At 35.6% G+C, this 57,671-nt stretch carries 49 protein-coding genes and 1 tRNA gene (1 of these 50 running past the window's edge); 30 read left to right on the top strand and 20 right to left on the bottom strand.

Translation table 11 applies throughout. The features are described from left to right. Positions 1-1,014, bottom strand: partial view of a SusC/RagA family TonB-linked outer membrane protein gene (locus ACB104_RS14605; RefSeq protein WP_370479902.1) — the 5' end (the start) only. The gene continues 2,025 nt to the left of window position 1, outside the view; only the first 1,014 of its 3,039 coding nucleotides appear in the window; the start codon lies at positions 1,012-1,014; the stop codon falls past the left edge of the window. A gap of 378 nt (positions 1,015-1,392) precedes the next feature. Here ACB104_RS14605 and ACB104_RS14600 point away from each other — a divergent pair, with 378 nt between their 5' ends. Continuing rightward, positions 1,393-2,415 (top strand): LacI family DNA-binding transcriptional regulator, encoded by a 1,023-nt coding sequence (locus ACB104_RS14600; protein ID WP_370479901.1) that lies wholly within the window; start codon positions 1,393-1,395, stop codon positions 2,413-2,415. A gap of 68 nt (positions 2,416-2,483) precedes the next feature. Here ACB104_RS14600 and ACB104_RS14595 read toward each other — a convergent pair whose 3' ends face one another. Then, positions 2,484-3,260 (bottom strand): hypothetical protein, encoded by a 777-nt coding sequence (locus ACB104_RS14595; RefSeq protein ID WP_370479899.1) that lies wholly within the window; start codon positions 3,258-3,260, stop codon positions 2,484-2,486. Positions 3,261-3,681: 421 nt separating this feature from the next. On the opposite strand from ACB104_RS14595, the gene ACB104_RS14590 reads away from it, so the two are divergent. From ACB104_RS14590 to ACB104_RS14580, 3 genes are all read left to right on the top strand, one after another. Further along, positions 3,682-4,116, top strand: a complete 435-nt coding sequence (locus ACB104_RS14590; RefSeq protein WP_370479898.1) for a doxx family protein — start codon at positions 3,682-3,684, stop codon at positions 4,114-4,116. Between the two features lie 110 nt (positions 4,117-4,226). After that, the gene (locus ACB104_RS14585; RefSeq protein WP_370479896.1) at positions 4,227-6,269 is read left to right on the top strand and encodes a kojibiose hydrolase; all 2,043 of its coding nucleotides are present in this window, start codon (positions 4,227-4,229) and stop codon (positions 6,267-6,269) included. Positions 6,270-6,405: 136 nt separating this feature from the next. Beyond that, positions 6,406-7,482: a formylglycine-generating enzyme family protein gene (locus ACB104_RS14580; RefSeq protein WP_370479894.1), complete on the top strand. Its 1,077-nt coding sequence runs from the start codon at positions 6,406-6,408 to the stop codon at positions 7,480-7,482. A 165-nt stretch (positions 7,483-7,647) separates the two neighbouring features. Here ACB104_RS14580 and ACB104_RS14575 read toward each other — a convergent pair. The 7 genes from ACB104_RS14575 to ACB104_RS14545 all read right to left on the bottom strand — a co-directional run bounded on the left by ACB104_RS14575 (position 7,648) and on the right by ACB104_RS14545 (position 16,637). After that, a tRNA-Met gene (locus ACB104_RS14575) sits at positions 7,648-7,720 on the bottom strand. Positions 7,721-7,779: 59 nt separating this feature from the next. Continuing rightward, positions 7,780-7,962, bottom strand: a complete 183-nt coding sequence (locus ACB104_RS14570; RefSeq protein ID WP_370479892.1) for a CPXCG motif-containing cysteine-rich protein — start codon at positions 7,960-7,962, stop codon at positions 7,780-7,782. A 69-nt stretch (positions 7,963-8,031) separates the two neighbouring features. Beyond that, positions 8,032-8,856, bottom strand: coding sequence for a Two component regulator three Y domain protein (locus ACB104_RS14565; protein WP_370479891.1), 825 nt, complete (start codon positions 8,854-8,856; stop codon positions 8,032-8,034). Positions 8,857-9,018: 162 nt separating this feature from the next. After that, entirely contained in the window at positions 9,019-10,335 is a 1,317-nt protein-coding gene (locus tag ACB104_RS14560) for a TolC family protein (RefSeq protein ID WP_370479889.1), read from the bottom strand. Beyond that, positions 10,325-13,522, bottom strand: coding sequence for an efflux RND transporter permease subunit (locus ACB104_RS14555; RefSeq protein WP_370479887.1), 3,198 nt, complete (start codon positions 13,520-13,522; stop codon positions 10,325-10,327). Before ACB104_RS14555 ends, ACB104_RS14560 begins: the two co-directional genes overlap by 11 nt. 11 nt (positions 13,523-13,533) lie before the next feature. After that, the gene (locus ACB104_RS14550) at positions 13,534-14,652 is read right to left on the bottom strand and encodes an efflux RND transporter periplasmic adaptor subunit (RefSeq protein ID WP_370479886.1); all 1,119 of its coding nucleotides are present in this window, start codon (positions 14,650-14,652) and stop codon (positions 13,534-13,536) included. Positions 14,653-14,726: 74 nt separating this feature from the next. After that, a complete protein-coding gene (locus tag ACB104_RS14545) occupies positions 14,727-16,637 on the bottom strand; it encodes an ABC-F family ATP-binding cassette domain-containing protein (protein ID WP_370479884.1) in 1,911 nt (636 codons plus the stop codon). Positions 16,638-16,721: 84 nt separating this feature from the next. Here ACB104_RS14545 and ACB104_RS14540 point away from each other — a divergent pair, with 84 nt between their 5' ends. Beyond that, complete coding sequence (locus tag ACB104_RS14540; RefSeq protein ID WP_370479882.1) at positions 16,722-17,108, top strand: DUF983 domain-containing protein; 387 nt, start codon at positions 16,722-16,724, stop codon at positions 17,106-17,108. A 36-nt stretch (positions 17,109-17,144) separates the two neighbouring features. Here the strand turns inward: ACB104_RS14540 and ACB104_RS14535 are convergent, their stop codons facing one another. The 9 genes from ACB104_RS14535 to ACB104_RS14495 form a co-directional block, all read right to left on the bottom strand. Next, positions 17,145-18,191 (bottom strand): NAD(P)/FAD-dependent oxidoreductase, encoded by a 1,047-nt coding sequence (locus tag ACB104_RS14535; protein WP_370479880.1) that lies wholly within the window; start codon positions 18,189-18,191, stop codon positions 17,145-17,147. 113 nt (positions 18,192-18,304) lie between these two features. Then, a complete protein-coding gene (porN, locus tag ACB104_RS14530; RefSeq protein WP_370479878.1) occupies positions 18,305-19,195 on the bottom strand; it encodes a type IX secretion system ring subunit PorN/GldN in 891 nt (296 codons plus the stop codon). Between the two features lie 64 nt (positions 19,196-19,259). Further along, a complete protein-coding gene (gene porM, locus ACB104_RS14525; protein ID WP_370479877.1) occupies positions 19,260-20,822 on the bottom strand; it encodes a type IX secretion system motor protein PorM/GldM in 1,563 nt (520 codons plus the stop codon). Between the two features lie 44 nt (positions 20,823-20,866). Next, on the bottom strand, positions 20,867-21,499 hold the full coding sequence (porL, locus tag ACB104_RS14520) for a type IX secretion system motor protein PorL/GldL (RefSeq protein WP_370479875.1): 633 nt from the start codon (positions 21,497-21,499) through the stop codon (positions 20,867-20,869). A gap of 83 nt (positions 21,500-21,582) precedes the next feature. After that, on the bottom strand, positions 21,583-22,944 hold the full coding sequence (gene porK / locus ACB104_RS14515) for a T9SS ring complex lipoprotein PorK/GldK (protein WP_370479873.1): 1,362 nt from the start codon (positions 22,942-22,944) through the stop codon (positions 21,583-21,585). Positions 22,945-23,107: 163 nt separating this feature from the next. After that, positions 23,108-24,274 (bottom strand): formimidoylglutamase, encoded by a 1,167-nt coding sequence (locus tag ACB104_RS14510; RefSeq protein WP_370479872.1) that lies wholly within the window; start codon positions 24,272-24,274, stop codon positions 23,108-23,110. Between the two features lie 6 nt (positions 24,275-24,280). Further along, on the bottom strand, positions 24,281-26,788 hold the full coding sequence (gene topA, locus ACB104_RS14505; RefSeq protein WP_370479870.1) for a type I DNA topoisomerase: 2,508 nt from the start codon (positions 26,786-26,788) through the stop codon (positions 24,281-24,283). 137 nt (positions 26,789-26,925) lie between these two features. Further along, complete coding sequence (locus ACB104_RS14500; protein ID WP_370479869.1) at positions 26,926-27,693, bottom strand: hypothetical protein; 768 nt, start codon at positions 27,691-27,693, stop codon at positions 26,926-26,928. A gap of 21 nt (positions 27,694-27,714) precedes the next feature. After that, on the bottom strand, positions 27,715-28,485 hold the full coding sequence (locus ACB104_RS14495; protein WP_370479867.1) for a hypothetical protein: 771 nt from the start codon (positions 28,483-28,485) through the stop codon (positions 27,715-27,717). Positions 28,486-28,674: 189 nt separating this feature from the next. Between ACB104_RS14495 and miaB the strand changes: the two genes are divergently transcribed. From miaB to groL, 7 genes are all read left to right on the top strand, one after another. After that, entirely contained in the window at positions 28,675-30,129 is a 1,455-nt protein-coding gene (gene miaB / locus ACB104_RS14490) for a tRNA (N6-isopentenyl adenosine(37)-C2)-methylthiotransferase MiaB (RefSeq protein WP_370479866.1), read from the top strand. 59 nt (positions 30,130-30,188) lie between these two features. Continuing rightward, positions 30,189-31,457 carry a sigma-54 interaction domain-containing protein gene (locus ACB104_RS14485; RefSeq protein WP_370479864.1) on the top strand — a complete coding sequence of 423 codons (1,269 nt, stop codon included), beginning with the start codon at positions 30,189-30,191 and terminating at the stop codon, positions 31,455-31,457. Positions 31,458-31,515: 58 nt separating this feature from the next. After that, positions 31,516-32,025: an LPS assembly lipoprotein LptE gene (gene lptE, locus ACB104_RS14480; RefSeq protein WP_370479862.1), complete on the top strand. Its 510-nt coding sequence runs from the start codon at positions 31,516-31,518 to the stop codon at positions 32,023-32,025. 43 nt (positions 32,026-32,068) lie between these two features. Then, positions 32,069-33,013, top strand: a complete 945-nt coding sequence (locus ACB104_RS14475; RefSeq protein WP_370479860.1) for a DUF8458 domain-containing protein — start codon at positions 32,069-32,071, stop codon at positions 33,011-33,013. Beyond that, a complete protein-coding gene (gene secG / locus ACB104_RS14470; RefSeq protein WP_370479858.1) occupies positions 33,013-33,390 on the top strand; it encodes a preprotein translocase subunit SecG in 378 nt (125 codons plus the stop codon). The genes ACB104_RS14475 and secG overlap by 1 nt, the downstream gene beginning before the upstream one ends. A 165-nt stretch (positions 33,391-33,555) precedes the next feature. Beyond that, positions 33,556-33,831, top strand: coding sequence for a co-chaperone GroES (locus ACB104_RS14465; RefSeq protein WP_370479857.1), 276 nt, complete (start codon positions 33,556-33,558; stop codon positions 33,829-33,831). A gap of 99 nt (positions 33,832-33,930) precedes the next feature. Continuing rightward, positions 33,931-35,559 carry a chaperonin GroEL gene (gene groL, locus ACB104_RS14460; protein WP_370479855.1) on the top strand — a complete coding sequence of 543 codons (1,629 nt, stop codon included), beginning with the start codon at positions 33,931-33,933 and terminating at the stop codon, positions 35,557-35,559. A 103-nt stretch (positions 35,560-35,662) separates the two neighbouring features. Here the strand turns inward: groL and ACB104_RS14455 are convergent, their stop codons facing one another. Both ACB104_RS14455 and xrtF read right to left on the bottom strand, forming a co-directional pair. After that, positions 35,663-36,091: an exosortase F system-associated membrane protein gene (locus ACB104_RS14455; RefSeq protein WP_370479853.1), complete on the bottom strand. Its 429-nt coding sequence runs from the start codon at positions 36,089-36,091 to the stop codon at positions 35,663-35,665. Next, positions 36,084-36,635, bottom strand: a complete 552-nt coding sequence (gene xrtF / locus ACB104_RS14450) for an exosortase family protein XrtF (RefSeq protein ID WP_370479852.1) — start codon at positions 36,633-36,635, stop codon at positions 36,084-36,086. Before xrtF ends, ACB104_RS14455 begins: the two co-directional genes overlap by 8 nt. Before the next feature lie 107 nt (positions 36,636-36,742). Between xrtF and ACB104_RS14445 the strand changes: the two genes are divergently transcribed. From ACB104_RS14445 to ACB104_RS14360, 18 genes are all read left to right on the top strand, one after another. After that, a complete protein-coding gene (locus ACB104_RS14445; protein ID WP_370479850.1) occupies positions 36,743-37,198 on the top strand; it encodes an XrtF-associated fRMsr-like GAF protein in 456 nt (151 codons plus the stop codon). A gap of 168 nt (positions 37,199-37,366) precedes the next feature. Then, on the top strand, positions 37,367-38,899 hold the full coding sequence (gene purH, locus ACB104_RS14440) for a bifunctional phosphoribosylaminoimidazolecarboxamide formyltransferase/IMP cyclohydrolase (protein ID WP_370479848.1): 1,533 nt from the start codon (positions 37,367-37,369) through the stop codon (positions 38,897-38,899). Positions 38,900-39,085: 186 nt separating this feature from the next. Next, positions 39,086-40,114 (top strand): rod shape-determining protein, encoded by a 1,029-nt coding sequence (locus ACB104_RS14435; protein WP_370479847.1) that lies wholly within the window; start codon positions 39,086-39,088, stop codon positions 40,112-40,114. 22 nt (positions 40,115-40,136) lie between these two features. After that, entirely contained in the window at positions 40,137-40,952 is an 816-nt protein-coding gene (mreC, locus tag ACB104_RS14430) for a rod shape-determining protein MreC (protein ID WP_370479845.1), read from the top strand. Then, on the top strand, positions 40,953-41,459 hold the full coding sequence (locus ACB104_RS14425) for a rod shape-determining protein MreD (protein ID WP_370479844.1): 507 nt from the start codon (positions 40,953-40,955) through the stop codon (positions 41,457-41,459). Then, positions 41,456-43,393, top strand: a complete 1,938-nt coding sequence (gene mrdA, locus ACB104_RS14420) for a penicillin-binding protein 2 (protein WP_370479842.1) — start codon at positions 41,456-41,458, stop codon at positions 43,391-43,393. Before ACB104_RS14425 ends, mrdA begins: the two co-directional genes overlap by 4 nt. Beyond that, positions 43,393-44,670, top strand: a complete 1,278-nt coding sequence (rodA, locus tag ACB104_RS14415) for a rod shape-determining protein RodA (RefSeq protein WP_370479841.1) — start codon at positions 43,393-43,395, stop codon at positions 44,668-44,670. The genes mrdA and rodA overlap by 1 nt, the downstream gene beginning before the upstream one ends. 29 nt (positions 44,671-44,699) lie before the next feature. After that, positions 44,700-45,326: a peptide deformylase gene (gene def / locus ACB104_RS14410; protein WP_370479839.1), complete on the top strand. Its 627-nt coding sequence runs from the start codon at positions 44,700-44,702 to the stop codon at positions 45,324-45,326. A 62-nt stretch (positions 45,327-45,388) separates the two neighbouring features. Next, the gene (gene xerA / locus ACB104_RS14405; protein ID WP_370479837.1) at positions 45,389-46,579 is read left to right on the top strand and encodes a site-specific tyrosine recombinase/integron integrase; all 1,191 of its coding nucleotides are present in this window, start codon (positions 45,389-45,391) and stop codon (positions 46,577-46,579) included. 53 nt (positions 46,580-46,632) lie between these two features. Further along, the gene (locus tag ACB104_RS14400) at positions 46,633-48,030 is read left to right on the top strand and encodes a short-chain fatty acid transporter (RefSeq protein WP_370479836.1); all 1,398 of its coding nucleotides are present in this window, start codon (positions 46,633-46,635) and stop codon (positions 48,028-48,030) included. A 183-nt stretch (positions 48,031-48,213) separates the two neighbouring features. Beyond that, complete coding sequence (locus ACB104_RS14395; protein ID WP_370479834.1) at positions 48,214-48,684, top strand: hypothetical protein; 471 nt, start codon at positions 48,214-48,216, stop codon at positions 48,682-48,684. A 309-nt stretch (positions 48,685-48,993) separates the two neighbouring features. Further along, on the top strand, positions 48,994-50,700 hold the full coding sequence (locus ACB104_RS14390) for a DNA cytosine methyltransferase (protein ID WP_370479832.1): 1,707 nt from the start codon (positions 48,994-48,996) through the stop codon (positions 50,698-50,700). Between the two features lie 2 nt (positions 50,701-50,702). Continuing rightward, the gene (locus ACB104_RS14385) at positions 50,703-52,121 is read left to right on the top strand and encodes a hypothetical protein (protein ID WP_370479831.1); all 1,419 of its coding nucleotides are present in this window, start codon (positions 50,703-50,705) and stop codon (positions 52,119-52,121) included. After that, positions 52,121-54,100 carry a DEAD/DEAH box helicase gene (locus ACB104_RS14380; RefSeq protein ID WP_370479829.1) on the top strand — a complete coding sequence of 660 codons (1,980 nt, stop codon included), beginning with the start codon at positions 52,121-52,123 and terminating at the stop codon, positions 54,098-54,100. Before ACB104_RS14385 ends, ACB104_RS14380 begins: the two co-directional genes overlap by 1 nt. After that, on the top strand, positions 54,084-55,064 hold the full coding sequence (locus tag ACB104_RS14375; RefSeq protein WP_370479827.1) for a protein NO VEIN domain-containing protein: 981 nt from the start codon (positions 54,084-54,086) through the stop codon (positions 55,062-55,064). The genes ACB104_RS14380 and ACB104_RS14375 overlap by 17 nt, the downstream gene beginning before the upstream one ends. Positions 55,065-55,558: 494 nt before the next feature. Further along, positions 55,559-55,795 (top strand): hypothetical protein, encoded by a 237-nt coding sequence (locus ACB104_RS14370; protein WP_370479826.1) that lies wholly within the window; start codon positions 55,559-55,561, stop codon positions 55,793-55,795. A gap of 167 nt (positions 55,796-55,962) precedes the next feature. Next, positions 55,963-56,721: a DUF6090 family protein gene (locus ACB104_RS14365; RefSeq protein WP_370479824.1), complete on the top strand. Its 759-nt coding sequence runs from the start codon at positions 55,963-55,965 to the stop codon at positions 56,719-56,721. A 188-nt stretch (positions 56,722-56,909) separates the two neighbouring features. Continuing rightward, entirely contained in the window at positions 56,910-57,392 is a 483-nt protein-coding gene (locus tag ACB104_RS14360; protein WP_370479822.1) for a YybH family protein, read from the top strand. The last annotated feature ends 279 nt before the right edge of the window (positions 57,393-57,671 follow it).

Raw genomic sequence — 57,671 nt, 5'->3', positions numbered from 1 at the left:
TGTATTTTCAATAACACCTTCTTGATTTAAAATACCCAAAGAAACCCTGTACTTACCAGTTTCTGAGCCTCCCGAATAAGATAGATTATGCTCGGTAGTTAATGCGCTTCTAGTAATTTCGTCCCAGGCATCAACACTACCTCCAGCATCAGCGCTAGGATTAGCAGCAGCATATTCGGCTGCATTTAAAAGGTCGTAAGAATTAGCTACTTTTGAAGTTGTTGTTGTAAACGAGTAATTTAATACACCATCTCCTCTTTTACCAGACTTAGTGGTAACAATAATTACCCCATTGGCACCACGAGAACCATAGATTGCCGTTGCAGAGGCATCTTTAAGAATAGAGATAGACTCAATATCGTTTGGGTTTATAAAGTTTAATGGATTTTTTGCACTAGTCTTACCAGAAATTTTACCGGTATCTGCGCCGCCCGCGTTACTACTATTGTTAAATGGCACCCCATCAATTACATATAATGGCTCATTACCAGACCTAACAGAAGAAGAACCTCGAATTCTTATGGTTGCTCCTGCACCTGGCTCACCACTTGATGTAGTCACTTGTACACCTGCAGATCTACCTTGTAGTAACTGATCTGGCGATGTAACTACACCTTTGTTGAAATCATCTGCACCTACAACATCCACGGCTCCCGTAGCATCTTGCTTTCTTATGGAACCATAACCCACAACAACAACCTCAGCGAGTTGTGCGGCATCTTCAACTAGTGTTACATTAATAGTGGTGCGTCCATCTACAGAAATCTCTTGGGTTTGGTACCCTAAGAAACTGTATGCCACAACAGCATCTGATGCAATGTCCTCTAAAGTGTAAAGACCATCAAAATCTGTTTGTGTTCCAGTAGTTGTTCCTTTAACTACAATGTTAACCCCCGGTAATGGCCCAGAGGCATCAGAAACAACACCCTTAACCGTAACGGTTTGTGCATAAACAAAGCTTCCGCCCAAAAATAGGAACAAAAGCATCATCCTTTTTAGTAAATTGTTTTTCATGTTTAAGTTATTTAATTTTAAGTTTAGTTAGCCCTCAATTTTTATGTATTAAGCAACGTATTCCAAAGATGTTAATAATAAGTAGGCCGTAGAAAGGAAATACAAAAAAACAGTCTTAAAAAGTACCGAAAACGTTTTCGATTTTGAGATTACTTCAAAACACTTGAGTTTTCTATGAGATATACATATATATTATATGAATATTTTATGAATTTAATAAATTCATTTGTTTAATGCAAATTGGTTGAAAGAAGAAACACACATTTCAAAAACCTACAAACAAAAATTACCTGAAATTTTATACTCCTTAAAAATGGATTTAGTGAAATGAAAATTGTATTTTCACTTCACTAAACTAACTTTCTTCTAAACCGATTAATGAAACCAGCAACCCTAAAGGATATTGCAAAGCAATTGGGCATTTCTATTACCACTGTTTCCAAGGCTTTAAAAAATTACCCTGATGTAAGCGAAAAGACAAAGTTTAAGGTCAGGACTTTGGCCGAACAATTAAATTATGTACCAAACTCATTTGCCATTGGTTTGCGCAAACAGGAATCAAAAACCATTGGGGTAATAATCCCAACAATGGTTCACTATTTTTTTTCCACGGTGATTGATGCCATTTTAAAGGAAGCCGAAAGCAGAAATTATATGGGCATCATCATGCAATCTAATGAAGATTACGAACTTGAAAAAAAACAAGTTGACCTTCTACTAAATAAGGGTGTTGATGGTATATTAATTTCATTATCAAACAAAACCAGAGATTTTAAGCACTTGCAGAAAATAATAGATTACCATGTACCTCTAGTGCTTTTTGATAAAATCGCTAAAGTCATGGACTGTTCTAAAATTGTTATTGACGACAGAAAAGCAGCTTATGATGCTGTTACTTACCTCATTAATAAAGGCTATAGGCGCATTGCCCATTTTCGAGGTGATTTGAATCCGCAAAACTCTATTGATCGTTTTCTTGGTTATAAGAAAGCATTATTGGACCATAATATTGAGTTTGACCCCAAACTGGTTTATTTATGCGATAATAATTCAGATTTTACTGATGGTTATAACAGTGCTGCAAAACTGATGCACGACCATGGCGATAATGTTGATGCCATTTTTACCGTTAATGATCTCTTGGCCATAGGTGCCATAAATTATTTTAATGAAAAGCAAATAAAAATACCCGACCAAATAGCATTGATTGGCTTCAGCAATTGGTTTATGGCTTCGGTTATTTCTCCTTCCTTATCCTCCATAGACCAACATGCCTATAAAATGGGGGAAACATCTGCCAAGATTTTATTCAATGAAATAGACTGTAAGTTTAAAGGTATTCCTGTAAAGCATGAAAAAATAACTATTGATACGGAATTAATCATAAGGGATTCGTGCTAGATTAACCATATAAAAAAGCGCTCTATGGTTTGAGCGCTTTTTCCAAAATAAATATTTTTTGGTTTTTGCTATCTTACCATATCAATTAAACGGGCCATATAGGTGAATTTCAAATCGCGTGTCTTTAAACCTTCCATTATGGCTTTCATTTGAGCCTCGGTTGGCTCCTCACCAGATGCATTTTGAGCAAGGGCTTGTTTCACATCTTCAAACATATTAACCGTCATGTGCGACGCATATGTATCACTACCTGTTGGCACCATGAACCTGCTTAAGCTCCAATATCCCTTAGCGCCATCATCAATCATTTGTTGATGCCAAGGTTGGAACACTTCCATTTCGGCTTTTTCATAAGCATCATATCCATTCATATCAACTTTCATAAAGTCCATATTGGCCACAGTACCTACTTTCATTTCAAAATCCCCTTTGGTATTGGCTATCTCTTGCATAAAAATTCGAACGGCCAAATCTCGAGATTTTGCAGCACTCATCATTTTTTTGTCCAAATCATCATCAGACATATCCGGATAAGCTTCCTTTACCCTTTTCCATAGATTGGGATTTTCAAACATTTTTTCGGCACTATCAAATAAGGTTACTGTAGCGTATTGATACCCTTGATGCTCTCCTCCTGGTAACAAGGCCCATAAATCCCATCCTACAATATCTCCTGCGTCAGACCGTTTTTGATGAATTTTTTTCCAGAATTGCTCTGTTTCCATATAATCGTTCTCTTGCTCATTATCTACTTGCATCAATTCAAAAACAAGAAAAAGTTTTTCTTGTGCTACCACTGGTGCGCTTAACAAAACCACCAAGGCAATAATCAGTAATTTTTTCATAAATTTTGGTTTAGGTTAGTATAAATAATTCACCAAATTAAGTAGCGGGAAGACGGATAGATTTTGAAAGTCGGACACCATTAGTTGGTGACTGAATTCCTAAGGGGGAAAATCAAAATACGATTAAAGGTACAATTTTTAACAATATGATTTTGAAATATCTGAATAATGCCAAAAGAACCTTATCAGGCCTTTTGTCTCCAATCCTTCTTAATTAGTTTTAAATAAGCATTCTAAATTAACCAAACTTTGCTACGCAATAAGTTAATTAGAGGCAAAACAAAGAAATTCAATATCGAAATCGATTTCGAAATATTTTAACATTAATATTTCGTTATTTTTTTGTGTCCCTTAAAAAATTTATGATATTAGGGGACTGAATGTCTTTCCAAATTATAAAAACAACTAAAAAAAAACGGCCATGGCACTAATCAGGCAATTAAAAAACAACCACATTTTAGCGATAACCATTGGCATTGTATATGTTTGGTTTGGAGCCTTAAAGTTCTTTCCTCACTTAAGTCCTGCAGAAAGTTTAGCAAAAAACACAATTGATGTTATTACAATGGGGCTTATCCCATCGCACATCTCCATTCATTTGTTGGCTACCTGGGAAACGGTTGTTGGCATTTTTCTGATTTTTAACATCTACAGAAAGAAGACCCTTATCCTTGCGCTTGTACATATTATCTTAACATTTGTCCCTTTAATTATTTTTACGAAGGATTCATTCGCCATATTGCCGTTTTCGTTTACGTTACTTGGTCAATATATTTTTAAAAACATCATCATTATAGGCGCAATTATTACCTTGTACAAAATGCCCGAAAACAGAAAGTTGATTGGTTTGCACTAATTGTATCTCTATCAAAAAAAATTGAGCTAAATCTTAGGCAAAAAATTGACGTTTGAAAATCGACTTTTGGGCAAAACCTGCAATTCAATAAACCAAAATTATCTCTTGCCATGATAAAAACTACCCTAAAAATATTAGCAATTCTTGTCACTTCATTTTCAGCAATTAATGCCCAAAATGACGGCTGGAATATCACTACAACATCAAATGAAAACTATACTGGGATTGTTGTTGCTAATGGGCGTATTGGCATTTTACCCTCCGAGAAACTTTTTAAAACAGAGCAAATTATACTGAATAATGTTTATGACAAGGAATCTCCACTTGGTGTTAGTAGAATTTTAAAAGGCATAAATTTCCAAGACATTGAAATTGAAATAGATGGTGAAATTGTTTCGGAAGATAATATCGCCAACTGGAGCCAAACTTTGAATATGAAGGAAGCGTCATTTACTACGCGTTTTGATTTTAAAAACAAGGCTTCTATTTCCTATACCATGTATGCTCTACGAAATGTGCCCTATTCTGGGTACTTGGATATCTCCATATCAGCAAAAAAAGACATAGACATTAAGGCTACTGCAAGCCTAACCATACCAAAAGAATATCACGACCCTATTAGTACGTTTAGAATTTTACAGGATTTGGAAACCACGATGCCCATTCTTCAAACAGTGGCAAAAAGTAGGTTGAAACGTCATACGGTGGCTGCTTCTGGAACATTTATTTGGCATGATATAAACAGTACTCGAGAACACCAAAGACCAGAGTTGTATCATAATAAAATTGACGATTACAACAATCAATTATCATTCAGTAAAACGATAAGAAAAGGAACATCTTTAAATTTTGCATGGACGGCGGCACAATGCTCAACTCAGGATTTTAATGACCCTCAAAATGAATCGGAACGTTTTGTGATTTTTAACCTTTTAACCCCAAAAGAAGATTTGTTAAACCAACACAAAGACCTATGGAACACCCTTTGGAAAGGGGATATTATTATTGAGGGTGACCTTCAATCGCAACAGGATGTTCGTTTAGCCCTTTATCATTTATATGCCTTTGGTAGAGGAGATTCAAACCTCAGTATTGCCCCAATGGGGCTTTCATCCCAAAACTACAATGGGCATATTTTCTGGGACACAGAATTGTGGATGTACCCACCTCTTTTATTATTAAATCAGGATATAGCCAGGTCTTTGGTAAATTACCGTTCAGACCGTTTGGATAAGGCAAAGCAAAAGGCCATTAATTTCGGTTACAAAGGCGCCATGTTTCCATGGGAAAGTGACGATACAGGAGAAGAAGCCACACCAGCCTGGGCATTGACCGGAACCTTTGAACATCATATTACGGCAGATGTCGCCATTGCCTTTTGGAATTATTATAGAGTGACAAAAGATAAACTTTGGCTAGCCGAACGTGGCTACCCTATGCTAAAAGAGATTGCCGATTATTGGGTAAGCAGGGTTAGTAAAAATGGCGATGGCTCCTATTCCATAAAAAATGTTGTTGGGGCTAACGAATTTGCTCCGAATGTTGATGACAACGCCTTTACCAATGGTTCTGCAATTACCGCCCTTGAATATGCAGTATTAGGAGCAAAAGAATTAGGCTTAACACCAATTGATATTTGGGGCGATATTGCAAAAAACATTAAAATCCATAAGTTTCCTGACGGCACAACTATGGAGCACAGCAATTATAATGGTGACATCATTAAGCAAGCTGATGTAAACCTGCTCACATTTCCACTAAATATTATATCAGACAAAGAGACCATTCTAAAGGACTTAAAGTACTATGAGCCCAAAATAGCAAAAGAAGGCCCTGCCATGGGCAAATCTGTTTTTGCGGTAATTTATGCCCGACTTGGGGATGCCGAAAATGCCTTTAGATTATTCAAGGAAAGTTACGAGCCAAACAAAAGAGCTCCATTTGGTGCGCTTTCTGAAACTGCTACAGGCCACGAACCTTATTTCGCTACAGGGGCTGGGGGCATGCTACAGACTGTTTTATTTGGTTTTGCCGGTCTACATCTAACTGAAGATGGCATTATCCAAAAGGACCCTATTCTTCCTAAACTCTGGAAATCTTTGACCATAAAAGGTGTCGGCACAGATAAAAGAACTTATGTTGTTGAAGATTAAATACGATAAAAGTCAAAATTACTTAAAGAAACTTATCAAGAAATAGTTTAGTTAGTTCTGAATGATTAATAGCTGAGATGACAACAAATCTCAGCTATTAGCTTTTATTTTAGTACTTTCAATAAAATTTAAAATAGTGAAAACTATCTCCCATAGCATTATTTGCCTCTTTTCAGTTGTTTTGATTTTTGGCTGCAAAAAGAACAGCAAAGAGCCCAACAAAGGTGCTTTTGAAACAAACAATGGCATAGTTGCGCCTGAAGGCATGGTTTGGGTTAATAAAAAAACCTTTACACAAGGTGCCAAAGAAGGGGATAAATATGCCATGCCAAGGGAAAAGCCCGCACACTTGGTAACGGTTGATGGTTTCTTTATTGATGTTACCGAAGTGACCAACAAACAGTTTAAGGCCTTTGTGGATGCCACCAATTATGTTACCGTAGCAGAACAACCAGTTAACTGGGAAGACATGAAAAAAGAACTTCCAGAGGGCACACCAAAACCACACGATTCCATTCTTCAGCCCGGTAGTTTGATTTTCAACAAGAACGTCAACAAAGTGGCCACAATGGGCGACTATTCGCAGTGGTGGACGTGGAAAATCGGTGCCAATTGGAAGCATCCCGGAGGACCTGATAGTAACATTGAGGGCAAAGATGATTTTCCTGTAGTGCATATTGCGTATGAAGACGTCATGGCTTACTGTAAATGGGCAAACCGACGCTTACCTACTGAGGCTGAATGGGAATCCGCCGCTCAGGGTACTGAAACTGATAAAATTTTTACTTGGGGAAACGATTACGAAGTTTTGAACCAAAAGGCCAATACATGGCAGGGTGTTTTTCCTATTAAAAATGAATCGGAAGATGGCTTTCCATTTATAGCACCCGTAAAATCCTATGAACCCAATAGTATTGGACTTTACGATATGATGGGAAATGTTTGGGAATTGACGAGCGATTTGTTTAACGTGAACTACTACAAGCAACTGGACATTTCAAAACCCATAGTTAACCCCAAAGGTGCGGACATTGGTTTTAGTCCAGACAACCCCTACCAACAGGAACATGTGATAAAAGGCGGCTCATTTTTGTGCCATGCCTCGTATTGTACCAGTTTTAGGATATCCGCAAAAATGGGAACAAGCTTTGATTCCAGCTCAGACCATGTCAGCTTTAGAACCGTTGCTACTCCTGATATGCTGAATAAATAACAAGTTTATTAAAAGGCCCTTGGCTTTAAAGATTTTAGGAAAGGAACAATCGTGTTCGAAATCATGTTCTGTTTTAGAACCAAATGTAAGTAATTCAGTTATTAAATGCATAAAAAAACGGATTGTGGGTGCACAATCCGTTGATTTCATTGGCCTTTGGCCTTGTAGCGGGAACAGGACTCGAACCTGTGACCTTCGGGTTATGAGCCCGACGAGCTACCTACTGCTCTATCCCGCGATATTGGACTGCAAATATACAATCCTTTTTAGTTTCTGCAATATTATTGGCAAAAAATATTATTGCCCAATGCTATCCGCTTGAAAATGTTGCAACTCAGAATTAATAAACCGCAAAGAAATTTGAATAGGGTTACAACAAACCTCACAATCCTCAATATATTTTTGATTTGGAATTGAGTTATCCAATAACATAGAAATGTTTTCCCAACAATACGGACAAGTAAAATAATGTTCAAGCATTTTTAAAAATAAAAAAAGCCATCAAAATTGATGGCTTTCAAACTAAAATTTATAAACTTTACTTTTCAATTATTCCTTTTCAATATCCATTACAGCTGTAGAACTTTGCATTTTTAAATGCATAAGCATTGGTGGATTATTACCTGAAACACTAATATATTCCTGGTTTAAATTGTTATCGCTTACCATAAAAGTATTTAACTTGGTTAAATTCATAAACTCCATTGGAACATCTCCAGTAAACTGATTTGTGGACAATAATAATTCCTCCAACTCTCTTAATTGAGCAATTTCAGAAGGTATTTCACCATCCATTTGGTTATCCATCAAACTTAATTTTTGCAATTTGGATAATGCGTAAATCTCAGTTGGAATTTGACCTGAAAGGAAATTGCTTCCCAATAAGAGTTCTTTAAGGTTTGTCAACCCCATTAACGAACTTGGAATTTCTCCAGTAAATTTATTGCTGTATAATTTTAAAGATTCAAGCTTTTTCAATTCTCCCAATTCTGATGGAATATTACCTTCAAAACCATTCATAAATAATTCAAGAGCAGTTAACTCCTTTAAATTTTGCAAAGTTGAAGGAAGTGTTCCATATAATTTATTGAAACCTAAATTGATTACCCTCAAATTGGTCAAATTGCCAATTTCTTGAGGAAGCTCACCATGCAAATTATTGAATTGAAGATTTATTTCAACAATTTTATCACCTTCCACTTTAATACCATACCAAGAATCGGCTGATGTACTTAAGTCCCAAGTGGAATTCCATTCAGCACCGTTGGTGGCATTATATATAGCGATTAGAGCATCTTTTTCTGTTGGAGATATGCTGGCAAACGAATAAGCCGTTACAAAGAAACATACCACAATAAGTTTTAAAGTCTTCATTTTTAGATTAAATTTGGGATTAATTCTCTTACGAAAGTAACCCAACACTAGACTAAAAACTATTTTATTCGATGAAATGCATAATATTTTAACATTTTCATTTCGACCAACTACATATTTAGGATATTTTTTCTTCTAAAGTTTGTATGATTTTCAAAAAATTTAAAATTCCACATTTAATAATTCACCACAAATTTGAAGCATTTCAAGTTCGGCAAGCTTAGCTAAATACCTAGCCCGATTTCTACTTAATTCAGTGCTTAAAAGATTAAGTTGGGCCTGTCTAAACTCAATGGAATTGACCTGCCCTAATTTGAATTTTTCCTCTGTACGGTCAAAGTTGTTTTGTGATGTTTTAATATTTTCTTCCTGAAGCTCGTAAATTTTAAGTTTGTTTTGAAAATCGTCCCAAGCATTATTAAAGTCATGGACTATTGTTGCCTGCAACTGCTCCTTTTCAATGGCACTGGCTTCCAAATTTATTTTAGCATTCTTAACCCTTGTAATGGCACTTCCCCCATCAAACAAATTCCAACTTAAATTTAATCCTCCTGATAGACCTGTATTTGTTGATACAGCGACAAAAGACGCCGCATTGTTGTTATTTTTATTCCATCCATAACTACCTGTTAAACCAATAGTGGGCAAATAGGCAGACTTTTGGAATTTCACCCCTAATGAATTGATATCGATATTCTTATTTACTTGTAACAGACGAACATTATTGGCCATTGCCTTTTCCAAAAGTTCATTTTCATCGTATAAGTTTTTAAATTCAATGGATGTTTCTATATCAAATTCACTCAGCAACGCATTCCCTAAGACCAAATTCAAATCCCTTTTATAGTTCAGCAATTGTTGCTTGGAATTCATTAAATTGATGCTATCGTTATTAATATCAACTTGTGCATTAAGTACAGCCAATTTGGTGCTTTGACCATATTGAAATTGATACTCTGAACGGGTTAACCTATCTTTTGATATAGTCAAAGTTTGTGCAATGGCATCAGTATTTTCAATAAGTTCGGCAACATTATAGTAAACCGTAAACAACTGTAAAATTGTATTTTCAATGGTTTCGCGGGCTTGAAGCTCCGTTAGCTGTTGAGTTTCCTTTAATTGATTGTAATTATAGGCACGCCCCAAACCATCGAACAACACATAATTCAAGTTCACTGATGCATTGTATCTTGAACTTTCAGCACCGTTTAGTGTGGTAACCCTTCCATCGGAAAACTCTGCTTCAGTATTATCTCTATTAAATGTTCCACCTGCATTTCCTGTAACCGTTGGAAGATAACCCGAATTTAAAACTCCGGCATTGTTGGTAGCAATTTCAACATTGGTATTGGCCAATTTGATACCATAATTATTTTCAAGAGCCAAGGTCACGGCTTTTTCTGGCGTAATCAATTCTTGAGCAAAAACCGAGAGTTGCGATATTAAAAAGATACTAAAAAAGCCAATTTTAATGTTCATGTTCTTCCTTTTGTTCTTTAATGGCCCTTTCCACTTCCTCTTTGGTTACATCATTTCCGGTAGCCAACCATTTTACATTCTTTTTAATTTCATTGCTGAATGACAAAAACAACGGCAAAACCAACAATGTGAGTATGGTAGCGTAACCTATCCCAAATGATATAGAAATAGCCATTGGTTTTAAAAACTGTGCTTGTCTACTTTTTTCGAGCAATAATGGGGCAAGACCCGCAATAGTGGTCAATGATGTTAAAAAAATAGCCCTAAATCTCGATTTTCCAGCCTCAGAAAGTGCCAAATCAAAAGGCATGCCTTCTTTTAAGTTGGTATTGAATTTTCCAATGAGCACCAAACCATCATTCACCATAATACCTATTAAAGCTATAATGCCCAACAAGGACAAAACGTTTACTGGAAAACCTAACAGCCAGTGCCCCCAACCAACGGCCGTTAAACTAAACGGCACGAGCAGTAAGAGTAAAAGTGGCTGGCTATAACTTCTAAAAGTAAATGCAATGGTAATATAAATAAGCAGCAAAATAGGAATACCAGCCCTTTTTAGGGAATTGGACAGTTTGGTTGCTTCTCTATTCTGGCCCTCAAAAGATGCCGATATTGTTGGGTACTTTGATTTAATTTCCGGAAGAATATTGTTTTTAATATCATCTAGAATATCTGTAGCGCTATTGCTGGGGTCTTTTAAATCAGCCGAAACTTGTATCTCGCGTTGCCCCTCTAAATGGTTAATGGCAACATCTCCTCTCTGTATACTGTAAGTTGCAATGTCCTTTAAAGTAACCCGTTCACCAGAAGGTGTAACGATGCGCATATCGTCCAGGTTATTAATCGATTCCCTGTTGCTTCTGTCGTAACGCACCCAAACCTTAATTTCGTCTTGTCCGCGCTGAAAACGCTGGGCCTGAAGACCAAAAAAACCTCCTCGAACCTGAGCCATAACTGTTCGCAAATCCAATCCCAATAAATAGGCGCTTTCCTTTAATTCCAATCTAATTTCCTTAATTCCCGCCGGATCATTGTCTTCAACATCCTTTAATAACGGATTGGTTTGCAATACCTCTTTAAGTTCGACCTTTGCACCTTTTAAATCTTCAATATTATTACTTAAAAGAGATACTGAAACTGGGCTTCCACCGAAATTTCCTCCCGAACCAAAAATCAAGCGCTCAGTACCGATAACAGGACCAACAACTTCGCGCAATCTGTTGGCTACCAAACTTGAATTTATGGCATCTGGACGCTCTTCCCCTGGAAGCATATTGATATCCAAACGTGCACTGGATGAACTATTCAATGTTAAAATAGTGTTCTCAAAAAGTTCTATACCAGTACCTTTAAAATATTTTTCCGTGAATTCCTGATTTACCAAAAACGATTTTTCCTCAATCATGGAAATGATGGAATCTGTTACTTTTACATTGGTGCCATTTGGCATATCCAATTCTACCGAAACCCTGTCACTCGCAATGGATGGAAACAATGTCATCCCAATTATTCCACCACCAATAGAACCAAATGTTAGAATTAATAGTGCCACAAAAATGCCAAATGATAATAGTTTGAATTTTAGAACAAAGTCTAAAGTGGGACTATAAACTTTATCCCTCAAAAAGGACATAATGCGATCACCTATTTTATTGATAAAACGCATTTTAGCAAAAAACTGCTTGGTTTTGGAGGGGTTTTCAACCTCAACTGGTTTTCTCAATGCTTTGGAATGTGCCAAATGTGCGGGAAGAATAATAAGGGCCTCTATCAATGAAATTGACAAGGTTAACATCACTATAACAGAAACTTCACTGAAGAATTCGCCAATCCTACTTTCTAAAAACAAAAACAATGAAAATGCCAAAAGTGTTGTTACAATAGCCGAAACTACCGGCGGAATAACTTCCATAGTTCCATCAATGGCCGCCTGAATAGATGTTTTACCCTTTTCGTAATGCTGATAAATGTTTTCCGCAATCACAATACCATCGTCTACCAAAATACCTATTACGATAATCATTCCGAAAAGTGACAACACGTTAATGGTGACATCAAATTGGCTGGCAAAAATAAACATGCCCAAAAATGAAATGGGAAGACCAAACGCCACCCAAAATGCCAATCGCGTATTTAGAAACAATGAAAGAAATAAAAGCACCAAAATAATACCGGCAATAGCATTTTTTATGAGCAATTCTGTTCGTTGGTTCAAAGTAATGGATAAATCGCGAACCACATCAAGTTTTACGTTATTGTGGCTTTGGTTATAACCCTCAATGTATTCCTTTACTTTATCTGCAGAAGAAATTAAATCTTCATTATTGGTACTGGTAACGGTAACATTAACAGCTAGATTTTTATTAAAATATGAAGCATTTGGTGTTTCAGAAAAACGGTCGCGGATGATGGCGACATCCTTCAATCTTACTGTTTTTCCATCACTCGACGCCTTTACAATAACATTTGATAACTCATCACCATAATAAGATCTGTTGTTCGCACGAATTAAATACTCCTCTGCCAATGTTTTGATGTTTCCACCTGTAACCAAAATATTAGAAGCACTTACGGCCTGTGCCACATCTGAAAAACTCAAATTATAGGCCAATAAACTAGTTTCGTTAACAGCAATTTCAATTTCCTCTTGAGGATATCCAGTGATTTCAACTTGCGAAATACCGTCAATGGCCCGTAAATCGTTTTCAACTTGTCTTCCCAATTGCTTTAAGGTAGCCAAAGGAATATCCTTTCCGCTAACTGCAAAAGAAATGGTTTGCCTAACCTCTTCCCGCTTGGCAACGATTAAAGGTTCCATTCCTGTTGGGAACGACGGCACTCTATCCACTGCGTTCTTAACCTCCAAGAGCATGAAATCGATATTTTCGCCCTTTTCAATTTCAACGGTTATAGTACCACTATTTTCTCGAGAAACAGAGGTTACTCGGTCTACGCCTCTTAACCCCTTTAAATTATCTTCTATTTTGAGCACAACGCCTTCCTCTATTTCTTGTGGAGATGCTCCAGGATAAGTTATATTAATATTGATGATTTTGGAATCCACCAATGGAAAGAAGGACGACTTTAAGGATAACATCCCTATGACACCAAATGCAAAAAACGCCAAAATGAACACGTTTACCGCAACATGATACCTAATAAAATAGCTGATTAATTTTCTCATGTATTAGCGTCCTATTTTGTTGATGTTTCAAAAGGTTTCACGAGCATTCCAGCATAAGCTCCAGGCACCGATTTTTTCAAAATGACGGTACCATCCGGCACATTTTTTAAAACCACTTTGGTTTCGGAAAAATAAATAGGCTTAACATCAACAACATCCAATAGGCTATCTCGAACAACAAAAATCTGTTGGCTTTCCAAAAGCAAGTTTCTGTCTATCTGAATGGCATTTTTCTCTTCTTTGGCATCCAAATTGGCCTCTAAATAAAGCCCTTCTTTCAAATTATCATCTTTAACCTCAATAAAAGCAGTAATGGTTTGCGTATTAGTATCAATACTACCATTAACGCGAGATACAGTACCCGTATATTGCTCTGTATTGTTTAGATTGTTTAAACTCACAGACTCGCCAACCCTGAGCAAGTTTGCATAATCTTTACTTAATGCAACTTCCATTTCGTAAACCGAGGGGTCAATAAATTCACCAAGCTTTTGTCCGTTTCTTATCAAGGAACCTTCGGTAACCAAGGCCTCGGTTAAAACACCAGAAAACGGAGCGGCTATGGTGTATTTTGACAAACGTTGTTCTAAGTTTTTAACATCGTAGTAATCTGTAACTATATTACGACCAGTGATAAAATAGTTTTCCTTTTCGGAGGTAATTTTTGGCAGTTCAGGGGTAGATTTGTTTAAATCAAACCCATTAAGATAGTTTTGCCATTTTGGATAAACATCAGGAAAATCCAAACGTAAATCGGGCATTATGGCTGCTATAGTATTATATAATTTACTTTTTGCTGATTGCACATTGGCATAATGCTCAGAGGCATCCATACGAATCAAAGCCTCACCTTTATTGTATTTCTGCCCAGGTTTAAAAAGTTTTGCTGATGGCTTAAAAACACCTTGAACTTCAGAATATAACTCTACTCTTCGTTTGGCAACCAAACTTCCATTTGCGGGAATTACAATTTTTATTGTACCATTTTCAACCGTATCGGTAAAAACGGTTTTAACCACTTTTTCCTTTACAGGCTTCGGTTTATTTTTATTGGCAATGAGTCTTTTAGCGAAAAGAAAGGAAAAGACAATTAGTAAAATTCCTAATACGGAAAGTATAATTTTACGCATGCTGGCAATTTTGATGGTCAGAAATCAAAAATACCTAAATAGTTCTGTATATCAGTTAAAATAAACTTAAAAAACTAGGCCTCAAATGCCTCAATTTTAAGCTGGATATCTTCCCATTTTTGCATACAATCCTGCAAATCTGCTTTCTTTTTTTGGTAATCACCAAAGAAGTTGGGTTTTGAAGTTACTTCTTCGTAATTAATCTCCAACTCCAAATCAATAGCCTTAATATCTCGCTCCAATTCATTTATTTTGGCCTCAATATTACTGAGCTTATTATTTAAAGACTTTAGCTTTTTTTGGTCTTCGTATGATTGCTGCTTTTTTTCCTTTGGCTTTTCCTTTTGTACTGTACGCTTTTCAACCTCCCGTAAACTATCTACTTTACGTTGTTCCAAATAGTAATCAATATCTCCCAAATATTCTTTAAGCTTATGGTCTTTAAATTCATAAACAACATTTGTTAGCCCTTGAAGAAAATCACGGTCGTGCGATACCAAAATCAACGTGCCGCCAAATCGCTTTAAGGCCTCTTTTAAAACATTTTTAGATTTGATATCCAAGTGGTTCGTGGGCTCATCCATAATTAGGACATTAAATGGCTGCAGCATGAGTTTGGCCAATGCCAATCTGTTTCGCTCGCCACCTGAAAGTACGCTTACATATTTTTCAACCTCATCACCACGAAACAAAAACGAACCTAAAATATCTCGAACTTTACTTCTGTTGGTTTCATTGGCGGCATCAATCATGGTGTCTAAAACGGTTTTCTTGCCATCTAAATATTCAGCCTGATTTTGGGCAAAATACCCAATTTGCACATTATGCCCCAACTTTAAATGTCCTTGGTGCTTTATTTCACCAACAATGATTTTGGCCAAAGTAGATTTACCTTGTCCGTTTTGCCCAACAAAAGCCGTCTTGCTATCACGTTCAACCATTAGGTTAATGTGTTTTAAAACCTGGTTATCACCATAGCTTTTGGAAATATCTTCCGCTTCAACTACCACTTTTCCGGGAGTGACTGAAATGGGAAAATTTAAAGTCATGACACTGTTATCATCTTCATCGACCTCAATCCTATCAATCTTATCAAGCTTTTTGATGAGAGACTGCGCCATTGTTGCCTTCGAAGCCTTGGCACGGAATTTTTCAATTAATTTTTCGGTATGCTCAATTTGTTTCTGCTGGTTTCTTTGGGATGCCAATTGCTGAGCTCTTATTTCTTCGCGCAGTACCAAATATTTGGAGTAAGGTTTGGGGTAATCATAAATCCTACCTAAAGAAATTTCAATTGTTCTGTTGGTTACATTGTCCAAAAACATTTTATCGTGAGACACGATTACAACCGCACCCGCATAATTTTTTAAAAAGCCTTCCAACCAAATAATGGATTCTATATCCAAGTGGTTTGTTGGCTCATCCAGCAATAAAATGTCGTTATTTTGAAGAAGCAATTTGGCCAACTCAATGCGCATGCGCCAACCGCCAGAAAACGTATCAGTCAATTTGTTGAAATCTTCACGCTTAAAACCTAAACCTTGAAGTATTTTTTCGGTGTCGCCCTGATAATTGTACCCTCCTAAAATTTCATATTGGTGCTGCAACTCATTAATATCGACCATAAGTTGATGATAGCCCTCACTTTCATAATCGGTACGCTCTACCATTTGGATATTTACAGTCTCCATTTTGGTTTCCAATTCTTTTATTTCGGTAAAAGCCTCATAAGATTCCTCCAAAACAGTTCTACCAAAAACAAAATCTATATCCTGCTTTAAAAAACCTATTTTAAGTTCTTTATCTGTAGCGATTTGCCCAGTATCAGGTTCCATTTCTCTAGATAAAATTTTGAGCATAGTAGATTTGCCAGCACCATTTTTGCCGATAAGCCCAACCCTATCTCCATTTCCTAGTTTAAAAGTAATATCCTCAAAGAGGTATTCCCCTTGAAATGAAATCGATAAGTTATGAATATTCATCATAGAAATGTAACTTTTATCACAGACCCAACATCATTAAATCTTACTTTTGCCTGAAATTCAGGTTGCAAAAATACATTAAATTATATGTTTAAAAAAGGAACAAAATTATACGGCATATTTACAGGCAAATGCCCAAAATGCCATGAAGAATCTATGTACACCAACAAAAACCCTTATATACTTTCTGAGGCTTTAAGCATGAATGAAAAATGTAGCAACTGCGGCACAAAATATAAAATAGAACCTTCATTTTTTTATGGCGCCATGTATGTAAGTTATGCGGTGGGTATTGCCTTTGCTGTAGCGGCTTTTGTTATAAGCTTCTTGGTTTTTAATGCCGGTAGAAATTCTATATTTATTTCAATTATTGGCACTCTGGTAGTTTTTATGCCTATCATCATGCGTCTTTCCAGAAATATATGGATTAACTTTTTTATGAGTTACGACAAATCACTTCCCAAGAAAAAATAACCCAATGTTCTGCCAACTTTTCTGAGAATACAGGCTTTATCTATTTTCAAACCGTCTAATATCAATTTCTTCGTCCAAATAAATGTTGTGTTCAATAAAATTATAGAGTTGTTTTGCAGCATATGGGCCAATCATAACGCCCCGAGTTCCCAGGCCATTTAGTACATACATATTTTTATGACGTTCATTTTGCCCAACCAAAGGTCTTCTATCCTTTACTGTTGGCCTAATGCCAGCCAATTGATTAACAACCTCAAAATCACATTTTATCAGTTTTTTTAATTTGGACAACATCTCCGTTTTTGCCTTTATGGATATCTCTTGGCTTAAATCTTTCCATTCATAAGTGGCTCCAACTATATATAAATCGTCATTCAAAGGAATTAAAAACACGCCTGCCTTTAGCACAAAATCAATTTTTAGACTTGGGGCATGAATGGTCAAAAGTTCGCCCTTTGCCGGAACAAGAGGTGAATTTTTGAAATATGGGTTTTTTAAAACGCCATAACCTTCAGCAAAAACAATATGCTTTGCTTGGATATCCTTATATACAACAATATTTCTTTCAGTTGTTAAAACATTATATTCAAAGGGTTCTTGAAACAATATCCGCTTTTCCAACAAATCCGTTTTATAAGCTTCAATCATGGTTTTCACATCAATTCTGCCCGTATTTAAAACTTCACCAAAACCAAATGGCGCATCTATAGCCTCATTATTGTTTTTTAAAATATTTGTTGAAAGGTATTTAGAAAGTAACGGTTTATCTGAAGTGGCAAACCAATCATTTTGTTCTTCCAATGAGTTAAATCTTCTGTAAACCGGCATTTTATAGTCCAATTTTACATTTAACTCTTTTTCAATTTTCGCATAAAGGGGCAATGCCAAATTAAGTTGCTCCTCACTTTTCCAAACTGACGTAAAACGTTTTAATACCACAGGATTGTATAGACCACCTGCAACCGCAGAAGACTGTTGCGAAGCATCGTCGAATACTATAAAAGTTTTTCCATTTGCCTTTAATTGCTCACAAAAGCTAATTCCGGCTATTCCAATGCCAACAATGATATAGTCTACATTCATAATTACGCGCAATATAATCAGAAAATAAATTTCTGCATCCGTGGGAATGGAACAAAAACAAAAACGCCCACTTTTAAGTGAGCGTTGTATTATTTAAATTAATTATGGCCGAATTAGTACGTCCACATATCAAGTTCAAAATCTCTGATTTTGTTTTTAATCCTTTCAGATTCAAGAAGTTGCATTAAAGCATTATCTGAAATATACTCAGATATTTTTCTGTCTTGCTGTACGTTTTCCTCTTTGTAGATATAAGCCTGAAAACGTCTTGCATTCAACACATGGTCAAACGAAAATGGCATGGAGCTATTTTTGTTATTAAAGGATTTAGCCTCGTGCAACACTTCTCTAGCATCTGGGAAAAACACCCAAAATAATTCAACTAGGTCAGGCGTATCTGTATCAATAAAGTTAACATCTGGAGCTACAGGAGCAATTCCTAATAATCTGTATTTCATTTCAGATTGGCGCTTATCAAAATACCAAAGTCCTCTAATACGGTACTCCATAATGTCGGCTGCTGTAATATCTCTTCTAATGATATATTGAGGATCTAATTCTTCTCCAGCATTAATCTGCTCAATACCTAATTCTGTGGTATCAATCATAGTTAACGCACCTTCAATATCTTTTAAGGTTCTTTTTGTGGTAAAATAAGAATCATCATAAATATTTTCTATTCTACCGTTTTTGATGTTCTTCATAAGTACATCATATAAAGACCGTCTATCGCTACCGATATTGTTGGTATCTATAGGATAGTACAATGGGAAGTTTGCACGTTCGTCAAGAACGATTCTTTCCCAAACCATCTTAGAAAACAAAATATCTCTATCATCAACATAACCATATTCCAGTGGTTTATCATTGTCAACAGCTTTTTGGGCTTCAGTTCTTACACCAATTTCCTCAGGGCTTTTTGCATTAAGTATATTGGCTTGTGCAAACATACTTGTAGCCGTAAAAGCGGTAACAACGGTTAATAAAAAACTTTTTATATTCATCTTATTATTGTTTTACATTATAATTATTTGGGATGAGCCAAGGCTTATCCCAAATAGTATCATTTTAATTTGTAAGCTCAACAAATACAGGAGATACCTTTTTAAGTATCACACTTACGCCACTGGCTTTTGCTTCGATATCAAATATTTGAACATCAGATCCACGTTTTGCTCTGCTTAACGCTTGCTTTGCTCTAGCATCTAGCTTACTGCCGTTAACGTTAATTGTTGGCTGTCCTGCAACTTTAAATTTAAATCCAGTAACGTTTAATGGTAATTCAAAATCAAAATCATCGAACTTAGCACCAATAGTGGAAATCTCTAAGCTATTACGTTGCATTTTAATTGCACCATCTTCACCTCTAACAGTACCTGTTGGTTTTGGTAAATCTTTAATTCTGAATTTTGCATTATCACTAACAGGTTTGCCATCTGGCAAGGTACCAGTTACATTGATTGTTACTTCTCTACCTTTAATTAACGTAGCATCCATAACATATCTGCTTCCTCCAAGTGAACTCAAACCTTGGGCTGAAGCTCGTACTTTGTTATCTGGAATACCTGCAAATGAAATAGTCATTGGGTTTTTAACACCTCGATATACAACATTCATCTTATCAGCCGAAATAGTAGCTGCATTTGGTTTTGCAACGGTTGCGAAAGATGAGCTTACAGGCACAGGAATTTCTTCTCCGCCTTCACCAAAAAATAAGTTTCCCTCTATTTTGTGTTCACCAACACTACCCGTACCAATTTTCAATTTAACTTTACCATCTTCAATAGAATATTGATTTTCAGCAAGTGGTCTTCCGTCCAATTTTAATTCCACTCTACTTGGTTTTGTAGTAGCATCTTTACGTCCTAGTACAATTTGACCATCAAACTGCTCACCATTAAAGTAAGCTGATTTTGAAGTTTCCATTAAAGTTGTATAATTTGTCATAGATACCTCACTTGTAAGTGTTCCTTGTAACATGTTTGACAACACTTCTGATTCAGTTGTTTTGATATCAGCTTGCAATTGTGTCATTTTTGTTAAAGATGCTACTAAAGGAAAACCTTTATAGTGGTATTCTAACCAGTCTATTTTTATACCATCTCTGTTAATTTCTTGTTCGGTACTGAATTTTTCTTGAACATCTTTAACAATGCTCTCCATACCTTTTTCGTCTTTCAATAAATTAACAACACCATCTCTAAACGAGTTGATTTGGTTTAAAAACTCTTGCCCGTCTGGTTTAAGCTTGTCTCCCTTGAAAAAGTTTTCATCAAGATAGTCGCCCTTATCCATGATTTCATAATCTGTCGGGTCATCAAGTTTGGCTGTCATTTTTCCTTTTAAGTCTTCTAAATAAGAATCAAACTTTTTTGCCAAGGCATCAATTTGATCTGCTTTAGATTTTAAAGGCACATATTTGTCTGGTTGATCTGAAGCTTTTTGCTCTAAATTTGCCATGAAGTTATCATTACGCAACGTAGTGGCTTCATTAGATTCTGTAAGCTTTTCGTTCATTAATCCGAAGGCTGAAAGCACTTCTTTCGACATATTTAATGCTAGCATCGCAATGAAGATTAAATACATCAGATTAATCATTTTCTGTCTGGGTGATAAATTTCCTGCTGCCATGTTTAACTAGGTTTTTGGTTAATAAATTTAGGATTAACCCCTAATTAATTTTTAGTCATAGCAGACAACATACCACCGTATACGCCATTCAATGAAGATAAGTTAGACGCCAATGATTGCATTTGCTCTTTAAGTTTAGCAGCATTCTCAACAGACTCTTCGTTAATAACAGCTTGCTTGTTAATGCTCTCTAATTGAACTTTGTAAAGGCTGTTTAAAGACTCCATTTGAGCAGCAGCCAATGACAATTCTTCGCCATATTTTTTGGTAGCTTCAATTGAATCTACAGTAGTTGACATATTTTTAGCAGCACCCTCAAAGTTTTTGATGCTTTCACCTAAACTAGCGATTAATTCGCCATCAATCTTGGCTTCTTTTAAGAGTTCATCTAATTTTTTAGATAATAATCCTTGCGGATTTTCTTTCTTACCTGATGATTGTCCCCCAGCCAATTCTGGATATACCAAAGACCAATCTAAATCATCGTCAACAGCCTCGAAAGCTGATAATGCGAATATAATTGCCTCGGTTATAAGACCAATGGTTAACATAACGTTACCAGTTAAAAATCCAATTTCGAAATGAATAATTTTGAATAGTGCACCAACGATTACAATTGACGCTCCTAATCCGTAAGCCATATTCATGAACTTCTTGTTTGCTTTTGACTTTGCCATAATTTTCGGTTTTAATTTTAAGTAGGTTTTTTACTTAAGTAGGTTAATTATTAATAGTGTTTAAAAAATTGATTGAATCTAAATTATTTTCCGTTCTTTGTTACTTGTGTCCCCATATAATCTTGAACGGTTCTGAAACCTATATAACTTCTTGCTGTATCAGCATACTCGTAATCTCTTGAGCTTACTTGCAAAAAGTATGCTACGTCTTTCCAAGAGCCCCCTCTTACAATTTTACGTTGGTTATTTTCATCATTAACACTTGGATTAAATGTTGATGTATATTGGTAAGATGATGGATCGTAAGATTCATCCACCCATTCTGATACGTTTCCAGCCATGTTATACAAATTGTAATCATTAGGCTCATATGATTTTGCTTCTACAGTATATAAAGCTTGGTCTGCAGCATAATCACCTCTAACAGGTTTAAAGTTTGCCATAAAACAACCTAAATCACTTTTTGTGTAAGGTCCGCCCCAAGGGTACGTTGCTGCTTGCAGGCCACCTCTGGCCGCATACTCCCATTCTGCCTCAGAAGGTAATCTGAAAGTATTTACCAAAGTTGCGCCTTTTTTAGATTTTTGATAGGAGTTTTTATTAATGGTTCTCCACTCACAGAAGGCTTTGGCTTGTTTCCAAGTTACACCAACAACTGGATATTCACTGTAAGCATCATGCCAAAAATAGTCGTTGTGCATTGGCTCATTGTAAGAATATGCGAAATCTCTAATCCAAACAGTTGTGTCAGGATATACTTCAACTTCTTCTTTTATGATTAAATCTTTTCTTTTTATGCCTCTATTTCTAGCTGCTTCCTGGATGTCCATGTAATTGTACTGAAACTTAAATTTAGTTACGTCCCAAGTACGTTGTCCGTTATAAGATTCCTCCATAGGCAGATACATGGTATCCATAACCTCTGTGTAATATTCATCTGGATATTCAGATGTATCGAAAATCAAATCAATATCTTTATTGATTTTTCTACCTTCATAGCCTGTTGGACCTAATCCAGTATAATTTTCGAACATATATTTTTCGTAAACGGACATGTTAGCTGTATCTGCATCTTTAAATGCATACTCGCCAATACCACCATCCTCTGGAACTTTACCAACCTCGTCTGCCAAGATAGCCAATTTCATTCTAACAATAGAATCTCTTACCCAATTAACGAATTGACGATACTCGCTATTTGTAATTTCGGTAGCGTCCATGTAAAAGGCTCTTACTGTTACTGTTTTTGATGGGGCATCCTGCACACCGGCAAGGTCATCATCCGCTTTACCCATTATAAAAGCGCCCCCAGGAATAAGTTCCATTCCATAAGGCTTTTCAGGGTGCCACTTCTTTCCTTTAACACCTACTAGCTCGCCTCTATCTTTAGAGCCACAACTTGTTAGTATTGCTAATACTGCGGTTAATAATATAAACTTCTTCATATCCATAGAAAACTCGAGGTTAATTATTCATGCTTCAATTTTGAGAGCGTAAACATATTTATATATTTTTTAAAAAACAACTTTTTATCTAAAAAAATAACGTTTCATCGTAAAAAAATAGCATTTCACCGATAAAATTGACTGTTTACCTATACTTGGTCTATTATACACTATTCTTCTGAAACGCTTTGTACCAGCGGTCTGGAACCATATTATTGCATGCATCAAGATAATCTTGATGCATGCATGGTAATAACGTGTGGCTTTTTAATTTATTATTGACTTCTGCCAAAAAAGGTATCTCGATCCACCATCTTCCTGTTTTATTGCTTTTGTAGAACACCAATTCTTGGTCATCTACCATACAGATAAATTTTTGATAGTTTCTATCATCAGAGAAATCATCGTCCTTTATCCTGTAATTAACGCCTTCAATAAAATACCAAAGTACCTGAGAAATAAGCATGGCAGTCATTTCATCATCTTTTGAAGGTTTATATTCATAAATCCCAAAAGAAGTGACTTTATTACTTATACCAGCATAGCGAGCAATGGCACAAATTTCCTTGCCATCCAAACCGTTTGGCGAAGATTTTTGATTTAGACTTACTTCGGAACCTTTCACACAGCCTAAATCTATACTTACAATATTGGCATCCCTTAAAACAGGTTCAACAATAGTAATATCTTTTGAAACTTGCCCTAACCTATAGGATTCAAAATATAAACTGTCCATCAAATCTATTTCTTCTTGCGAATTAAAATAGGTTTGGTAGCCAATATTGGCATAATTGAACAGATTATAAGGCTTCTCTAAAATAATCTTACCCACAAAACTGTTGTTTTTTATAGGTTTTGTGGAGTCGCCCAAGTTAAATTGGGCATCTACATTGACAATATTCACCATAGGAATCAAAGCATCATAGGCTCGATAATTGGCATGTGTAAGGTCTTGCGACCCTCCCAAAATAATAGGAATGATATTTTTTTTTATCAGGATGCTTATGGCCTCTTTTAAGGCAAAATAGGTATCTTCAACACTTTCGCCCCTATTTATGTCACCCAAATCGGCTATTGTAGTGTTCCAACTTCCGGGAAAAAGGCTGTAGAACGATTTACGGATTTCATTCAAGTGAAATTCTTCACCGATGTAATTGACATCATTTCTGTTTTCCAACACCCCAAAAATGGCAATATTAACATCATCTAAATCTGGTATGCCCTGTTGGGCTGAATGAATTTTAAGTTTTCTTCCTAGTGCTTGTGCAGATAGTAGCTCATTATGGGCGAGAACCAAATCTGAAACGGGTGAGAGAAAATTAAAGTTCATGGGCTGTTATTTCTTTTTTGATACTGTCTTCTTTTGGGTCGGCCCTTTTCTTTTAGCAGTTTTCTTCTTTGGCGCCTTAGCCTCAATAATACCTTTGGCTTCTTCTAAAGTCATTTCTGACACGTCAACAGTTTTGGCCAATTCAACCTTCACCTTGCCTTTAATTACATTATGCCTACCCCAACGTGCTTTTTCAACACGAATGCCTTCATTTTTCCAATTGTGGATGACTTTATCTTTTTCCTTTTGAATTTTATCTTCAATCAACTCAACAATATCAGCATCTGACAAATTATCCCAATCATAATTTTTATTGACGTTGATGAAAATGTTATTCCATTTTATAAATGGTCCGAAACGTCCCTTACCTTTTTGTACCGGCAAGTCTTTATAAATATAAATAGGCGCATCGGCTTTTTGCTTTTCCTTAATCAGAACAATAGCATCATCCAACTCCACACTCAATGGATCCGTACCGTTTGGAAGTGATACAAAACTATCACCGTATTTTACATACGGTCCAAAACGGCCATTGTTTACTTCCACTTCTTTACCTTTATATTCCCCTAAAGATTTTGGCAGCTTGAACAAATCCATGGCTTCCTCGTAAGTGATAGTATTTAATTGCTGATCTGGGCTTAAGCTTGCAAATTGCGGTTTTTCTTCGTCGTCCACCGTACCAATTTGTACCATTGGCCCAAAACGTCCTAAACGCACACTGACCTGTTTTCCCGTTTTTGGATCGGTTCCCAAAATGCGCTCGCCAGATTCTCTATCAGCATTTTCCTTTACGTCTTCTACTACAGGGTGGAAATTGCTATAAAAAGATTTCATCATTTTTGTCCAATCTTCCTTGCCCTCAGCTATATCATCAAAATCTTCTTCGACTTTTGCGGTGAAATTATAATCTAAAATGGCATCAAAATGGTTTACCAAAAAGTCGGTTACAATTATACCTATATCAGTAGGCACCAACTTTCCTTTATCTGAGCCTACTTTTTCAATAAGCATTTTATCCTTAACAACACCATTTTTTAAAGTAAGTTGGGAATATTTACGCTCTACACCTTCAACAGTTCCCTTTTCAACATAATTTCTGTTTTGGATGGTTGAAATAGTTGGCGCATATGTTGACGGACGCCCAATACCCAATTCTTCCAACTTTTTAACCAAAGAAGCCTCGGTATATCTTGATGGGGGACGTGTATATCGTTCTGTAGCTGTGATATAATTGTTAAGCAGGGTTTCATTAACCTTCATCGCTGGCAACATACCATCTTGCTCAATATCTTCATCATCAGTACCTTCCAGATAAACTTTTAAAAATCCATCAAAAGTAATTACCTCTCCATTTGCCGTAAATGTTTCATCATGGGTTGAAGCCTCAATCTTAACATTTGTTCGTTCGAATTCAGCCTCGCTCATTTGCGATGCTATGGCCCGTTTCCAAATTAAATCGTACAAACGCGCTTGGTCTCTATCAATATCCACGGAATTTGTTGCAAAACTTGTTGGACGAATGGCTTCGTGTGCTTCTTGTGCCCCTTTTGCCTTGCCTGTATAATTTCGTGGTTTACTATAATTTGCTCCGAATGCATTTTTAATTTCAGCCTCAGCTCCTTTTCTCGCCTCATCAGAAAGGTTAACACTATCCGTTCTCATATACGTAATCAAACCAGCTTCATAAAGCCGTTGCGCCATAGTCATGGTTTTACTTACAGAAAAATATAGTTTACGAGACGCTTCTTGCTGAAGGGTTGACGTTGTAAATGGCGCTGCCGGTGATTTTTTAGCTGGTTTCTTTTGTAAATCTGAAACCTTAAAAGTAGCAGAAGCATTTTGCTCTAGAAATTTTTGCGCTTCTTGTTTAGTTGAAAAATTCTTTGAAAGTTTTGCTTTAAAGGTTTGCCCATCTTCATTCGAAAACTCGGCATCAATTCTGTACGATGCTTCAGGAGTAAAACCCTCAATTTCCCTTTCCTTTTCAACAATCAAGCGCACAGAAACCGACTGAACACGACCAGCTGATAAGCCTCCTTTGACTTTTCGCCATAAAACTGGGGATAGCTCATAGCCAACAATTCTATCTAATACACGGCGTGCTTGCTGTGCATCTACCAAATCGTAATCAATACCCCTTGGATTTTCAATGGCTTTCTGAATGGCCGATTTGGTTATTTCATGAAAAACAATACGTTTTGTTTTGGCCTTATCAAGTTTTAAGGTTTCTGCCAAATGCCAAGCTATCGCCTCTCCTTCTCGGTCCTCATCACTTGCCAGCCATACGGTTTCGGCTTTTTTGGCTAAATCCTTTAATTTTTTTACTACCGCTTTTTTATCTTTTGAAACTTCATATTTGGGTTCGAAATCACCATCAACATCAACCCCTAATTCTTTGGAAGGCAAATCGGCAATATGTCCAAAACTTGATTCTACCTTATAATCTTTTCCAAGAAATTTTTCAATGGTTTTTGCTTTTGCTGGTGACTCTACAATCACTAAATTCTTCGCCATACTTCACTTTTTGGTGCTACAAATGTATATCAAAAAAAGTTTATCTATAACATTTTAAGGATTATCTGTACATTAATTAAATAAAAAAACCTGCTTTTAAGCTAATAAAAACAGGCCTTTTAGGTAAGACCAAAATTTTATTCAACTGCTGCTCCAATTTCGTCGATAAGATTTTGTTCATCAAACCCTATAACATCTTTGTATATAAAATAGGCAGGCAAATAACCAAAAGCCGCTGTTACAAAAACCCCAACAAAACACATAATCATTCCAACAATTTGAGCCAAAAATCCAGCTACAATCATCAAACCAAAGGTTATTAACCATTTTTTGTTGCCCAATTTAAAACCAATATTTACAACATCGGATGCAGAAATTTCAGGATTGAAGGCATAAATAACATTCATCAATGCCACCGGCACAACCACGTAAATAACTGGAAAAATGCACAATAAAGTCGCAATCAAGGTAATTCCGAATGTCATTGAAGCCAATTTTATGGTTTTGCCCAAATACGGTTTTTTGAAAAAATAAAAATAATCGTCTTTTGAAGCCTCATTAAAATCTTTAAACTTACAAATCCTATAAAAAGCAGATTTTAGGGCAAAACTTATTATTACCGCAAAAAACGTGAACACAATCATGAGCAAATAAAAAGGCACGAGAATTGCCAAATTAGGTTCACCCCCCTGCTGCAAAGTATCTGGGTCAAAAACCCCCACGGCAATTAGCGGTAAGTACATAATAATGTAAAATGGTATCATCATTGCCATGGTTAACAACAATATGACCAATCCCTGAAGCCATACTTTTTTAAACAGCTCTATAGACCTACTAAAAATATCACCAAAGTCAAGTTCTTTAGCGTTTTCTACTTTTTCCAATAAACTGGTTAGTGCACTCATATATATTAAATTTGATAATTATTAATGCTCGGAATCATCGGTGCGCCCAATAAGGTCAATTTCACTGGTATCATCAAAGCCAATAACTTCCTTGTAAATAAAAAATGCTGGCAAATAAGCTATGGAAATGGTAAACAAAATACCAATGCCACAACCAAGAATACCCAATGCGCCCATGAGTCCACAAACGAACATAGTACCAAAACTGATAAACCATTTTTTATTACCGAGTTTAAAACTTGCCTTTACAATTTCCATTTCACTTAATTCGGGATTATTCGCAAATATTATTGAGAAATACGCCAAAGGCACAAAAGCATAAATTATTGGAACTAAAAACATGAGCTGGGCCATCGTGGAAATGGCCGTATGAATGATGCCCAACATCAATAATTTTGAAAAATATTGCTTTTTAAAAAAGTAAAAATAATCGTCAAGTACAGTTTCACCTGACACAAATTGCTTGCAGATTCTATAGAATGCCGAAACAAAGGCCAAGGTTAATGTAGCTATAAGTATATTTTGCGGAACACTATAGAGAGCACTTGATGAATAGAACTGCATATAAGCCTCCAAACTAAATCCATCCATAAAAACATTACTGTTTGGTGCCAATCCAATCAAGGAAAATAAAATACTAGCTACAATAGCACAAACACTAACCAACAAAATAACCAAAAATCCTTTTAGCCAGACTTTTTTAAAAAGCCCTATAACATTGTCAATAATTTCACTAAAATCTACAGGCTTTGCGTTTTCTATTTTACGCTCTAAGGACTGGTATGAATTCATATAGGTTTTGGTTAGCTCGTCATTTAGGCATAAAAGTAAACGTTTTTTAAAAACAACAAATAAATATGACAGCATTTGTTGGTTTTTTCTGCATTTTTTTGACCAAAATAAAACTGCCACTTTGTCATAAAATACAAATTAATTGTATCTTTGCATACTTATTGAAAAGCTGGAGTTTCATTAGTTATTATGGAAAAGATTATAGACGAGAATAAACAAGGAGAATCCTTGATTTTAGAGCAAAAAGAAGGCAATAAACGTAAACTGTTTATTGAAAGTTATGGTTGCGCCATGAATTTTAGCGACAGTGAAATTGTGGCCTCCATTATGGCCGACCAAGGATTTAACACAACTCAAAATTTAGAGGAAGCCGATTTGGTTTTGGTGAATACCTGCTCTATTCGAGACAAAGCCGAACAAACCGTTCGCAAACGCCTCGAAAAATATAATGCCGTAAAACGCGACCACAACCCAAAAATGAAAGTGGGTGTTTTGGGCTGTATGGCAGAACGCTTAAAAGCAAAGTTTTTGGACGAGGAAAAAATTGTTGATTTGGTGGTTGGCCCCGACGCCTATAAGGATTTACCAAATCTTTTGGCTGAAGTAGACGAAGGAAAAGATGCCATAAACGTCATCCTTTCCAAAGAAGAAACTTATGGCGATATAGCTCCTGTGCGCCTAAACTCCAATGGTGTAACGGCTTTTGTATCCATTACCCGTGGTTGCGATAATATGTGCACGTTTTGCGTAGTGCCTTTTACCCGAGGCAGGGAACGTAGCAGAGATCCACAAAGCATTTTGGAAGAATTAAACGATTTGTGGAACCAAGGCTACAAGGAAGTTACCCTCCTCGGACAAAATGTAGATAGTTATTTATGGTATGGAGGCGGTTTAAAGAAAGATTTTGAAAAAGCTACCGATTTACAAAAAGCCACGGCCGTTAACTTTGCCAACTTGCTGGAACTTTGCGCCAAGGCACAGCCAAAAATGCGTATTCGTTTCTCTACATCAAACCCGCAAGATTTCACATTGGATGTTATTGAAACCATGGCGAAATACCCTAATATTTGCAAACACATCCATTTGCCAGTTCAAAGCGGAAGCGACCGAATTTTAAAGGAAATGAACCGTTTACACACCCGTAAGGAATACATGAAGTTGATTGACAACATCAAACGCATCATTCCAAATTGTGCCATTAGCCAAGATATGATTGTTGGTTTTCCAACCGAAACCGAAGAAGATTTTCAAGACACGGTATCGTTGATGGAATATGTAAAATACGATTTCGGCTATATGTTTACCTATTCTGAACGCCCTGGAACCTTGGCAGAACGGAAAATGGAAGACGATGTGCCCGAACTCGTTAAAAAGCGAAGGCTTGCCGAAATTGTTGAACTTCAACAAAAACACAGCGGAATAAGAACCAAACAACATTTAAATACCATTGTAGAGGTGTTGATAGAAAAAGAATCGAAAAAATCAAATCAACATTGGTCGGGTAGAACATCTGAAAATGTAGTTTGTGTTTTCCCAAAAGCACATTATAAAATTGGCGATTTTGTGAATGTAAAAACCACAGATTGTACCACGGCCACACTAATTGGAAAGGCTGTTGGGTATTCAGCTAATAATGAACAATGAAAATAAAAATGAATAAGCGATCAACTTTTCAACATTTTAACTTTCAACTTTAACCTAACATGGAATCCGTTCAAGCAATAAAACAACGTTTTGGTATAATTGGCAATACGCCTGCTCTTAACCGTGCTATTGAAAAAGCTATTCAAGTGGCGCCAACCGATATTTCGGTATTGGTAACAGGTGAAAGTGGTGTGGGCAAGGAAAGTATTCCTAAAATCATTCACCAATTATCACACAGAAAGCACAACAAATACATTGCCGTAAACTGCGGTGCCATACCAGAGGGCACTATTGACAGTGAGCTATTTGGACACGAAAAAGGAGCTTTTACAGGAGCTACACAAACTCGTGAAGGTTATTTTGAAGTGGCTGATGGCGGTACTATTTTTCTTGATGAAGTTGGCGAACTTCCACTAACTACACAAGTGCGTCTATTACGTATTTTGGAAAACGGCGAGTTTTTAAAAGTAGGCTCGAGTAAAGTACAAAAAACCAATGTGCGTATAGTTGCGGCTACCAACATCAATATGTTTGAAGCCATTCAAAAAGAAAAATTCCGTGAAGATTTATTTTACCGTTTAAGCACGGTAGACATCCATTTACCACCGTTACGCGAACGTCAGGAGGATATACATTTGTTATTTAGAAAATTTGCTAGCGATTTCGCTTTAAAATACAAAATGCCGACCGTAAAACTAACTGATAACGCCGTGCATTTGTTACTTAAATATCGTTGGGGCGGAAATATCCGTCAGTTGAGAAATATTGCAGAACAACTTTCTGTTTTGGAGCAAGATAGAACCATTACAGCCGAAACATTGCGGTCTTATTTGCCAACTACAGGTTCCAATTTGCCTGCAGTAATTAAAACCTCAAAGTCTGAAAGTGATTTTAGTAGCGAGCGCGAAATACTCTATAAGGTTCTTTTTGATATGAAAAGCGACCTCAACGATTTGAAAAAGCTCACTATGGAATTGATGAAAACGGGCAATGTAAAAGACGTAGAGAAGAACAACGAAGGTTTAATTCAAAAAATTTACGGCGATGCGGATGAAGATGATGCTGATTATGAGGAGACTTCCGAAGAAACCGAAGTGTTGTCTATTCCAGAGCATCTAGAATCCATGGATGACATGGGCAACACTCAAGACAAATATCATTTTGCGGAAGAGATTGAAGAAGAAGAAACGCTTTCGCTTCAGGACAAAGAATTGGAATTAATTAAAAAATCCCTTGAACGTCACAACGGAAAACGTAAATTAGCCGCTGCCGAATTGGGTATTAGCGAACGTACGTTGTACAGAAAGATTAAACAATACGATTTATAGTTCTGCGTTTATTTTATTAGATTTTCGAAATTTCCTGAAGGCAAGAATCAACATTAGAATGAAAAAACACCTCATTTATTTTACACTTTTAGCATTCAGCTTATCACTTGTTAGCTGTGGCTTTTACTCTTTTACTGGTGCATCCATTCCGCCGGGAACAAAAACCTATCAAGTAAATCGTTTTGAAAATACGGCACTTTTAATCGAACCCGGTCTTGAGCGCGATTTTAAATTGGCTTTGGAAGATTTAATTCAAAACCAAACCAATTTGACCTTGGTGCAATCAAATGGCGATTTGGTTTATGAAGGCGAAATAACTGATTATAGAATTTCGCCCACCACGGCGACATCGCAAAATACGGCCGCGCAAAACAGGTTGACCATTGCCGTGAAACTCCGTTTTTTCAACACAAAAAAAGAGGAAGATGATTTAGAACAAACCTTCACCTTTTTTTATGACTACCCCGGAAGTGCGCAGCTTTTAGGTGCACAAAAGACAACGGCGCACGAAACCATTTTTGAGCGTATTACGCAAGATATTTTTAATGCCACACTGGCAAAATGGTAATTTGTTAACCGTAACAAAAAAATGAATAAATTTGGCATAGCCAATGAAAACATCAGATTTTATAAATACCCTTCAAAACCCACAAGCTATCTCGCATGAGCAAACTGAGGGCATAAAATCTATTATTGACGATTTTCCATATTTTCAATCGGCACGAGCCATTTATCTCAAGGGCTTAAAAGACCAAGGTAGCATCAATTACAATCAGGAATTAAAAACCACCGCCGCTTATACCACAGACAGAAGTATTCTTTTTGATTTCATTACTTCTGAAACCTTCATTCAAAATAAAATTTCAGCATTAATAAAGCAAAACACGTCAAATTTAAAAGACTTTGATGTCGATGCTGATGTTTTAGACATTTCAGTCCAAAAAAGCATCAATATTGATGATGCCCTTAACCAGCAAATAAAGGAAACCGAAGGCGTTTGGGATCCGAAACTTTTTGAACCAAAGGAAGAGCGCCCGAAAAAAACAGCGGCTTTTGTTTTAGACAAATCTGAACGTATTGAAAACGTTACCCAAGAAACTAAAACCCAAGAAGCAACGGCAGAAGACATTTTGAATTTGGGAAAACCGCTTCAATTTGACAAAAGAGAAAAACATTCTTTTAACGAATGGCTAAAACTCACTCGATTTAAACCTATAAACCGAGATAAGGAAAAAGCTGAAAAACCGATTGTAAGCGAAGCCATTTCAGAAAAAGAGAAAAAATTTGAGCTTATTGATAAGTTCATTTCAACAAACCCAAAAATAAGTCCCAACACACCCATTTCACAAAAAGGCAATCTGGCAAAAGCCCAAATGATAAAGCCCGAAGCCCTAATGACAGAGACTTTGGCCCGTATTTATGTAGAACAAAAAAACTACAAAAAAGCAATTCAATCTTATAAGATTTTAAGTTTGAAATATCCAGAAAAAAGTGGTTTCTTTGCAAACCAAATTAAAGCAGTAGAACAATTACAAGAACAAAACAATAAAGAATAATGAGTACGTTTACAATATTTTTAGTCCTTATAGTAGTTGTGGCATTTTTACTTGTTGTAGTAATTATGGTGCAAAACCCTAAAGGTGGCGGATTGTCATCATCATTTGGTGGTGGTGGCACACAACAATTGGGTGGCGTAAAAAAGACCACGGACTTTTTGGACAGAAGCACATGGACTTTGGCAACAGTGTTATTGGTATTGATTTTAATATCCAATGTGGCTATAAACAAGGGTTCAGAAAGTGTTGATTCAAAAGCATTAGATCCAGATGCAACTACAACACAGCCATTACCTGAGGCTTTGCCAAGCACCCAAGATGCGACACCAGCTATGTCAAATGACACAGATCCAAACAACACAACGGCAACAGAATAATTTATTTTTGCAAATAATAAAAATGCCAGCTCTTTCAGTTGGCATTTTTTATTTCTACTATTTCAATAAACAGATATGAAAGTTTGTCAGTTAAATTGCATTGGCACATTTTTAGCATAATGACTAAGCGTTAACATTAATTTTAAAATTAAAAATATACATCAAATGGCATTAAACATTAAACCCTTAGCAGACCGTGTTCTTATTGAACCAGCTGCCGCTGAAACTAAAACAGCATCAGGAATCATCATTCCAGATAACGCTAAAGAAAAACCACAAAAGGGCACTGTTGTTGCTGCTGGAAAAGGCACAAAGGACGAGCCCATTACCGTAAAAGTTGGCGACACTGTTTTATATGGTAAATATGCAGGAACAGAGCTTAAACTTGAAGGTAAAGATTACCTAATCATGCGTGAGAGCGATATTTTGGCTATTATATAATTGCTATTAGTCTTTGACTTCTAGCTCCAACTAAAAAGAATTAATAAACAAATTAGCCAATAGCAAATAGCTATAGGCAAACAGCTAAAAATTAATAAAATGGCAAAAGATATAAAATTTGATATTGAAGCACGCGACGGATTAAAACGCGGTGTTGATGCATTGGCAAATGCAGTAAAAGTAACTTTAGGTCCTAAAGGACGTAACGTAATAATCAGTAAAAGCTTTGGAGCACCACAAGTAACCAAAGATGGTGTTTCCGTTGCTAAAGAAATTGAACTTGAGGATGCTCACGAAAACATGGGTGCACAAATGGTTAAAGAAGTAGCAAGTAAAACCAGCGATTTAGCTGGCGACGGAACAACAACTGCTACGGTTTTGGCGCAAGCCATCGTAAAAGAAGGCTTAAAAAACGTAGCCTCCGGTGCTAACCCAATGGACTTAAAACGTGGTATTGATAAGGCTGTTGAAGCTATTACTAAAGACCTAGAAAAACAAGCAAAACAAGTTGGTAATTCTTCAGAAAAAATAAAACAAGTTGCTGCTATTTCAGCGAACAATGATGACACTATTGGAGAATTAATCGCAAAAGCATTTACCAAGGTTGGCAAAGAAGGCGTAATTACTGTTGAGGAAGCAAAAGGTTTAGACACCTATGTTGATGTTGTTGAAGGTATGCAATTTGATAGAGGATATTTATCACCTTACTTCGTAACAGATTCTGATAAAATGATTGCTGATTTAGAAAATCCATACATTTTATTGTTCGACAAAAAGATTTCAAACCTACAGGAAATCCTTCCAATTTTAGAGCCAGTGGCGCAATCTGGTCGCCCGTTATTAATCGTTGCTGAAGATGTTGACGGACAAGCTCTAGCTACTTTGGTAGTTAACAAATTACGTGGTGGTCTTAAAATTGCTGCGGTAAAAGCTCCTGGTTTTGGTGACAGAAGAAAAGCGATGCTTGAGGACATTGCCATCTTAACTGGTGGAACCGTGATTTCTGAGGAAAGAGGTTTTACTCTAGAAAATGCTGATTTAAGCATGTTGGGTACAGCCGAAACTGTAACTGTTGATAAAGACAATACCACCATAGTAAATGGTTCTGGTAAAGCTTCTGACATAAAGGCTAGGGTAAACCAAATTAAAGCACAAATTGAAACCACAACCAGCGACTACGATAAAGAAAAACTACAAGAGCGTTTAGCTAAACTGGCAGGTGGGGTTGCCGTACTTTATGTTGGCGCCGCCAGTGAAGTGGAAATGAAAGAGAAAAAAGACCGTGTTGATGATGCGTTACATGCCACAAGAGCCGCCGTTGAAGAAGGTATTGTTGCTGGTGGTGGGGTTGCCTTGGTAAGAGCCAAAGCTGTTCTAGAAAAGTTAACTACTGACACTTTAGATGAAACCACAGGTGTTCAAATTGTGAATAAAGCTATTGAAGCACCATTACGCACCATAGTAGAAAATGCTGGTGGGGAGGGTAGCGTTGTTATCAACAAAGTTATGGAAGGCAAAAAAGACTTTGGTTACGATGCTAAATCTGAACAATATGTTGATATGCTTAAAGCTGGAATCATCGATCCTAAAAAAGTAACACGTATTGCTTTAGAAAATGCAGCTTCTGTGGCCGGAATGATTTTAACCACCGAATGTGCTTTAATCGACATTAAAGAGGATGCCCCTGCAATGCCAATGGGTGGCGGAGGCATGCCAGGCATGATGTAGTCGAGAGCCTCGACAGGCATCTCATCTCCCTCGGACCCAAAAAAACGAGTGAAACTAAAATAAAAAACGCTCTGATTGATTTCAGAGCGTTTTTTTATGCCTTTCAATTTTTAAGCCTGTGATAGTAAAAAGCCGGCAACAACAAAATCAAAATTATGGGTTGTATCAAAAATCGTCGGATATTAAAAAACAAATAGTAGTCTTCTTGCCTCGGGTTAATTACAAAATACAGATAGATTACAATTAAAACGATAAATACAAAAGCATAAATAATTATCGAAAATTTCACGATACTTTTATCCTTAAAGAACACATATAAAATACCCAAAGAAACTACAGTGTTCAAAGTGTATCGCAGGGTTGTAAAAGCAACTAATTTGGTTACCTCTCGGCGGGGACTATCAATATACAAATAATCGTTTTGAAAAAACGTAAGATACGGGTCGTAAAACAGGATATCCTCAAAAAACCGAATCAATACCAATAAAAGAAACAGGAGGGCTAACCATATGTATTTTGAAAACCTACTCATTGCTTTTATTTAATTTTGAAAATCGATTCACCCAAAAAATCCACAGCAAAAACACCATTCCGTAAATAATAGCTGGAAAAACAACTGTGTGCAACACGTCTTCATATTTGGGGTAGTGATATAACCCAAGTGTCAGAAATACAATGCGCAACAAATTCACTGAGTATATTAGAACACTTCCCGAAAGGATATAAAAAAAAGTGGTTTTAAACTTGCCCGAAAACGCCATGATAAAAGACAGAAACAGAATAATGATACTCACGGCATTACATCCCTCGATAACGCGGGCCAAATATCGTCCATTAACAATTATTTTCATGGATGGCTCATCTGGGTGCGGCAAAACTTCGGCGTTATAACCAAAGGAATCTAACAACGCTTCACTTTGTTTGGCCACCAAATGGGTCATGTAATCGGGATAGAATTTTGAGCCATCCGAAAATTGCAAATAAAATTTATAAGCAAAAGATAGAACACCATAAACCAACAAAAATGTTAGAATGAATCTTATAACCGATTTGTATTTTATGAAAAGTTGCTTCAATTATACTTTGGTTTTCCCGTAGGCCAAAACGGAAACATGTTAAAGTTGTTTGAACGGAATACCGAAATTAAGCCTTTTTAAATACTTTTACCAAAACTTTTTATGCTATGACGTTTGAACAGTTAAAACCTCAAGTAAAAACAATTACTGCAAATTCCAAAAAAAATGTTGACGAACGACTTTTGGCCATTTGCGCTTTACTTGAAAAAAACGTTGACCATTACAACTGGGTTGGGTTTTATTTTCGAAATGGCGACAAAGAAGAATTAAAGCTAGGCCCCTACGTTGGCGCACCAACTGACCATACCATTATACCTTTTGGGAAAGGTATTTGTGGGCAAGTAGCAGTTAGCAACCAAAACTTTATGGTGCCTGATGTAGCCGTGCAAGATAACTATATAGCCTGCAGTATTACGGTTAAGTCTGAAATTGTTATTCCCATCTTTGTAAACGGTGAAAATATTGGCCAAATTGATATTGACTCAAACACACTCGACCCATTTACCGAAGCTGATGAGCAATTTTTGGAGTTTGTTTGTGCTGAAGTTTCCTCGCTCTTTTAAATTTAAGCCTTTCGTGTTGACAACTTCACTTTTTAGTTAAAAAATCACCTTCATTTTTAATTATTCTGCATTTGTTTTTTAAAGGAAATAAGTACTTTTGCAGTTATTTACAAATTTCAACATAAACTCCTGAAAAACAGCAAGAATTTTAATTCATAACAACTAAAAATGAGCAACGAAAAAACCATTAAATCAGCATTAATATCAGTATTTAGTAAAGACGGTCTAGAGTCGATAGTAAGAGAACTGAACAAACAAGGCGTTACCATTTATTCAACCGGTGGTACCGAAAAATTTATTAACGATTTAGGCATTAACGTTGTTCCAGTAGAGGACGTAACCTCTTACCCCTCCATTCTTGGCGGGCGTGTAAAAACATTGCACCCTAAAGTATTTGGCGGTATTTTGAACAGACAAAATCACGAAGGTGATGTGGCTGAATTGGCCGAATACGAAATCCCCCAAATTGATGTGGTTATTGTTGATCTTTATCCTTTTGAAAAAACCGTGGCTTCAGGGGCAAGTAATCAAGATATTATTGAAAAAATAGATATTGGAGGTATTTCATTGATTCGTGCAGCGGCTAAAAATTATGCCGATGTAATTTGTGTTTCTTCCGTAGATGATTATGCTGAATTTTTAGAATTAATTTCTGCTAATAATGGCTCTATTTCCGAGGAAGACAGAAAACGTTTTGCCGGAAAAGCCTTTAACGTGTCATCACATTACGATACGGCTATTTTCAACTACTTCAACCAAAACCATGATGAAGCGGCTTTAAAAATTAGCGAAACAAAAGGCAGGGTTTTGCGCTATGGAGAAAACCCTCACCAAAGAGGCTTCTTCTTCGGTAATTTTGATGAACTATTTACCAAACTTCACGGTAAGGAGTTAAGCTACAACAACCTTTTAGATGTAGATGCAGCGGTTAATTTAATGCTGGAATTTAAAAATGAAGCCCCTACCTTTGCAATCCTTAAACACAACAATGCTTGTGGCTTGGCACAGCGCGACAATTTACACCAAGCATATGTTGACGCACTAGCTGGCGACCCTGTTTCTGCCTTTGGTGGTGTTTTAATAAGTAATACCGAGATTGATTTGGCTACCGCCGAAGAAATCCACAAACTGTTCTGCGAAGTGGTTATTGCACCTTCTTTCGCACCTGTAGCCCTAGAATTGCTTAAAGGCAAAAAGAACAGAATTTTATTGGAAATCCATGACATTGAAATGCCAAAAACCAACGTTAGAAGTTGTTTAAACGGAGTTTTGGTTCAAGATAGAAATAATATTACCGATAAGGCCGAAGATTTAAAAACGGTGACAAACACCGATCCAACAAATGCCCAAATTGAAGATTTATTATTTGCCTCCAAAATCTGTAAGCATACCAAATCCAACACCATTGTATTGGCAAAAAACAAACAATTATGCGCTAGTGGCACTGGGCAAACAAGCCGTGTTGATGCCTTACAGCAAGCTATCCACAAAGCTGGTTCTTTCAGCTTCGATTTAAAAGGTGCGGTTATGGCGAGCGATGCCTTTTTCCCATTTCCAGATTGCGTTGAAATTGCCAATAATGCAGGTATTGCAGCGGTAATTCAACCGGGAGGTTCTATTAAAGACCAATTGAGTATTGATTACTGCAATGAAAATGGAGTTTCCATGGTAATGACTGGCACACGCCATTTCAAACATTAATTACAAAAAAGTATTGTTTTAGTGCTTTTAATATTATTACAATGGTCTAAAAATCGATGAATAACGTATAGGAACCAGATACAATAATTTAAAAACATTTTGAATCCTTTAAAACCTATATATTTATCAAGTTTTATTACATTTACGGGATTCGTTTTTTAACTACTAAACAACTTTTAATAGCCCATGGGATTTTTTGATTTCTTAACCGAAGAAATTGCGATAGATTTAGGTACTGCAAATACACTTATTATTCACAACGACAAAGTAGTTGTTGATGCACCTTCAATAGTAGCCCGAGACAGAATTTCTGGAAAAATAATTGCCGTAGGGCAACAAGCCAGTTTGATGCAGGGCAAAACCCATGAAAACATAAAAACCATACGTCCGCTAAAAGATGGGGTAATTGCGGATTTTGATGCTTCAGAGCAGATGATAAGTATGTTCATCAAAAACATTCCGGCATTAAAAAAGAAGTTTTTTACACCTGCACTTCGTATGGTTATTTGTATTCCATCAGGCATTACTGAAGTGGAAATGCGTGCTGTTAAAGAAAGTGCCGAGCGTGTTAATGGAAAAGAAGTTTACTTGATTCACGAGCCTATGGCCGCCGCTATTGGTATTGGCGTTGATATTATGCAACCCAAAGGAAATATGGTAGTTGATATAGGTGGTGGTACTACCGAAATTGCTGTGATTGCCTTAGGCGGCATTGTGTGTGACAAATCGGTTAAAATTGCAGGTGATGTTTTCACCAATGATATTGTATATTACATGCGTACCCAGCACAACCTTTATGTTGGTGAGCGTACTGCCGAAAAAATAAAAATACAAATTGGCGCAGCAACCGAAGATTTGGAACTGCCTCCGGAAGATATGAGCGTACAAGGACGTGATTTATTGACAGGAAAACCAAAACAAGTATCTATTTCGTACCGTGAAATTGCCAAGGCATTGGATAAATCCATTTTACGAATTGAGGATGCCGTAATGGAAACCCTATCGCAAACACCACCAGAATTAGCCGCCGATATTTACAACACAGGTATTTATTTAGCGGGTGGAGGTTCCATGCTTCGTGGTTTGGATAAACGTCTGTCGCAAAAAACAGACTTACCTGTTTACATTGCCGAAGATCCTTTGCGTGCTGTTGTAAGAGGTACGGGCATTACACTTAAAAATTTACCTAAATACAAAAGCGTATTGATAAAGTAAGCGTAAAATAGGCGAATAACCCATGCAACAGATTATTAATTTTATAATAAGAAACAAAAACTTTTTGTTGTTCTTGTTGCTCTTTTGTTTATCACTTCTCTTTACCATTCAATCGCACTCTTACCATAAAAGTAAGTTTATAAATTCGGCCAATTTTTTAACAGGGGGCGTTTACAATACTGTAAATGATATTAGCTCATATTTCAGTTTAAAATCTCAAAATAAATTGCTTTCAGAAGAAAACAGAAGGTTAAGAATGCTTCTTAGAAATTCTGGTATTCAACATGAACTTTCTTTTATCGATAGCACTTCGTACAACAAGGCATATCGATTTTACACCGCCAACATTATAAAGAACAGCTATTCGTTGACTGATAACATCCTAACGATTGACAAGGGAAAAAAAGATAGCATTAAGCCGGACTTTGGTGTTATTTCCTCAAAAGGTATTGTTGGTATTGTAGATAAAACCAGTCCTAGTTACGGCACAGTGATTTCCATTTTAAACACAACCAGCCAAATAAGTGGCCAATTAAAAAAAACCAATCATTTTGGCACGTTAAAATGGAACGGGAAAGACCCAGCTATGGTTCAGCTTATCGACATAGCGAAAATTGCACCAGTAAAAATTGGAGATACCATCATTACCTCTGGGCGTTCATCAATATTTCCCAAAAACATTCCTGTTGGCACTGTTGTAGACTTTAAGCTCGATGCAGCTGAGAATTACTATGAAATTAACGTGAAACTATTTAACGACATGACAAACCTTGAGCATGTATATGTTATAGAAAACGTTAATAGCGAAGAAATAAATAAACTTTTGGAAAATAACTAAATGAACACCATATTTTCCATACATACAGTCCGATTTGTAGCCTTGGTAATTTTACAGGTTTTAATATTGAACCACGTTAATTTTGTGGGTTACATAAACCCTTACATTTACATCTTGTTCATTGCTCTTTTTCCGGTAAAAAACAACCGTATTGTTTTGATGTTGTTAAGCTTTCTACTCGGTTTAATAATCGATTTGTTTCTGGATACTGGTGGTGCCCACGCCGCTGCTTCAGTGTTCATTGCTTATGCCCGTCCCTTAGTTTTAAAATCTTCGTTCGGCACAATTTATGAGCACCAAACGGTAAAATTCAATACCATAGATTTTGGCTCAAAACTCACCTATTTTACAATATTGACCGTATTGCATCATTTTGTACTGTTTTTTTTAGAAATATTTAGTGTTTCTAAGATACTTTTAGTGTTTCAAAAAACGTTATTCTCAAGTATATTTACTATCTTATTAAGTGTAATCGTTACGATTATTTTCAGTAGAAAGCCCAAATGAGACAATTTTTACTTTTCATTTCTGTTATTGGCGTTGGCCTTTTGTTTATTTCAAGGCTATTCTATTTACAGGTTTATAATACAAATACCCAAACCCTTTATGAAGACAATGCCATTAGAAAAGTCTTCGATTTGCCTAAACGTGGGTTTGTTTATGATAGGAATGGCGAGTTATTGGTTTCCAACCAACCATCTTATGATGTCATGGTTATCCCAAGGGAAGTGGAACCTTTGGACACACTGGAATTTTGCCAACTTCTAAAAATTGAAAAAGAAGATTTCATTAAGAAATACGAGCGGGCCTATCATTATTCCCCCAGACTAGAATCGGTTTTCGTATCGCATTTATCCAAAGAAGATTATGCCGTTCTTCAGGAAAAAATGCGAAAGTTTAAGGGCTTTTACATCCAAAAACGTTCTTTAAGGCATTACACCACCACTATTGGCGCCAATGTTTTGGGTGATATTGGTGAGGTAAACAACAGGATTATAAGCAGAGACCCTTACTACCGTATGGGCGATTTAATAGGAAAACAAGGCGTTGAGGCTTCCTATGAAAATACTTTGCGCGGTGTAAAGGGCATTAAGTTTATTCAAAAGGACCGATTTAATAGAAATATTGGCCCGTATAAAGATGGTAAGTTCGACACCATTCCCGAACAAGGAAAAGATATCACGATTACCATAGACGCTCAGCTTCAAGCCTATGGCGAATTGCTGATGAAAAATAAACGAGGTGGTGTTATAGCCATTGAGCCATCTTCAGGAGAAATTTTGGCCATGGTTGCCGCACCAACCTACGACCCCAATATTTTGGTTGGCAGGGAGCGTTCAAAAAACTTCACAAAACTTTATAACGATTCTATTGCAAAGCCACTTTTTAACCGAAGCCTACAAGGCGTTTACGAGCCTGGTTCACCTTTTAAACTGATGAATGCCCTCATCGCTTTGCAGGAAGGTGTTATAACGCCAAATGAATCGGTAACCTGTTACGGCGGCTACCGATATGGTAACCGAATTATGAAATGCCACTGTAATTACGGTACAAGAAATAATTTAATTAGCGGTATTCAAAGATCCTGCAACGCCTATTTTGCAACCACTTACCGAAAGATTTTAGATAAGGATGGCAATGCTTCCCACGGCATTGATACTTGGAGCAAACATGCCAAAAGTTTTGGTTTGGGCGAATTTTTAAATAACGACTTGTTTGTTGGACAAAAAGGTAGAATTCCAGATCGTGATTATTATAAAAACATTTATCCGAAAACCTTTTATTCCACTTATACCATTTCAAATGCCATAGGCCAGGGTGAGGTGGCCACAACGCCCATACAACTAGCTAATATGGCAGCAGCTATTGCCAACAGAGGTTATTATTACACCCCTCACATCATTAAACATATTGAAGGCGAAACATTACCAAAACAGTTTACTGAACCCAAACAAACTACGATTGACAAGAGACATTTTGAACCTGTAATTGAAGGGATGTTGCAGGTATACAAAAATGGAACTGCCGCTTCACTGCAAGTGAAAGACATTGAAATTTGTGGAAAAACGGGAACAGTGGAGAACTTTGCGGTTATTGACAGCGTGAAAACCCAGCTTACCGACCATTCTATATTTGTGGCGTTTGCACCCAAAGACAACCCCAAAATTGCGATTGCTGTTTTTGTTGAAAACGGTTATTGGGGAAGCCGATTTGCAGGTAAAGTGGCCAGTTTAATGATTGAAAAGCACATAAAAGGCTACATAACTAGAACCGATCTTGAAGAATGGCTTTTAAGGCATAGTCTGCAAAACGAATATGCCAAACCCTATTCTGGGGAGCCTTTCCAAATAAATGGCTACACCACATTACAGGTTGTTCAGGACCAAGAATACAATTGGCTGAAGAACGAATTAAACAAAATTAACAAAACGGACAATTAATGGTTAGAGAAACCAACAGGCATTATAGATTCGATTGGATTACCATTATTCTTTTTTTGTTATTAGTTGGCTTTGGCTGGCTAAATATTTTATCGGCATCGCATACTGGAACCAGTGTCAACTATTTTGATTTTTCCCAACCTTTTGGCAAACAACTAATTTTCATTTTCTTGACCTTCGGATTAATTATTCTTCTTTTGGCTATTGATGCTAAGTTTTACGAACGGTTTTCTAGTATTATTTATATCATTTCCATGCTTTCGTTGGTTGGGCTATTCCTTTTTGGGAAGAATGTAAACGGCGCAACATCGTGGTATGCCATTGGCAGCTTTACCATCCAGCCCAGTGAGTTTGCAAAAACGGCTACCGCATTGGCTGTTGCCAAATACATCAGTGACTTAAATACCAACATTAACTCGGTAAAGGACCAAATTCGCCTATTCATCATCATCATTATTCCTGCCCTATTGGTACTGTTGCAAAATGACACAGGAAGCACCATTGTTTATGGGGCATTCTTTTTTGTTCTGTATCGCGAAGGATTGCCAAAATATTATTTAACCATTGGTATTTCGGCTATCATCATTTCGGTTTTAGCCCTAAAATTTGGGGCCATTATTACTTCGGCTTTAGTTCTTTTATGTGTTATTGCCTATCATTTTTTGAGCAAGAAAAAACTTCGTATTTACCAATCGATTTTAATCACGTTGTTTGCCGTTGCCATTTCTTTTGGCATAAAATTCTTCTACCAAAATGTTTTGAAACCACACCAGCAAGACCGAATAAGTTTATGGTTAAACTTAGAAAAAGACCCCGAAAAGCTGGAACGGATGAAACAAACGTTTGCCTATAACCTTAACGAATCTGAAAAAGCTATAGGTTCCGGTGGTTTTATGGGTAAAGGTTTTATGGAAGGCACTAGAACTACTGGTAAGTTTGTACCCGAGCAGCACACCGATTATATTTTTAGTACTGTTGGCGAGGAATGGGGCTTTTTGGGCAGCAGCTTGGTGGTCATTACTTTTGTATTGCTTTTGTTGCGCATATTGCATTTGGCAGAACTTCAAAAATCACAGTTTAGTAGAGTTTATGGCTATGGGGTGGCCTCTATTATCTTTATCCATTTTTTTATCAATATTGGCATGGTTATGGGCTTGATTCCAACCATTGGTATTCCGTTGCCTATGTTCAGTTATGGAGGTTCGGGGCTTTGGGCCTTTACTATTTTAATATTTATTTTTATTAAATTAGATTCCAACAGAATCAACGAGTGGTAGTCGGCCAATAATTTTAATTCTTTTCTCTGATGAAAAATCTAATGTTTTTAGTGGTTTCTATTCTTTTATTTGTTGGCTGTTCAAGCACCAAAAACCTAAAGAAACACAGCTTTTCTTCAGAAGAAATAAAATTGATTATGCAGACAGACAGCCTAAAGCCTATGCGGGTTTATAAAATTACCAATACCAAAGATTCGCTTTTGCTTCGTACCAAAAGCAGTTATATTAAACCCAACGCCAACGACCCCGTTTTAAACCAGTTTGTGCAACGGCTTTATGCCACGGTTAGGGACAGCATGAGCCTGGGCGTGGGCATTGCAGCACCGCAAGTTGGCATTTTGAAAAATATTATTTGGGTACAACGTTTTGATAAAGAAAACTTTCCGTTTGAGGTTTACTTGAACCCGAAAATTTTGGAATATTCTGAAAAAAAGCAAGTTTGTAGGGAAGGTTGTTTATCCATACCGAACAGAAGCGATACCCTCAAAAAAAGGGCATATGCCATAAAGATTGAATATGATACCATGGCGGCCGAACACAAAACCGAAACTGTTGAACGCTTTACGGCGGTTATTTTTCAACATGAAATAGACCATCTTAACGGCATTTTATATCTGGACCATTTGGAAAAAGAAGTTAAGGATGTTGAAAATTAAATAGACTTTTGTTTTATTTTCTGTCCGAAAATTTATATTTTCAGATTTTAAAACCTATTGTCTTGACTAATTTTCCCATAGTAGTATTAAGGCCAAAATTTCATAAGAACGCCAATCAAATCCTTATTCAGTTTGATTATAACGATGTTCTTATAAAACAGGTTCGCACTATTTCGGGAGCTACATGGAGCCAAAATTTAAAAAGTTGGTACGTAAAAAACAATCCTTCAAACCTTAAATTAATATTTTTCGTTTTTAAAAACCATGCCCACGTAAACAGCAAACCCCTATTTGAAAAACCTGCTGAACAACCAAAAACCTTCCCTGTAAAAAGAGTAAGGCAATTGAGTACGGAAAATAAGAACCTGTTAAACCATTTTTACAAATATTTAAAAGGCAAACGATACAGTAAAAGCACTATTGAGACCTATATCTTTTTTATGGCAGATTTTGTTGAGTTCAATCAAAATAAGCCGTTGGATACTTTGACCAACAGAGATGTTGAACATTTTATTGAAGACGTTTTTGTAAAGCGAGACTATTCCATTAGCACACAAAGGCAGTTTATAAGTGCCTTAAAGCTATTTATAATTTTTTACCCAAATACAGAAATAAACAATTTAGCCTTAACACGACCCAAAAAATCCAGAAAACTGCCTTTGGTTTTATCACCACAAGAGATTTTAGATCTTATACGGCATACCCAAAACCTGAAGCACAGAGCCATTATAGCATTATTATATTCTTGTGGATTGCGTATAAGTGAACTTTTAAATTTAAAGTTGGTTGATATAGACATAGACCGTAAACAACTTATAGTTAAAAATGGCAAGGGCCGAAAAGACCGTTACGTAAGTTTGGCAGACAGTTTTATCCCGTTATTGTCTAACTACTTTTACAGTTTCCAGCCCACCATTTATTTTGTTGAAGGGCAAACAGGACAAAAATACAGTGCAGAAAGCATACGCCAATTTTTAAAGCGGGCTTGTAAAGCATCACAAATACACAAACCCGTAACCCCACATACCTTGCGCCACAGCTATGCCACGCATTTATTGGAAAACGGTGTAGACCTGCGCTATATACAAGAACTTTTGGGGCACGCCAAACCTGAAACCACCATGATCTATACCCACGTAAGTCGAAAAGATTTGTTAAAAATATCGAACCCACTGGATAGTGCATTAAATAATTTAAGTGAAAAGGATAAAACCAATACAAATGTTCTCTTATCCCGAAATTTAAGCCGATAAAACCATATATTTATTGACATATAACCAGTTGGGCAACATTTAAAAGTGGTGATATGATTGAAAAACTTGGAGAAAAGATTACATACCTATTTCTAAAATTTATGCCAAATGCATTTGTTTTTGCAATACTCCTAACTTTCATAACAGTTATTGGAGCTTATCTTTGGTTGGACGTGACACCAATGAAAATCATAACTTCATGGTATGATGGTTTTTATGATTTATTAGGGTTTGCGATGCAAATTGTTTTAATTATTATTACTGGTTTCAGTATTGCCTTGTCTCCTATAATTAAAAGAGGAATAGATTCTTTTGCTCGACAGATTAATTCCCCAATACAAGTATATTTTTTGGTTGTTTTATTAGGTTCGTTATTAACTCTTGTAAGTTTTGGATGGATAGTAATTACCTGTGTTTTAGCAAGAGAATTAGCATTACGCGTAAATGGTGTTCACTATCCCTATTTGATTGGATGTGTTTACATTTCTGGTGGTAGCTGGGTTACAGGGTTGTCAAGTTCAATTCCTCTACTCTTAAATACAGAAAACAATTTTTTAATTAACTCTGGTGTATTGACGGAAATTATTCCAACCTCTTATACTCTAGGTTCAATCTTAAATATTTCAATGATTATTATACTACTTATATTTGTGCCATTAATTTTAGTTACCCTAAGACCAAGAAGAACGTCTAATAAAGAAATTACAGATTTACTAATCACAAAGGAAAATATAAATAAGCAAACTATAAAAGAAGAAGCTTTAAGTCAAAAACTACCATTTAAATCATATTCCGATAAGTTAAACAATAGTTTTATCCTACAGGTGATTATTGTGATAATGGGGCTTGTCTACATCATTTACCATTTCAATACAAAAGGATTTGATTTGAATTTCAACATAATGATTTTTATATTTTTAATTTTTGGTTTGCTACTACATAAAACACCGATGCGTTATGTTATTTCAATGGAAAAAGCAAGCAGTAATGTTTCTGGAATATTATTTCAATACCCTTTTTATGCTGGTATAATGGGAATTATGTTATATACTGGATTAGGTGAAAAGCTTGGGCAAATTTTAGCAGCCCAAGCTAGTATAAACTCTTACCCTTTTTTTGCTTACTTAACTGGAGCGTTTGTCAATTTTGCAATACCATCTGCTGGAGGTGAATTTGCCGTTGTTGGCCCAAGTATAATCAATGCCGTAAAAGAAATAGGTGTTGGATTGCCGGCTGAAGAAATAACTAAAATGATTGCAAGAGCATCTTTATCTGTAGCATATGGAGAAAGTTCAAGTAACATGTTACAACCTTTTTACTTGTTACTGGTTCTACCAATAATGGCAGCAGGTATTAAAATACAAGCACGAGATATTATGGGTTATTTAGTTTTACCCTTTGTTTTACTTTTTATTATTCAATCTGTTTTAGTTTCTTTTTGTCCTTTTTAATTATATTCTAGGAAAAAGATACAGGTATTAAGAAAAACGATTGCCCAACACCGTGTAAAAATAATTGCTAGGTCACTGTTCATCGGAAAGTCCTGCGGACTTTCCTAACGTACTTTTTCTTTTGCTATCTTGAGGGCTTAACCACGCAACTATTGTTACACCTACCGTTGGCACACATTTGAAATGAAAACACAAAAAGCAATAAAAATCTTAAATGAACAATCTGAAAAGTTAAAGAAGTTGGAGTTATTTACTACGCATAACTGGACTGTTGAAACTCGAACTTACTTGACTGAATTTTTCGGAAAAGAAAGCTATCAAGCTGAGCATTTCAGAATGAATTTGACCGACATTAAATCTGACCAAAAAAAAGAACAGATAATTGACTTTTTAAATGATTGTGTTAACATAATTTCAAATAAAGGTTTATATAAACCACCAACTGAAAATTGGTTTTCTAAACTTCCCAATTGGGCTATAAATTTAGGTCTGCCTGCTTTGTGTTTTATTTCTTTTAGTGTTGGAATATTATTTACAAACAATAACAACTCGGAATTACGAAAAGAAAACTCGGAATTGAAAGAACAATTACTTCTTATATCTTCCGACACAATACCCAATAATCATAAAGATTTGAGCGATAAGCCAAAATAAAAAAATCGAAAACCAATCGACTGAATTAAAAACGTGTGCCAACATTGTATATAATTTATGCTTTAATTAGTTAATAATTTGAAATTTATATTTTTAAACAAACGATTTGATACGACTGAAAATCCTGCGGATTTTAAGCCGCACAAATCATATACGTAACCGTTGTGCGTCAGTGTAAAAGCCAACCCGCAAATGGCACATTTGGTTTTTGCCGACACACGAGCCAACGCTTCAAAAACCAAAAGAGCCATTTTTTGCCAAAGCTGAACTGAATAAAAATTTAAGAAAAAACGTAGATTTGAGCCATATATGAATAAATTAACAGTAATAGACTTTTTTTGTGGAGCAGGAGGCTTTTCCGAAGGCTTCAGACAAATGGGCTACGATATAACTTACGGATATGACCATTGGAAACCTGCTGTTGACACCTATAATCATAACTTCAATTTACAATGTAGTCCAAAGAACATTTTAGATTTCGATAATTCAATTGATAAAATCAACGCTATACCGAACACAGACATTATTCTCGGAAGCCCTCCCTGTGTTAGTTTTTCTAGTTCGAATAAATCTGGAAAAGCAGATAAATCTTTGGGAGTTAAATTAACAGAAACTTTCTTGAAGGTAGTAGCTGTAAAAAAACATCAACCAAATTCTACTCTTAAAGCTTGGTTTATGGAAAACGTTGTAAATTCCAAGCGATACCTACAAACTGCATATACTTTTAAAGATTTAGGGCTTACAGATTGGGCAAATGAACACAAAATAAGTCCAAACAAAATTGCAATTGATTTATTTGAAAATACAACTATAATTAATTCAGCAGATTATGGATCAATACAAGCAAGAAAGCGAGTAATATCAGGTGAGATTATCAAACAAAAAAAACTTATAGTTCCAAAGCACACTCATTCTAGTCCAAAAATAAAAGGGAATCTACCACATTATAAAACAATAAAGAGTATTCACCAGAATTTTCCCAACCCATATCAGAAGGAAGGTTTTACAGATGTAAAAGACATAAATTATGATATAAAAATTCCTCAGAATCAGATTACAGATCATTTCTATGATACTGGAGTTTATGAAGTTGAATGGAGGTTTTCGAAATTCTGGAAACAGAACCACCCTTATATGGGAAAAATGTCTTTTCCAGAGAATAGTAATAACCCAAGCAGAACTATTACTGCAACTAAAATTGCCAACTCAAGGGAATCTATTATTTACAAATCAGAGATTAATAGAAAAGGAGATGGAGAATACAGGTTACCTACTGTAAGGGAAGCCGCAATTATTATGGGGTTCCCAATAACTTATCAGTTTGTCGGATCTGAAAACACTAAATGGAGGCTTGTTGGTAATGCTGTTTGCTGTGCTGTTAGTCGAGCCTTGGCAGAAACAACATTACAGTTTCTAAAACGTAGTAAGCCCAAGAACTTAATTGTAAACAAAACACCTAAACTTGAAGGAGTACTTAATTTAAATACCTATATACTAAAGGAACTTAATAATCCTCCCGTAAAGAACAAAGGTGCAAGATTTAGAAGACACCCAATAAAAGATGGGAATTTAACAGTAACATTATCTAATTACGATATTGATAAAAGTAGTAAAACAAAAAACAAATGGTTTACTTCTATTCAATATGGAACAGGAGAAGGCTTTCCTGTCCAAAAAGTTGAAGATGAATACTACAAAGAATTAGAACCTCTTATCGAAAGTTTCAAGGGAGGAAAAAGATTCTTAGAAATCATTAACAATGGGTTTTCTGAAAAGATTGGAAATAAAGTTCAACTCCAAGATATGTATGAAAAGCAAATCTCGGTTGAGAAGTTAAAAGAACCTACAATTCTTGTAGATGAAATAGCAGAAATTATTGAAAAAGTTGGCTGTCCAAATTCAACATTTGAGCAAACAGAAAAAGTAGTATTTAAGAACAAAACTATAATACCTGTCAAACAAGTTTTTGCTTTATATGCTGTCAACAAAATTTCTTCCATCGCAAACAAAAAGTAACTATGAACAAAGAAGTTAGAATACAAAAAATACAGGAGATTATCGAAAGGGATAAAAACCGAACTGATTTGCTAAACCACGAAATAATGTGGGAAAAGCAACTTAAAACAGAAAAGGTTTACAATATTCCGCTTTCATTTTTAATATACAATAAATACAATGGAAGGATTCTCAGCAGAACTAAATCTTTAGAAAAGCAAAATCAAGCCATTAACGTTGAGACAGAAGTAGGAAGAGATTTAATCGAAAAACTTTTATGGGAGTCAAAGATTGACCGAAATAAAAAAACCGAATTAAGTATAAGAGAGTTTGGTCAGCAAAAAGTTGGAATTATTACCAAAGATGGGGTAATAATTGATGGTAACAGAAGAGCAATGCTTTTGAACAAAGTTGATAGAACTGGTTACTTCAAAGCCATTGTATTACCTGTTACCCTTGATGAAAACCCAATCGAAATTGAAAGACTTGAAACCACCTATCAAATGGGTGAAGATGAAAAATTGGGCTACAACCCAATTGAAAAGTATCTTAAAGCTAAGCAAATATTCGATAAGTTAACTCCCAAAATATCTGAAACTGAAGCAATCAAAAGTATTTCAGATTGGATGGGAGAAACAGAAGGAGAAATACGAAAGTATCTTGATACAATGGCTGTGATGGACGAGTATCTTGAATATCTTGAATATGATGGTATTTACACCCAACTTGACAGTAGAGAAGATCAGTTTTTATCATTAACCAAATGGTTAAATACGTTTTACGGAGAATCAAGTAAAAAGGCATTTGACGGTTATACAGATAGTGATGTTGATGAATTAAAAATTATCGCATTTGATTACCTAAGGTTTAGGAATGAATATGATGGGAAAGAATTTAGAAATTTAGCGGAAGGAAATAGCGATAAGCACTTTTTTGGGGATAAAGAAATTTGGAAGAGTTTTTCATCTAAGCATAATGAAATTATCAGAAATCTACCTAAAGAACCTGAAATTGATTTTAACTCGGCTAACCTAGAGAAACATTTAAACGCAAGAGACAAACTGTTTTTTGAAAGTTCGATATTCGAAAACGATACAAGTGCATTTTTAGAAAACCTGAACGACCACAAATATCTAGTTGGTTATAATAAAGCTGCAGAAGAACCTGAGAAACTAATAAGGAGAGCCTCTCAGACATTTGAAGCAATAAAAACAGGACACAAGGCATTTGCTAAGCCTGATGTACAACGAATGGTGCAAGAGTTAGGTGATAAAATTTTCAATTCACTTCAAAAAAAATCACCTTCTAGAGTTTTAACTCACATTATTGAATTATTAGAAGGAATTGAAGTTGATAAAATTCCTGCTGAAGAAGTTGAAGAAGTTCAAGAGAAAACTAAGAGAATTCAACAGATTGGATATCAAATAAACAGAAATATATAATGGGTTATTCTATAGATGTCAATATCGTAGATAATCTCTTTATCATAAATGGAGATACAGAATCGCTATTACAAAACAAAAGACTTTTAATTTCTCTCAAAAGACTCAATTACTTTCTAGAATCAAACTCCGTTTTTATTCCATTTCGTGATGAAACACAAATAAAAACGCTTCAAGAGATTCAAAGGTTACTGGGAAAGTATAATTACGATTTTCGATTCACAGAAAATATACAAGAAGAATTACAGGCTTTTTCTAAAGAGGAAGAAAATTTTGAAGTGTTTAGTGAAAATGCCAGAGCAATTAGAGATAATGAGTTTAAAGAGAATAAATCTTTAGTAACTCAATTTGAAAATTTTCAGGAAGTCCTTAAAGAAACGTTGACAAGAAAACTCTATCCATTGCAATTGCTTTCATCCTTTCATATGGCATTTGCTCAAAACTCTTGCAATTTTGCTGTGCCTGGTGCAGGTAAAACATCAATAGTTTATGGTGCGTATGCATATTTGAGAAGTTTACCTAAAGAAAATCCTCGTCACGTAGATAAACTTTTGGTTGTTGGACCTCTTTCATCTTTTGCTCCTTGGGAAAATGAATTTTCAGAGTGTTTTGGATATAAACCAAAATCTTTTAGAATGTCTGGTGACAGTGATATTTCAGTGAAACAAAAATTAGAACATTTATATTCACCAAACTCACCAGAACTAACATTAATTTTTCACGGTGGCGTTGACCGTTTTCAAAATGACATTATTGATTTTTTGAAGCGCAACAAAACAATGGTTGTTGTTGATGAAGCTCACAGAATAAAAAATCCAGAAGGTGTTTGGGGCAGAAGTGTAACAGAAATATCAAAAGAAGCAGTATCGAGAGTAATTTTAACTGGTACTCCAGTCCCAAATGGGTATCAAGATATTTTCAATCTTTATAAATTTATCTATCCTTTCAAATTTAAGGAAATCCTAAAGCTTCATTACCATAATTTGGAGGATATGACCAATAATAATTCTCCTGAATCACAACGGGTACAGGAATTAAAAGATAACATTTCTCCTTATTTTATAAGAATTAAAAAGAAAGATCTCAAGCTACCTCCTATAGAAGAAAAATACATCCCAGTTGAAATGGATTCCCATCAAAGGGAAATATATGATTTTATAGAATCTCAATATCTTCCTTACTTTAAAGAGAATAATTCTGCTACAGTAAAAGATATTCTTAATAGGGCAAAACTTATTCGGTTAAGACAAGCATCAACTAATCCATCTCTTTTATCAAGAACTTTGAGAGATTCTTTGGAGAATAATGAGTTAACAGGTGAATTTGACCCAAATGCTTTTTTTACGACAGATACTGATGAGTTCGTTAATGATTCCGAGTTCTTTAATAAGATTATAAATTATCCAACAGTTGAAACGCCAAAAAAATTTAGAAGCATTTTATCATTACTCATAGAGGAAATTTTTCCTGAAAACGGTAAGGTAATTATTTGGACTATTTTTATCCAAAATGCTAAAGAGTTGCAATCTTATTTAAATCAAAACGGAATTGAATCAAAGCTTCTAATTGGAGAAATTCCACAGGAACAAAGAGAAGAAACTATTAAGGCATTTAATAATCCACTCAATAATGATTTTAAGGTAATTATTGCCAATCCTTTTTCTGTTGCTGAATCAATCTCATTGCATAAAGGTTGTCATAATGCTATCTATTTAGAAAGAGATTACAATTGTTCCAATTTTATTCAATCCAAAGATCGTATTCACAGAGTCGGTTTAGATGAAAATCAATTAACAAAGTATTTCTATATACTGTCAAAAGATTCAATAGATGAAGTCATTAACAATCGACTCCGTTTGAAAATAGAGCGAATGGAAGAAATTATCAATGATGATATACCTCTATTTCAGAGAATTGACAATAATGATGAAACAGACATAATTAATGATTTAATCTCTAATTATGCTAGAAGAACTTAGAAGATATAGAAATTTTGGCACTCCAAATTACTTCTTTGAATTACTCAGTACATTAAAAGGAAATCAGGATGCCACATATACAAGAACCGACATTGACAAATTATTCTATAATCGTGTAATTGATGGTAGAAGTATTTTTGATGGTTGTCTTGAAATAGCCATAAAAACAGAAATACTTGTGGTTGAAAACGACTTTCTAACTTTAAGTAACGGTGTTGTTGATTCATTGAATAGTATAAGTCAAATGAGAGATAAATTCGTTGAATATCTTTTCAAGGCATTAAAAAATGATGATGAATTTCACAAAATATTTTGTTCTGATTATTTATCCCACGACATAATTTACAAGTCTTTACAGATAAACAACAGAGCTTTTAGTTTAAAATATTCAAATTTTAAACAGTTGTTGATTGATTTTGAAGCGATTAAAACTCATCCGACAACTGAACTAAATAGTTTTATAATAAATAATCGCTACAAGAAACTATTTGATAAGACTGTATTACCTGAAATTAAAAAAAGAAAGATTGGTATTGAGGATTTTAGGAAAGCAATGGAGCAACAACAAATTTATGGAGAAGAAGCCGAAAAGTTTGTTTTAAATTTTGAATTTGCAAGACTTAATGAGCAGAAAGAAATAGATTGGGTAGCTGAATACATAGTTAATGAAGGTTTCGATATAGCCTCATATAATCACGAGTTTGATGAATTACCAAATCGTTTTATAGAAGTAAAATCTTATGATGGTATAACACCATATTTTTTCTGGTCAAGAAATGAGTATTCTGTTGCGAAACTAAAGAAAGATGATTATTGGCTATATTTAGTCAATCGATCAGAAATGAATAAAGCTGAATATGTTCCAATAATGATACAGAATCCATACGAGGAAATACTTAGTAATGATGAAAACTGGGATAAACAAATAGAAAAATATAAAGTTGAATTAATATGCCAACGCTAAAAGCCATACACATTTGCAATTCGCAACAGCCAGCGCGCAAGCCAAAAATTGCAAAAGAGTATGTCTTTACCAACGCTGGCAGACAGACGAAAAATGAACACCGAACGCACAACAATGTGTATAAGCAATAGCGGGTTTGGTGCAAAATTGAAAGAAAATGAATATTAATAAACGTAAATGTTTAACCGAAAAGTTAGTGGTTTTTAATCCGCTACTGCTCATACACTAGACCGTTAGCAAACATTAAGACCAATGTGTGTAAAGTATTTTTAAAACGATTAATAATTCTACGGATTTTAAAAAAATATCGGTTTTATAACAAAAAAGCTGCTGACAGACACCAAGTAAACGATAATGTTGCGGCTGAATGACTTTGGAAACGGTAAATAAAAACGAACTTTGACTATAACAAAACGTAAAATCAAATTCTTGACCAAAAATTATCGTACATTCGTAAACTAACCATTAGTAAACCTTGACTAAAATTAATTAAGATGAAATCAACTTGGAGTAAATTACATAAAACATTAAAGATTGGAATAATAATATTCATTTTGGGGACTGGACCTTTATTAATTTTATTAGGACTTGATGCATTAGGACTAATTGACGCAGGAAATGCAGTAGGACCAGGAATATTAGCAGTGCTGAGTTTTTACCCTTCAATTATTCTAATAATCATTGGTAGCATTCTCACATACCGAAAAATAAAAAAAGCAAAATTGTCATAATAAAACGTTTGCTAACACCGTGTATAAAAAATTGCTAGTTTTAACCTAAACCAATGTCAGTTGCGAGTTTACTAGCTTCTGATTTTCCTTCGGAAAATCCTCGCCCGTAAACTCGCAACTTTTCATACACATCAACGTTGTGCTTCATTATGACAAACCGCTAACCAATGATAAAATTCTTTAGAAAAATTAGACAAAACCTACTTTCTGAAGGAAAGACAAGCAAGTATTTCAAATATGCAATAGGAGAAATTATTCTTGTTGTTATAGGAATTCTGATTGCCTTACAAATCAATAACTGGAATCAAGTCCGTAAAGAATATAAAGAAACAAATATCTTATTAAAAAATCTTAAGTTAAATGTTGAGGAATACATCAAGAATCTTAAAGAGTTGCAAGAATCAATAGAAATTCGAAAAGATTATGCAGATTATATTCTAAAATCACTTGATGACCAAAAAGTAACCGATTCCTCAATGTTTATTTCGTCAATGACTAGGATAGGTTGGATCATAGATTATTCTCAAACACTGCCCACCTATGCTGAAATCATAAATTCAGGAAAGTTAATATATATTAATTCAGAAGATCTAAAAAATGAATTAGCTAGCTTCCAATCTCAATTAGAAGAAAACCGGCAAATTGCAATACCCACTAATCTTATGTTAAAAGAAACCGATAGATTGGCTTTAGGCCACCTTGATGGAATACCTGAACCTTCAAGTTTAATTAAACCTATTTCATCCTATCCGGGAGTAAGTTTTGATTTGAAGTCAATTGCATCGGACACTGAATTTTATAAAAGTGTAAAGTATATTTTTTATATATCAGCTGGTGGAAAAAGCTCTTTAAATGACTACTTTATAACAAGGTTAGAAAGAATAAAAAGTTTGATAGACAATGAACTTAAAAGAAATGACCAATGATAAAATTTTTTAAAAAAATAACGAAAGCACAACAATGGCTATAAGTAATTGCTTGTTCTAGCCTACTTCTGAAAATCCGCACGGATTTTCAGTTTGGCGTGTACTTGCAAAGTTAAGTGCTAAACCACGCAACTACTCATAGCCAAACCGTTGTGCATAAGCTAAATAATAATCTAAAGAAGGAAAAAATGAAAACAATAAAATTTACTTTGACATTATCATTTATGTTTTTTTTATCATCCATTATCATTTCAAGCTGTAATCAGAAATCAAATGACAAGGATATGGAATTAAAGCAAACAGATTTATCCGTTCTTGAAAAGGAAATTGAATTACAGTTACGTGAATTTGAAAAAAATCTGCAAAATGGTGACTCAATTGCTTTAGGTAATATGTATATGGCTGATGCGGTAATCATGCCCTCTACTGTAGGCAGAGAAAATATTGTTAAGAATTTTGGAAGTATGATTCGAGACAGTATTACGGGTTCAAGCTTTGACACAACAGGCCTGTGGGGAAATGACCAGCTACTTGTCGAGGAAGGAAAAGGGACTTGGTTTCATGCAAACGGACAAATTGTTGGACGTGGTAAATATTTAGTGGTTTGGAAAAAAGATAATGAAAATTGGAAAATATTGCGCGATATTTGGTTTCCCGAAAAAAAGAAATAAATCAAATCCTTTTAGTTTATGAGCCTATGCACAACAACGTGTATAGTTCATTGCTTCTGATTTTCCTCGCGGAAAATCCTAGCGCTGAACTATTGCCAAGTTTTATTTGCTAAATTAGTGACCTAACCAACGCAACAAACCATACACAAACCGATGGAATACATTCAGCGAAAGCTGACCAAAATGGCTACGCAACTCCGTTGCTCCCGCCCTTTCGGTGCATGTATTCCATCGTCCTGCTAAACCAAATTGAAAAAGGCCTTTTTGCTCAATACAACT

This window comes from Tamlana flava, assembly GCF_041287255.1.
Classification (GTDB): Bacteria; Bacteroidota; Bacteroidia; order Flavobacteriales; family Flavobacteriaceae; genus Tamlana; species Tamlana flava.
Note: the sequence above shows the minus strand (reverse complement) of the source record. Positions and strands in the feature narration are given on the sequence as shown.

Excerpts from the sequence above, each read along its gene's own strand:
- ACB104_RS14600 (WP_370479901.1), top strand. The coding sequence starts at position 1,393 with ATGAAACCAGCAACCCTAAAGGATATTGCAAAGCAATTGGGCATTTCT.
- ACB104_RS14595 (WP_370479899.1), bottom strand. The coding sequence starts at position 3,260 with ATGAAAAAATTACTGATTATTGCCTTGGTGGTTTTGTTAAGCGCACCA.
- ACB104_RS14590 (WP_370479898.1), top strand. The coding sequence starts at position 3,682 with ATGGCACTAATCAGGCAATTAAAAAACAACCACATTTTAGCGATAACC.
- ACB104_RS14585 (WP_370479896.1), top strand. The coding sequence starts at position 4,227 with ATGATAAAAACTACCCTAAAAATATTAGCAATTCTTGTCACTTCATTT.
- ACB104_RS14570 (WP_370479892.1), bottom strand. The coding sequence starts at position 7,962 with ATGCTTGAACATTATTTTACTTGTCCGTATTGTTGGGAAAACATTTCT.
- ACB104_RS14565 (WP_370479891.1), bottom strand. The coding sequence starts at position 8,856 with ATGAAGACTTTAAAACTTATTGTGGTATGTTTCTTTGTAACGGCTTAT.
- ACB104_RS14560 (WP_370479889.1), bottom strand. The coding sequence starts at position 10,335 with ATGAACATTAAAATTGGCTTTTTTAGTATCTTTTTAATATCGCAACTC.
- ACB104_RS14555 (WP_370479887.1), bottom strand. The coding sequence starts at position 13,522 with ATGAGAAAATTAATCAGCTATTTTATTAGGTATCATGTTGCGGTAAAC.
- ACB104_RS14550 (WP_370479886.1), bottom strand. The coding sequence starts at position 14,652 with ATGCGTAAAATTATACTTTCCGTATTAGGAATTTTACTAATTGTCTTT.
- ACB104_RS14545 (WP_370479884.1), bottom strand. The coding sequence starts at position 16,637 with ATGATGAATATTCATAACTTATCGATTTCATTTCAAGGGGAATACCTC.
- ACB104_RS14540 (WP_370479882.1), top strand. The coding sequence starts at position 16,722 with ATGTTTAAAAAAGGAACAAAATTATACGGCATATTTACAGGCAAATGC.
- ACB104_RS14535 (WP_370479880.1), bottom strand. The coding sequence starts at position 18,191 with ATGAATGTAGACTATATCATTGTTGGCATTGGAATAGCCGGAATTAGC.
- porN (WP_370479878.1), bottom strand. The coding sequence starts at position 19,195 with ATGAATATAAAAAGTTTTTTATTAACCGTTGTTACCGCTTTTACGGCT.
- porM (WP_370479877.1), bottom strand. The coding sequence starts at position 20,822 with ATGGCAGCAGGAAATTTATCACCCAGACAGAAAATGATTAATCTGATG.
- porL (WP_370479875.1), bottom strand. The coding sequence starts at position 21,499 with ATGGCAAAGTCAAAAGCAAACAAGAAGTTCATGAATATGGCTTACGGA.
- porK (WP_370479873.1), bottom strand. The coding sequence starts at position 22,944 with ATGAAGAAGTTTATATTATTAACCGCAGTATTAGCAATACTAACAAGT.
- ACB104_RS14510 (WP_370479872.1), bottom strand. The coding sequence starts at position 24,274 with ATGAACTTTAATTTTCTCTCACCCGTTTCAGATTTGGTTCTCGCCCAT.
- topA (WP_370479870.1), bottom strand. The coding sequence starts at position 26,788 with ATGGCGAAGAATTTAGTGATTGTAGAGTCACCAGCAAAAGCAAAAACC.
- ACB104_RS14500 (WP_370479869.1), bottom strand. The coding sequence starts at position 27,693 with ATGAGTGCACTAACCAGTTTATTGGAAAAAGTAGAAAACGCTAAAGAA.
- ACB104_RS14495 (WP_370479867.1), bottom strand. The coding sequence starts at position 28,485 with ATGAATTCATACCAGTCCTTAGAGCGTAAAATAGAAAACGCAAAGCCT.
- miaB (WP_370479866.1), top strand. The coding sequence starts at position 28,675 with ATGGAAAAGATTATAGACGAGAATAAACAAGGAGAATCCTTGATTTTA.
- ACB104_RS14485 (WP_370479864.1), top strand. The coding sequence starts at position 30,189 with ATGGAATCCGTTCAAGCAATAAAACAACGTTTTGGTATAATTGGCAAT.
- lptE (WP_370479862.1), top strand. The coding sequence starts at position 31,516 with ATGAAAAAACACCTCATTTATTTTACACTTTTAGCATTCAGCTTATCA.
- ACB104_RS14475 (WP_370479860.1), top strand. The coding sequence starts at position 32,069 with ATGAAAACATCAGATTTTATAAATACCCTTCAAAACCCACAAGCTATC.
- secG (WP_370479858.1), top strand. The coding sequence starts at position 33,013 with ATGAGTACGTTTACAATATTTTTAGTCCTTATAGTAGTTGTGGCATTT.
- ACB104_RS14465 (WP_370479857.1), top strand. The coding sequence starts at position 33,556 with ATGGCATTAAACATTAAACCCTTAGCAGACCGTGTTCTTATTGAACCA.
- groL (WP_370479855.1), top strand. The coding sequence starts at position 33,931 with ATGGCAAAAGATATAAAATTTGATATTGAAGCACGCGACGGATTAAAA.
- ACB104_RS14455 (WP_370479853.1), bottom strand. The coding sequence starts at position 36,091 with ATGAGTAGGTTTTCAAAATACATATGGTTAGCCCTCCTGTTTCTTTTA.
- ACB104_RS14445 (WP_370479850.1), top strand. The coding sequence starts at position 36,743 with ATGACGTTTGAACAGTTAAAACCTCAAGTAAAAACAATTACTGCAAAT.
- purH (WP_370479848.1), top strand. The coding sequence starts at position 37,367 with ATGAGCAACGAAAAAACCATTAAATCAGCATTAATATCAGTATTTAGT.
- ACB104_RS14435 (WP_370479847.1), top strand. The coding sequence starts at position 39,086 with ATGGGATTTTTTGATTTCTTAACCGAAGAAATTGCGATAGATTTAGGT.
- mreC (WP_370479845.1), top strand. The coding sequence starts at position 40,137 with ATGCAACAGATTATTAATTTTATAATAAGAAACAAAAACTTTTTGTTG.
- ACB104_RS14425 (WP_370479844.1), top strand. The coding sequence starts at position 40,953 with ATGAACACCATATTTTCCATACATACAGTCCGATTTGTAGCCTTGGTA.
- mrdA (WP_370479842.1), top strand. The coding sequence starts at position 41,456 with ATGAGACAATTTTTACTTTTCATTTCTGTTATTGGCGTTGGCCTTTTG.
- rodA (WP_370479841.1), top strand. The coding sequence starts at position 43,393 with ATGGTTAGAGAAACCAACAGGCATTATAGATTCGATTGGATTACCATT.
- def (WP_370479839.1), top strand. The coding sequence starts at position 44,700 with ATGAAAAATCTAATGTTTTTAGTGGTTTCTATTCTTTTATTTGTTGGC.
- ACB104_RS14400 (WP_370479836.1), top strand. The coding sequence starts at position 46,633 with ATGATTGAAAAACTTGGAGAAAAGATTACATACCTATTTCTAAAATTT.
- ACB104_RS14395 (WP_370479834.1), top strand. The coding sequence starts at position 48,214 with ATGAAAACACAAAAAGCAATAAAAATCTTAAATGAACAATCTGAAAAG.
- ACB104_RS14390 (WP_370479832.1), top strand. The coding sequence starts at position 48,994 with ATGAATAAATTAACAGTAATAGACTTTTTTTGTGGAGCAGGAGGCTTT.
- ACB104_RS14385 (WP_370479831.1), top strand. The coding sequence starts at position 50,703 with ATGAACAAAGAAGTTAGAATACAAAAAATACAGGAGATTATCGAAAGG.
- ACB104_RS14380 (WP_370479829.1), top strand. The coding sequence starts at position 52,121 with ATGGGTTATTCTATAGATGTCAATATCGTAGATAATCTCTTTATCATA.
- ACB104_RS14375 (WP_370479827.1), top strand. The coding sequence starts at position 54,084 with ATGCTAGAAGAACTTAGAAGATATAGAAATTTTGGCACTCCAAATTAC.
- ACB104_RS14370 (WP_370479826.1), top strand. The coding sequence starts at position 55,559 with ATGAAATCAACTTGGAGTAAATTACATAAAACATTAAAGATTGGAATA.
- ACB104_RS14365 (WP_370479824.1), top strand. The coding sequence starts at position 55,963 with ATGATAAAATTCTTTAGAAAAATTAGACAAAACCTACTTTCTGAAGGA.
- ACB104_RS14360 (WP_370479822.1), top strand. The coding sequence starts at position 56,910 with ATGAAAACAATAAAATTTACTTTGACATTATCATTTATGTTTTTTTTA.